55 protein-coding genes and 3 pseudogenes (2 of these 58 running past the window's edge) are annotated in these 57,671 nt (G+C 51.2%); 39 read left to right on the top strand and 19 right to left on the bottom strand.

Annotation, left to right across the window (positions count from 1 at the left end; genetic code table 11):
• The 3 genes in view from HH215_RS21015 to HH215_RS21005 are tightly spaced (at most 13 nt apart) and all read left to right on the top strand, a layout consistent with a single transcriptional unit that may run on beyond the window.
• A protein-coding gene (locus HH215_RS21015; RefSeq protein WP_169281674.1) for a sugar ABC transporter ATP-binding protein crosses the window boundary here: on the top strand, positions 1-1,099 show its 3' portion. Its footprint begins 401 nt before the window's first position; only the last 1,099 of its 1,500 coding nucleotides appear in the window; its start codon lies off the left edge, out of view; it ends in the stop codon at positions 1,097-1,099.
• A 2-nt stretch (positions 1,100-1,101) separates the two neighbouring features.
• Positions 1,102-2,076 carry an ABC transporter permease gene (locus HH215_RS21010; protein ID WP_169281673.1) on the top strand — a complete coding sequence of 325 codons (975 nt, stop codon included), beginning with the start codon at positions 1,102-1,104 and terminating at the stop codon, positions 2,074-2,076.
• 13 nt (positions 2,077-2,089) lie between these two features.
• Positions 2,090-3,262 (top strand): M24 family metallopeptidase, encoded by a 1,173-nt coding sequence (locus HH215_RS21005; protein WP_169281672.1) that lies wholly within the window; start codon positions 2,090-2,092, stop codon positions 3,260-3,262.
• A gap of 1,239 nt (positions 3,263-4,501) precedes the next feature.
• On the opposite strand, the gene HH215_RS21000 is transcribed toward HH215_RS21005, so the two are convergent.
• On the bottom strand, positions 4,502-5,383 hold the full coding sequence (locus HH215_RS21000; protein WP_169281671.1) for a helix-turn-helix transcriptional regulator: 882 nt from the start codon (positions 5,381-5,383) through the stop codon (positions 4,502-4,504).
• Positions 5,384-5,536: 153 nt separating this feature from the next.
• Here HH215_RS21000 and HH215_RS20995 point away from each other — a divergent pair, with 153 nt between their 5' ends.
• From HH215_RS20995 to HH215_RS20950, 10 genes and pseudogenes are all read left to right on the top strand, one after another.
• A complete protein-coding gene (locus HH215_RS20995) occupies positions 5,537-6,925 on the top strand; it encodes an MATE family efflux transporter (protein WP_169281670.1) in 1,389 nt (462 codons plus the stop codon).
• Positions 6,926-7,005: 80 nt separating this feature from the next.
• The gene (locus HH215_RS20990) at positions 7,006-7,467 is read left to right on the top strand and encodes a Dps family protein (protein ID WP_169281669.1); all 462 of its coding nucleotides are present in this window, start codon (positions 7,006-7,008) and stop codon (positions 7,465-7,467) included.
• Between the two features lie 49 nt (positions 7,468-7,516).
• A complete protein-coding gene (locus HH215_RS20985; RefSeq protein ID WP_254450167.1) occupies positions 7,517-7,981 on the top strand; it encodes an RrF2 family transcriptional regulator in 465 nt (154 codons plus the stop codon).
• A gap of 132 nt (positions 7,982-8,113) precedes the next feature.
• On the top strand, positions 8,114-8,485 hold the full coding sequence (locus HH215_RS20980) for a DoxX family protein (RefSeq protein ID WP_169281668.1): 372 nt from the start codon (positions 8,114-8,116) through the stop codon (positions 8,483-8,485).
• Between the two features lie 176 nt (positions 8,486-8,661).
• Positions 8,662-9,105, top strand: a complete 444-nt coding sequence (locus tag HH215_RS20975; protein ID WP_169281667.1) for a MarR family winged helix-turn-helix transcriptional regulator — start codon at positions 8,662-8,664, stop codon at positions 9,103-9,105.
• Between the two features lie 112 nt (positions 9,106-9,217).
• Positions 9,218-10,167, top strand: a pseudogene (locus tag HH215_RS20970) (ring-cleaving dioxygenase).
• Positions 10,164-10,787 (top strand): alpha/beta hydrolase, encoded by a 624-nt coding sequence (locus tag HH215_RS20965; RefSeq protein WP_169281666.1) that lies wholly within the window; start codon positions 10,164-10,166, stop codon positions 10,785-10,787. Before HH215_RS20970 ends, HH215_RS20965 begins: the two are co-directional and overlap by 4 nt.
• Positions 10,784-11,395: a flavin reductase family protein gene (locus HH215_RS20960; RefSeq protein WP_169281665.1), complete on the top strand. Its 612-nt coding sequence runs from the start codon at positions 10,784-10,786 to the stop codon at positions 11,393-11,395. The genes HH215_RS20965 and HH215_RS20960 overlap by 4 nt, the downstream gene beginning before the upstream one ends.
• Positions 11,396-11,518: 123 nt before the next feature.
• On the top strand, positions 11,519-12,058 hold the full coding sequence (locus HH215_RS20955; RefSeq protein ID WP_169281664.1) for a heme NO-binding domain-containing protein: 540 nt from the start codon (positions 11,519-11,521) through the stop codon (positions 12,056-12,058).
• Positions 12,055-13,755, top strand: coding sequence for a response regulator (locus HH215_RS20950; RefSeq protein ID WP_169281663.1), 1,701 nt, complete (start codon positions 12,055-12,057; stop codon positions 13,753-13,755). Before HH215_RS20955 ends, HH215_RS20950 begins: the two co-directional genes overlap by 4 nt.
• An 83-nt stretch (positions 13,756-13,838) precedes the next feature.
• Here the strand turns inward: HH215_RS20950 and HH215_RS20945 are convergent, their stop codons facing one another.
• On the bottom strand, positions 13,839-14,246 hold the full coding sequence (locus tag HH215_RS20945) for a hypothetical protein (RefSeq protein ID WP_169281662.1): 408 nt from the start codon (positions 14,244-14,246) through the stop codon (positions 13,839-13,841).
• A gap of 169 nt (positions 14,247-14,415) precedes the next feature.
• Between HH215_RS20945 and HH215_RS20940 the strand changes: the two genes are divergently transcribed.
• The 6 genes from HH215_RS20940 (at position 14,416) to HH215_RS20915 (ending at position 19,200) form a co-directional block, all read left to right on the top strand.
• Entirely contained in the window at positions 14,416-15,678 is a 1,263-nt protein-coding gene (locus HH215_RS20940; protein ID WP_254450166.1) for an MFS transporter, read from the top strand.
• 56 nt (positions 15,679-15,734) lie between these two features.
• Entirely contained in the window at positions 15,735-16,160 is a 426-nt protein-coding gene (locus HH215_RS20935) for an SRPBCC family protein (protein ID WP_169281660.1), read from the top strand.
• Positions 16,147-16,500 (top strand): ArsR/SmtB family transcription factor, encoded by a 354-nt coding sequence (locus HH215_RS20930; protein WP_169281659.1) that lies wholly within the window; start codon positions 16,147-16,149, stop codon positions 16,498-16,500. The genes HH215_RS20935 and HH215_RS20930 overlap by 14 nt, the downstream gene beginning before the upstream one ends.
• A 115-nt stretch (positions 16,501-16,615) precedes the next feature.
• A complete protein-coding gene (locus HH215_RS20925) occupies positions 16,616-16,759 on the top strand; it encodes a hypothetical protein (RefSeq protein WP_169281658.1) in 144 nt (47 codons plus the stop codon).
• Between the two features lie 128 nt (positions 16,760-16,887).
• On the top strand, positions 16,888-18,813 hold the full coding sequence (gene abc-f, locus HH215_RS20920) for a ribosomal protection-like ABC-F family protein (RefSeq protein WP_169281657.1): 1,926 nt from the start codon (positions 16,888-16,890) through the stop codon (positions 18,811-18,813).
• A gap of 111 nt (positions 18,814-18,924) precedes the next feature.
• Entirely contained in the window at positions 18,925-19,200 is a 276-nt protein-coding gene (locus HH215_RS20915) for an alpha/beta-type small acid-soluble spore protein (protein WP_169281656.1), read from the top strand.
• Between the two features lie 61 nt (positions 19,201-19,261).
• Here the strand turns inward: HH215_RS20915 and HH215_RS20910 are convergent, their stop codons facing one another.
• The gene (locus HH215_RS20910) at positions 19,262-19,711 is read right to left on the bottom strand and encodes a MarR family winged helix-turn-helix transcriptional regulator (protein ID WP_169281655.1); all 450 of its coding nucleotides are present in this window, start codon (positions 19,709-19,711) and stop codon (positions 19,262-19,264) included.
• A gap of 235 nt (positions 19,712-19,946) precedes the next feature.
• Here HH215_RS20910 and HH215_RS20905 point away from each other — a divergent pair, with 235 nt between their 5' ends.
• From HH215_RS20905 to htpX, 4 genes are all read left to right on the top strand, one after another.
• Positions 19,947-21,809 carry an LTA synthase family protein gene (locus HH215_RS20905; RefSeq protein ID WP_169281654.1) on the top strand — a complete coding sequence of 621 codons (1,863 nt, stop codon included), beginning with the start codon at positions 19,947-19,949 and terminating at the stop codon, positions 21,807-21,809.
• A 197-nt stretch (positions 21,810-22,006) separates the two neighbouring features.
• A complete protein-coding gene (locus HH215_RS20900; RefSeq protein WP_169281653.1) occupies positions 22,007-22,642 on the top strand; it encodes a TVP38/TMEM64 family protein in 636 nt (211 codons plus the stop codon).
• Positions 22,643-23,014: 372 nt separating this feature from the next.
• Positions 23,015-23,470 (top strand): hypothetical protein, encoded by a 456-nt coding sequence (locus HH215_RS20895; protein WP_169281652.1) that lies wholly within the window; start codon positions 23,015-23,017, stop codon positions 23,468-23,470.
• Between the two features lie 168 nt (positions 23,471-23,638).
• Positions 23,639-24,517, top strand: coding sequence for a protease HtpX (htpX, locus tag HH215_RS20890; protein WP_169281651.1), 879 nt, complete (start codon positions 23,639-23,641; stop codon positions 24,515-24,517).
• Between the two features lie 208 nt (positions 24,518-24,725).
• Here htpX and HH215_RS36460 read toward each other — a convergent pair.
• From HH215_RS36460 to HH215_RS20870, 5 genes and pseudogenes are all read right to left on the bottom strand, one after another.
• Positions 24,726-24,806 (bottom strand): annotated as a pseudogene (locus HH215_RS36460) (putative holin-like toxin); the annotation flags it as partial.
• Between the two features lie 11 nt (positions 24,807-24,817).
• Positions 24,818-25,273: an AraC family transcriptional regulator gene (locus HH215_RS20885; RefSeq protein ID WP_169281650.1), complete on the bottom strand. Its 456-nt coding sequence runs from the start codon at positions 25,271-25,273 to the stop codon at positions 24,818-24,820.
• 154 nt (positions 25,274-25,427) lie between these two features.
• Positions 25,428-26,528, bottom strand: a complete 1,101-nt coding sequence (locus HH215_RS20880; RefSeq protein ID WP_254450165.1) for a sn-glycerol-1-phosphate dehydrogenase — start codon at positions 26,526-26,528, stop codon at positions 25,428-25,430.
• Positions 26,518-27,342, bottom strand: a complete 825-nt coding sequence (locus tag HH215_RS20875) for an HAD-IIA family hydrolase (protein ID WP_169281648.1) — start codon at positions 27,340-27,342, stop codon at positions 26,518-26,520. Before HH215_RS20875 ends, HH215_RS20880 begins: the two co-directional genes overlap by 11 nt.
• Before the next feature lie 137 nt (positions 27,343-27,479).
• Positions 27,480-28,244: a DeoR/GlpR family DNA-binding transcription regulator gene (locus HH215_RS20870; RefSeq protein ID WP_169281647.1), complete on the bottom strand. Its 765-nt coding sequence runs from the start codon at positions 28,242-28,244 to the stop codon at positions 27,480-27,482.
• A 294-nt stretch (positions 28,245-28,538) separates the two neighbouring features.
• Here HH215_RS20870 and HH215_RS20865 point away from each other — a divergent pair, with 294 nt between their 5' ends.
• The 8 genes from HH215_RS20865 (at position 28,539) to HH215_RS20830 (ending at position 39,988) form a co-directional block, all read left to right on the top strand.
• Positions 28,539-29,435 carry a carbohydrate ABC transporter permease gene (locus HH215_RS20865; RefSeq protein WP_169281646.1) on the top strand — a complete coding sequence of 299 codons (897 nt, stop codon included), beginning with the start codon at positions 28,539-28,541 and terminating at the stop codon, positions 29,433-29,435.
• Positions 29,432-30,316 carry a carbohydrate ABC transporter permease gene (locus tag HH215_RS20860; RefSeq protein ID WP_169281645.1) on the top strand — a complete coding sequence of 295 codons (885 nt, stop codon included), beginning with the start codon at positions 29,432-29,434 and terminating at the stop codon, positions 30,314-30,316. The genes HH215_RS20865 and HH215_RS20860 overlap by 4 nt, the downstream gene beginning before the upstream one ends.
• Before the next feature lie 42 nt (positions 30,317-30,358).
• Positions 30,359-31,702, top strand: a complete 1,344-nt coding sequence (locus HH215_RS20855; protein WP_169281644.1) for an ABC transporter substrate-binding protein — start codon at positions 30,359-30,361, stop codon at positions 31,700-31,702.
• Positions 31,703-31,878: 176 nt separating this feature from the next.
• Complete coding sequence (locus HH215_RS20850; protein ID WP_169281643.1) at positions 31,879-32,877, top strand: LacI family DNA-binding transcriptional regulator; 999 nt, start codon at positions 31,879-31,881, stop codon at positions 32,875-32,877.
• 74 nt (positions 32,878-32,951) lie between these two features.
• Complete coding sequence (locus HH215_RS20845; protein ID WP_169281642.1) at positions 32,952-33,926, top strand: N-acetylglucosamine kinase; 975 nt, start codon at positions 32,952-32,954, stop codon at positions 33,924-33,926.
• Positions 33,927-34,032: 106 nt separating this feature from the next.
• Entirely contained in the window at positions 34,033-35,340 is a 1,308-nt protein-coding gene (locus tag HH215_RS20840; RefSeq protein WP_169281641.1) for a 6-phospho-beta-glucosidase, read from the top strand.
• A gap of 216 nt (positions 35,341-35,556) precedes the next feature.
• Positions 35,557-37,620: a sensor histidine kinase gene (locus HH215_RS20835; protein ID WP_169281640.1), complete on the top strand. Its 2,064-nt coding sequence runs from the start codon at positions 35,557-35,559 to the stop codon at positions 37,618-37,620.
• 85 nt (positions 37,621-37,705) lie between these two features.
• A complete protein-coding gene (locus tag HH215_RS20830; RefSeq protein WP_169281639.1) occupies positions 37,706-39,988 on the top strand; it encodes an ATP-dependent DNA helicase in 2,283 nt (760 codons plus the stop codon).
• Between the two features lie 285 nt (positions 39,989-40,273).
• Here the strand turns inward: HH215_RS20830 and HH215_RS20825 are convergent, their stop codons facing one another.
• From HH215_RS20825 to HH215_RS20810, 4 genes are read right to left on the bottom strand one after another with little or no spacing between them, the layout of a single operon-like run.
• A complete protein-coding gene (locus HH215_RS20825) occupies positions 40,274-41,047 on the bottom strand; it encodes an ATP-binding cassette domain-containing protein (protein ID WP_169281638.1) in 774 nt (257 codons plus the stop codon).
• 51 nt (positions 41,048-41,098) lie between these two features.
• A complete protein-coding gene (gene ssuC / locus HH215_RS20820; RefSeq protein WP_169281637.1) occupies positions 41,099-41,878 on the bottom strand; it encodes an aliphatic sulfonate ABC transporter permease SsuC in 780 nt (259 codons plus the stop codon).
• Entirely contained in the window at positions 41,850-43,037 is a 1,188-nt protein-coding gene (gene ssuD / locus HH215_RS20815; RefSeq protein ID WP_169281636.1) for an FMNH2-dependent alkanesulfonate monooxygenase, read from the bottom strand. Before ssuD ends, ssuC begins: the two co-directional genes overlap by 29 nt.
• A gap of 59 nt (positions 43,038-43,096) precedes the next feature.
• Positions 43,097-44,182, bottom strand: coding sequence for a sulfonate ABC transporter substrate-binding protein (locus HH215_RS20810; protein WP_254450164.1), 1,086 nt, complete (start codon positions 44,180-44,182; stop codon positions 43,097-43,099).
• Between the two features lie 265 nt (positions 44,183-44,447).
• On the opposite strand from HH215_RS20810, the gene HH215_RS20805 reads away from it, so the two are divergent.
• From HH215_RS20805 to HH215_RS20790, 4 genes are all read left to right on the top strand, one after another.
• Entirely contained in the window at positions 44,448-45,668 is a 1,221-nt protein-coding gene (locus tag HH215_RS20805; protein WP_169281635.1) for a helix-turn-helix domain-containing protein, read from the top strand.
• Positions 45,669-45,782: 114 nt separating this feature from the next.
• On the top strand, positions 45,783-46,301 hold the full coding sequence (def, locus tag HH215_RS20800; RefSeq protein ID WP_169281634.1) for a peptide deformylase: 519 nt from the start codon (positions 45,783-45,785) through the stop codon (positions 46,299-46,301).
• 159 nt (positions 46,302-46,460) lie between these two features.
• Positions 46,461-46,811: a DUF3243 domain-containing protein gene (locus HH215_RS20795; RefSeq protein WP_169284502.1), complete on the top strand. Its 351-nt coding sequence runs from the start codon at positions 46,461-46,463 to the stop codon at positions 46,809-46,811.
• 123 nt (positions 46,812-46,934) lie between these two features.
• The gene (locus tag HH215_RS20790; protein ID WP_169281633.1) at positions 46,935-47,756 is read left to right on the top strand and encodes a DUF4362 domain-containing protein; all 822 of its coding nucleotides are present in this window, start codon (positions 46,935-46,937) and stop codon (positions 47,754-47,756) included.
• Positions 47,757-47,948: 192 nt separating this feature from the next.
• On the opposite strand, the gene HH215_RS20785 is transcribed toward HH215_RS20790, so the two are convergent.
• From HH215_RS20785 to HH215_RS20775, 3 genes are all read right to left on the bottom strand, one after another.
• Complete coding sequence (locus tag HH215_RS20785; RefSeq protein ID WP_169281632.1) at positions 47,949-48,092, bottom strand: DUF4023 family protein; 144 nt, start codon at positions 48,090-48,092, stop codon at positions 47,949-47,951.
• A 73-nt stretch (positions 48,093-48,165) separates the two neighbouring features.
• Complete coding sequence (locus tag HH215_RS20780) at positions 48,166-48,831, bottom strand: hypothetical protein (RefSeq protein ID WP_169281631.1); 666 nt, start codon at positions 48,829-48,831, stop codon at positions 48,166-48,168.
• 139 nt (positions 48,832-48,970) lie between these two features.
• Entirely contained in the window at positions 48,971-50,941 is a 1,971-nt protein-coding gene (locus HH215_RS20775) for a dihydroorotate dehydrogenase (RefSeq protein ID WP_169281630.1), read from the bottom strand.
• Between the two features lie 164 nt (positions 50,942-51,105).
• On the opposite strand from HH215_RS20775, the gene HH215_RS20770 reads away from it, so the two are divergent.
• Positions 51,106-52,263 carry a DUF3900 domain-containing protein gene (locus HH215_RS20770; RefSeq protein ID WP_169281629.1) on the top strand — a complete coding sequence of 386 codons (1,158 nt, stop codon included), beginning with the start codon at positions 51,106-51,108 and terminating at the stop codon, positions 52,261-52,263.
• A 259-nt stretch (positions 52,264-52,522) separates the two neighbouring features.
• Here HH215_RS20770 and HH215_RS20765 read toward each other — a convergent pair whose 3' ends face one another.
• The 3 genes from HH215_RS20765 to HH215_RS20755 are packed head-to-tail and all read right to left on the bottom strand — an operon-like array spanning position 52,523 to position 54,117.
• Positions 52,523-53,407, bottom strand: coding sequence for an IS3 family transposase (locus tag HH215_RS20765; RefSeq protein ID WP_169278256.1), 885 nt, complete (start codon positions 53,405-53,407; stop codon positions 52,523-52,525).
• Between the two features lie 17 nt (positions 53,408-53,424).
• A complete protein-coding gene (locus HH215_RS20760; RefSeq protein WP_169278257.1) occupies positions 53,425-53,784 on the bottom strand; it encodes a helix-turn-helix domain-containing protein in 360 nt (119 codons plus the stop codon).
• Positions 53,785-53,838: 54 nt separating this feature from the next.
• Positions 53,839-54,117, bottom strand: coding sequence for a hypothetical protein (locus tag HH215_RS20755; protein ID WP_169281628.1), 279 nt, complete (start codon positions 54,115-54,117; stop codon positions 53,839-53,841).
• A 148-nt stretch (positions 54,118-54,265) separates the two neighbouring features.
• Here HH215_RS20755 and HH215_RS20750 point away from each other — a divergent pair, with 148 nt between their 5' ends.
• From HH215_RS20750 to HH215_RS20740, 3 genes and pseudogenes are all read left to right on the top strand, one after another.
• Positions 54,266-55,447, top strand: a complete 1,182-nt coding sequence (locus tag HH215_RS20750; protein WP_169281627.1) for an IS256 family transposase — start codon at positions 54,266-54,268, stop codon at positions 55,445-55,447.
• Between the two features lie 376 nt (positions 55,448-55,823).
• Positions 55,824-56,114: a transposase gene (locus tag HH215_RS20745; protein ID WP_169280726.1), complete on the top strand. Its 291-nt coding sequence runs from the start codon at positions 55,824-55,826 to the stop codon at positions 56,112-56,114.
• A gap of 11 nt (positions 56,115-56,125) precedes the next feature.
• Positions 56,126-56,998 (top strand): annotated as a pseudogene (locus HH215_RS20740) (IS3 family transposase); the annotation flags it as partial.
• Positions 56,999-57,286: 288 nt separating this feature from the next.
• Here the strand turns inward: HH215_RS20740 and HH215_RS20735 are convergent.
• Positions 57,287-57,671, bottom strand: the 3' end of a protein-coding gene (locus tag HH215_RS20735) for a hypothetical protein (RefSeq protein WP_169281626.1). Its footprint extends 455 nt past the window's final position; only the last 385 of its 840 coding nucleotides appear in the window; its start codon lies beyond the right edge, outside the window; it ends in the stop codon at positions 57,287-57,289.

The following is a 57,671-nucleotide window of genomic DNA, read 5'->3' as shown; positions in this document are numbered from 1 at the left end:
GTTTCTCGGAACGGACGTGGATTTGAACGTTCCGATCAAGGAGCTTCGGATGGCCGAGAAGCAGATCATTCAGCTCGCCAAGGCGGTTTCCATGCAGGCGAAGATGATCATTATGGACGAATTGACGGCCGTGTTGCAGGAGAAGGAGATCGAGAATATCTATCGGATCATCCGGATTCTGAAAGACAGGGGCATGGGCATTATCTACATCTCCCACAGATTGGACGAGATCTTCGAGGTTTGCGACACGTACACGGTGCTATGCGACGGTCGCCTGATCCACTCCGGGGATGTTGCCGACGTGAACAAGGATCAGCTTATCGAGATGATTATCGGCCGGGAGATGACGCAGATTTTCCCGCCGTTGAACGAGAAGATCGGCGAGCCGATGCTGGAACTGAAAGGTTTATCCTCAGACAAAGCGTTTCGCAACATTGATTTGTCCGTTCGATCCGGCGAGGTCGTCGGTATCGCGGGTCTGGTCGGCGCCGGCAAGACGGAGCTGCTCAACGCGATCTTCGGCAACTTCAAGACGGTCGGCGGCGATATCTATTGGAAAGGCGAGAAGGTGAAGTTTAAGAAACCTTCCGCAGCCATCCGCCGGGGAATCGGTCTCGTGCCCGACGAGCGCAAGCAGTTGGGCTTGGTGATGAACTTCAACGTCGTGCATAACATTACGCTGCCTTCCTTGAAGAATTTCAAGAAGGTGACGATGCAGCATAAGAGGGAACGGGAGGACGCGAACCGGGTCGCGCAGCTGATGCGGGTCAAGGCGACACCGCAGCAATCCGTCGTGAAGCTCAGCGGGGGTAACCAGCAGAAGATCGTCATCTCTAAGTGGGTATTGGCGGATTCCGAGCTGTTCCTGTTCGACGAGCCGACCCGGGGCATCGACGTAGGCGCGAAGGCGGAAATTTACAAGCTGATCAACGATCTGACGGCCAAGGGGAAATCGGTCATTATCGTATCGCCCGAGTTAGAGGAGCTCATCGGGTTATGTCATAAGATCTATGTCATGTTCGAAGGCGAATTCCACGCCTGCGTGTCGGGCGAACAGAAAACGCAAAGCAATATCATTAGCAAGTTGCTGGGGGTGTGAGCGTGGAAGCGGTAAATCATCGTCAAAAAAGTCTCGTTCCGGGAGGGGCATTTTCCCTCTTTTTCAAAGAATGGGCCATTCTATTCATCTTCGTAGGATTGTTCGCGGCATGCTCCATATTCGTAGACGGATTCTTCGATGCGAACAACATCGTGAATATCGTTCGGCAAATCTCGTTTTTGGCCATTATCGCGCTTGGGCAATTTTTCGTCATCTTGATCGGCGGCATCGATATGTCGGCTTCCTCGTCGATCGGATTCACCAGCGTTCTGCTAGCCGGTTTAGTGCATTGGGAGAACGTTCCGGTCGTGCTAGCGATCGTTATCGTGTTGTTCGCCTCGGTAGCCGTCGGATTCGTGAACGGATTGATGGCGGTGTACGGGAAAATTCCGGCGTTTATCGCAACTTTGGTCACGATGATCGTGCTCAAAGGCGTGAACTATCTGTATAGCAACAGCATTCCGATTTCCGGTTTGCCGGCAGGGTTCAAGAACCTTGGCGCGGGTTACGTCGGCCCGATTCCGGTGCCGATCTTGATTCTGGTTTTCATCGCTATCGTTTGTTACATCTTCACGATGCACACGGAAACGGGAAGAAGCATCTATGCCGTGGGCGGCAACGAGGAAGCTAGCCGCTTATCGGGAATCAACACGAACAAGATCAAGATGATCGCTTTCATCATCGGAAGTTTCCTGACGGCGATCGGAGCTATCCTGATCACGTCGAGAACGATGGCCGGACAGCCGACCATCGGGGAGAACATGCTGTTCGACGTCATTACCGTCGTCGTGCTCGGCGGAACCTCCTTGTCGGGCGGACGCGGTAAAGTCATCGGCGTCGTGATCGCGGCTTTAATTCTGGGCATTATCGACAACGCGATGGTGTTGCTGGGTATCGGATCTTACTGGCAATGGATTATTAAAGGGCTTATCTTGGCGATCGTCGTATTGATCGACGCCAAAACCAAAAAAGACTAGGGAGTTGTGCCAAATGACAGCACGAGTATTTATTCCGGATCATGAGTATAAAGAAAGAATCCAACGGGCGGCCAAGCTCGTCGGGCAACGCGGATTAGACGTCATGATCGTGAATTCCAACGAGGCGGATTACGCGAACGTTCGGTATTTCAGCGGATTCTGGCCGCTGTTCGAGAGAGCCGGCGTTGCGATTACGGCGGCGGGCGACGCGGCTTTGCTCGTAGGCCCGGAAAGCACGATTTACGCATCTGACTTCGGTAAGATCGATAAGATCTTTACTTTGATGGAATATCGCGAGTCCGCGAATCCGAGTTACCCCGAGCTGAAGCCCGATTCCTATCGCGACGTATTCAAGGCGCTGGGCGTGACGGGTTCGAAGCTGAAGATCGGCGTCGCGAGCATGCTCGATACGAGCGTAGTCATGATGGAGGGGCTGAAGAGCAACTTCCCGGAAGCGGAAATTTCCAGCGCCGACGAGATCATGGTATCGCTGCGTAGAATCAAGTCGGAGAACGAAATCGCTTGCATGCGCGAAGGCTTCCGCATTACCGAACTTGCGACGCAGGAAGTCATTCGGACGATCCGTCCGGGCGTGACCGAAACGCAAATGGTAGGCGTCGCACAACGCGTCATCTACGAGAACGGCGCGGAGTACGAGGGTCTTCCTATGTATATTTTCAGCGAGAAGTCGACGCGCCATGCGATCTCCCGTTCCTCGCATCGCGTCATTAACAAAGGGGATATCGTGCAATTGAACTTGTCGGCCAAGGTTGACGGTTACTCGCCGAGCATCGGCATGCCGATCAGCTTGGGCAAATTGACGCCGGAGCGTCGCGCGGTCATCGAGTTCGGCTTGAAGGCGCACGAATGGACGCAAGCCAACCTGAAAGCGGGCGTTCTTGCGAGCGATGTGGCGAAAGGCTTCTATCAATTCTACAAGGACAATGGCTACGAGAAAAACTATCTGTATGGGCCTTGTCACGGAACCGGGATGATCGAGGTCGAAGCGCCGTGGATGGAGACTTCGTCCAACTACTTGCTGGAGCCGAACATGACGTTCCAGATCGACACTTTCGTTACGACCGACACTTTCGGCATTCGTTGGGAGAAAGGCGCCGTCATCCGTCCGAACGGTTGCGAAATTCTGTGCGGTCCGATCGGTACGATTCACGAACTGGAATTCTAATTTACATCATATCGGCAGCGCAAGCCGCTTATCCGCCGCGGAAGAGGAGTCTCTCTTTCGTGGCAGGGTGAGCGGCTTTTTTATTGGATAGGAAATTATGATCAATAAAAAATTGTGGATAACTTGAACTTTTTTGCTTGATTCTACTGGAAAAAGTTCCTGAGCAATATACACATAACCAATCCAGGGCTATCGCAGGCTTGCTTCGAACGAGTGCGCGCAGGCAGATGATGTGCGATCGCCATCCTGCTGAGTCCTGACGCACGGCGCCACCTTTGGTGTCAACGGTAGAATCCAGCAAGAAATTTCTAAACGGAGATGAACGCCTTTATTTACACGCAGTAGGCATGATTTCATTGAAAAATACACGAATAAGAGCGCCCACATCCGTTAGATTTTGAAAAGCCATGACCCTACGGCCGATTGCAGTTCTTCGAATGTTCGCAGATCACCATTCTCAAAGATTGGAAATATTTTCTGAACGAAGCGGGGTTCCGAAATGTTGAAGAAAACGAGCATTTGGAGTTCTAACGGATCTGTACGCCGCTATTTTGAAGAAAACAGAGGTTTTGAGATTCTAACGGAGCTACACGCCGTTATTTGTGTCTAAATGGTCCATTTTCACTGGATTATCGGCAAATAAGGGCGATCACTTCCGTTAGATTTTGAATTGCCCCTTTTTTAGCAAAATAAGGGCTGTGAGTTCCGTTACACTTTTTCGGCCCGATAGAGAGGGACCTACCCCTCCCCGGTTGTGCCAATGCATTATAGGGTAAGCAATAAATGGATAGTCGTTGTCAGCGGGGTTTTAGCAATAACGCACAAGGGTATATCTGTCGCTCAAATTTCAGTTGCGTAAGCGATTGCCCTGCATTTCCAATGCGATTGCCTTGCATTCAATCCGTTATTGGGTTACGCAGGTATGTGCAGTTTACTCAGGTGGTCAGAAATAGCGTAAATATAAAAAAGTTTAGCAAAAGAAGTCACTCGTTAGGGTGATTTTGTTCTTGGGGCGGGTCGAATCACCCGCCAAACGTCCAAGATAAGATACTCTCGGTGCTCTACGAGTCAAGCCACCCGCCAAACGTCCAAGATAAGATACTCAGTGCTCTACAAGTCGAATCACCCGCCAAACATCGAAGATAAGGTTCGAGTCGAGTTGCTCGCCAAACGTCGAAGACAACGCGTTGAAACTTTCAAAAAGTGGCATCGGCGGTCTCTATGGCAATGCCCTCATCGTCATCCCTGGGAAAAACGCTGGCGGTACTGCCGCGGCGAAATGCCTTCCGTTTTCAGGAAGCAGGAGCTGAAGTAGGGGGCTTGATTAAAGCCGACTTCCTCGGCGATTCGGGCGATGGGGTAATCGGTCTGCATGAGGAGCAGCTTGCTTTGCTCGATTCGGTAACGGAGCAAGTAGTCCATCGGCGATTGGCCGTATTCCCTTTTCATGCAACGGGCCACATAGACGGGATGGAAATTCAAGCTCTCGCCCAGTGCCTGCGCCGTTATTTCTTCCCGATAGTGGCAGCGCAGGAAGGCGGCCGCTTGTTCGGCGCAAGCCGAGGCCGGCGTGGAAAGCTGGGACTCGATGCTGGCGGACAGCAAATTCAACGCCTCTTGCAGCAAGATCTGCTGACGGAATCGGGAGGCGTTCAGATGAGCCTCCGGACCGAGGGCGATAATCCGATCGAGTATTTCCTCCAGCTTGCCTGGCTGCGCGAGTTTCGTATATTGAGGCAGAACTAAAGGGAACGCGCTTGTATCGAATTTCTGGGATTCCGACCAGGTATCGTAAGGAATCGGAGCTTGTAAAGGCGGAATGGTTTCCGTGGCATGCCAAGAACCGCTGGGTTGGAAATGGAGCCAGTAGTAATCGGTTCGTTCTTTGCAACCGTCGGTCGCGTAATGATGGCAATCCGGACGGAGAATAAGCGCGTTGCCGGCAGACACCTCGTATTGCCGTTCTTCCTCCCCCATATAGAGGCAGCCCTGCGTAACGACCAATAAGTCGAAAACGCGAATATTGCGTCTGCTCATATGTCTATCTCCGACGCTGAATTCCGTATGGCCGCTGGCGATGTATTGAAGAAGCGGCGGCACTGTGAACTCTAACCATTCCAAGGCGGCTCACCCCATGATTCAGGTTTGAAAAATGAAACTATCGGTTTGAAATCTAACACACGCACTGCCCTAATCCCACTATAATGTGTTTTGTGTACGAAGTCGAACTGAGAGTGATTTCCATCACGGCATGAATAGCAGGGAGTTGGAATAATGAAAGCAGTAGATAATAAGTTCGGCTTATGGACATTGACCTGGCCGATCTTCATTGAAGTATTTTTGCAAACGCTGCTCGGTACTGTAGATACCATTATGGTCAGCAGAATATCGGATGACGCGGTAGCGGTTGTCGGATTGGCGGGGCAGCTGTTCGGGGCGTTGACAACCTTATTCATGACGATTGCCGGCGGCGCGGGTATACTCATCGCTCAGAAAATCGGCGCCAAGCGCGGAGAGGATGCCCGGACAATCGCGATTATGGGTTTAACCGTCAGTTCCGTGATCGGATTCGGGATTAGCATCCTGCTATACACGCAACCGCGGGCATTGGCGCATATGCTCCATCTCTCCGATGACCTTCTTCCTCTCTGGGACGTATATGTATCCTATTTCGGCGGAGGGATGTTCCTGGCGGCGATGACTGCCGCGCTTAGCACGGCCATTCGCAATACCGGCAATACGAAGGCGCCTATGTTCATTGGAATCGCCATGAACGTGATTCATATCGGCATGAACTACGTGCTGATATTCGGGATGTTCGGATTTCCCGAATGGGGACTCTTCGGGGTTTCGGTGTCCGGCAACGTCAGCCGGTTGCTCGCGGTCATGTTCTTGTTCTATGTTTTCATTCATTCTTTCGAACGTAAGATACGCTTCGCGGATTTAAGGATTTTCAATCTCAAGCTGTTCAAGGAGATTATCCGGATCGGGTGGCCGCTAGGCTTAAACATGTCGGGTTGGGTGCTCTCCCAGCTTGCGATCTACGCGTTCCTCGCCATACTAGGGGCCATGGAGCTGGCGACCCGAACTTATTTGAATACGCTAGAATCGTTCTGTTTCATGCTCGGATATGCTTTCGCGTTGGCGATTCAGATTCAAGTCGCGCATCTGTATGGGGCCGCGAAAACCCGGGAAGCCTACCAAGGAGCCTTCCGGGCCCTCTATATCGGTCTTGCGGTCGTGACGGCGAATGCTTTGCTTTTGCTTCTAGTGGGTAAGTATTTGTTAAGCCTATTCACGACGGATCCGGAAATTCTCGCGCTGGGCCATTCTTTACTCGTACTTAATCTGATTCTACAGCCTGCCAAAATGCTCAATATGGCGATCAACAACGCGCTTAATGCGGTGGGCGACACCCGGTATACGATGGTTACGGCACTCGTATCCATGTCGGTAATCGCTACCGGCTGCTCCTACTGGCTGGGCATACATGCGGGCTGGGGGTTGATCGGTATTTATTGCTGCATGATTACGGATGAAGTGGTTCGGGGAATCGTCGTTCTTCGTCGGTGGAAGGGTCAGAAATATTTGCGCAGAGCAGAGGTTCCGCTCTCTCGTGAACCTTCATCCAATCTTCATCAAACCTTCATGCCAAGTTCATGATGGAAACAAGCTGCGGTGGTAGAATTAATTTATATTTAGATTAAGTATAAATTAACTAAATCAAAACGGAGGCGATTCATATGGCAACCAGTACCCAAACAAAAACGAACACGGTAAGCGCCGTCCTCAATCAACAGATCGCGAACTGGAATATCTTGCACATGAAGTTGCATAATTTCCATTGGTACGTAAAAGGTCCTCAATTTTTCACCCTGCATGTGAAATTCGAGGAATTCTATACCGAAGCGGCGGCTCATATCGACGTCTTGGCGGAGAGGTTGCTAGCGGTGGAAGGAAAACCGGTGGCGACGCACGCGGAAACTCTTCGATTGGCTACGGTCAAAGAGGCCGAGGGCGCGGAGACTGCGGAACAGATGGCGTCCGCGATTGCCGATGATTTCTCCCAATTGGTCGGAGAGCTTCATCAAGGCATCAAGATCGCGGAATCCAACGACGATGAAGATACGGCGGATTTATTGCTCGGTATTAAGTCCGGCCTTGAGAAACACGTATGGATGTTGAACGCATTCGCCGGCCGGTAACCTCGGTTGCGAAACGCTAACCGGCGGGGGTACAATAGACCGATAGGAGGTGAGCGTCATAAGCACTTCAGGTCGGAATAGTCAGATTGGCCCTCCGCGGTTCGCGGTTGCCGTTCATATCTTGGTATGGCTTGCGCGAAGCGGAAGTTTTCTTTCCAGCGCGACCATTGCCGATCAAGTTAATTCCCATGCGACTTTTATGCGGAGAGTTCTCGCGACGCTTGCGCAGTCCGGATTGGTAGAAACCCGCGAAGGGCGGGACGGGGGATACAGTTTGAAGATTCCCGCCGAGAAGATTACGCTCGCGGACGTATATGCGGCGATCAAATGCGATGGAACGGATGCGGCTGACAATAACGAATGTAACGGCAGCGCGCCTAAGGGACCTTGCGATGAAGTCGATCCGCGCGAGCGAAATGAGCGGTTGGAGCATGCTCTGATCGAAATTATGAATACCGTCGATCGGCAAACGCTGGAGTACCTTAGAGGGCATACGATCGCTAGTTTGTTATAAGGGATTGACTTATGGCTTCCCAGATCATAATATGTGATTAGATCAGGTGCAGTTAACTCTGAGTTGACTGTGCTTTATTTTTGGCCATACTGTGCTTGAATTGAGTACAGTAAACAAGAGGAGGAACTTACAGTGGAAGTCGTATCTATCGTACTGCAATCTTTGCTTATTTTGGCTTTTCTGGGATCGGGGTTATCGAAGATCGCCGGCGCGAAAATGCACGTGGATAATTTTAACTCATGGAGACTCCCGCAATGGTTCAGGGTCGTTACCGGGTTAGTCCAAGTCGTTGGCGTCATTGCGCTCGTTATCGGTTTCTGGGAACCGAGTTGGGCGGCAGCGGCGGGGTTGTGGCTCGGCGTAACGATGTTCGGAGGAATTCTGGTGCACATTCGGGTGAAGGATCCGATTCAAAAAACATTTCCCGCCATTATTTTGTTCATTTTGCCGCTTATCGTCTTTTTCATCCAACTGTCTGAACTGGCGGATTTTCCGGGTTTCTAACTCTTGGGCATCTCGGGCATCTCGATCATCGGGATGCCTTTCTTCTGATTATTTTTCCTGAGCCAAGGGGATATCGGATAAAAGGATAAAGAGGTGTTGACATTTATCTCAAATTGTATTATCTTTAATTCAAGACAAATAACGATCATAAAACTAAGGAAAGAGGTGAGATACTCATGACGGAAGATCGAGATCTCTCGCTAGACCTCTTCATTGCATTAAACAGAGCGGTACAATGGGCCAACGCGCATACGGATCGAGATATTAAGAGTTACGGACTTAACCGAACCGAGTTCGGCGTCCTTGAGCTGTTGTATCATAAAGGCTCGCAACCGCTTCAGCAGATCGGCGGCAAGGTGCTGATGAGCAGCGGCAACATTACTTATGTCGTCGATAAGTTGGAACAGAAGCAATTCGTGCGGCGCAAGGCATCATCGGAAGATCGGCGTCTCATCTATGCGGAAATTACCGATGCGGGCAAGCAATTGCTCGATGAAGTTTTCCCCAAGCATGCGGCGGTTATCCATCAAGCGATGGACGGGATTACGGACGAAGAGAAGAAGGTAGCAAGCCAATTGCTTAAGAAGCTGGGCAAATATGCGGAAGAAGGCTTTAAGTAGCTCAAGAGCTACTTGAAGCCATCTCGGGTAGGGAAGCAGCTTTTTTCGGCCATATATCTTAGATTAAAGATTCTTAAATATAAATTCGATAAGATCGAAGGAGATGACCCTAATGAGACAACAAACGGCTGGTATCCACCATGTAACGGCTTTCGTTAGAAACGCCCAAGCAACCGTAGATTTTTACTCGGGCGCGCTAGGACTTCGGATGGTGAAAAAAACGATTAACTTCGACGCACCCGAGGTGTACCATCTGTACTTCGGGAATGAAGCGGGAAGCCCGGGAACGGTCATCACTTTCTTCCCGTGGGCAACATCGCGGCAAGGACGCATCGGAGGCGGGCAAGTCGGAATCACCACATACGTCGTACCGTCGGGAAGCTTGCCGTTCTGGAAAGAGCGTTTCGCGAAATTGAATATTTCGACGACGTTGGCGAACAGGTTCGGTGAATCCCTGGTGCAATTATCGGACCCGGACGGATTACGGCTTGAGCTCGTCGAGCGCGATGATGGTCCGGCTAGCCAGTGGGCTTTCGGGGAGTGCCCGCGGATAAAGCGATTAAAGGTTTCGGCGGCGCGGTATTGTTCAGTACGGCTCCGGACCGGACGGCTTCAGTGCTTGAACAGGTAATGGGGCTGGAGAAAATCGCCGAAGAAAGTGGCTTCGCCCGATTCAAAGCGACGGGGAATCTGGGCAACCTAATCGACGTGAACGTCGAACCGATGGAGCATGGGGTCGGCGGAGCGGGGACGGTTCACCATATCGCTTGGCGCGCTCTGGACGACGAGGATCATGCGAGATGGAGAACGCTCGTGGACGAGAGCGGCTTCCATCCTACGCCTTTTATCGACCGGCAATATTTCAACGCGATCTATTTCCGGGAAGAAGGAGGAATATTGTTCGAGATCGCCACGGATCCTCCGGGGTTCGCGAGGGATGAACCCGCGGAGACGATGGGCGAGAAACTAATGCTTCCGGAATGGTTCGAAGCGCACCGCGCGCAGATCGAAGATGGACTACCGCCTATTCAAGTACGCGTATTGGAGGCTGATCAACAATGAGACACATTTATAAGCAAGGTACGGATGCGAATGCGCCCGTACTCGTCCTTCTTCATGGAACGGGCGGCACGGAAAACGACTTGCTCCCGTTAGCGGACGCGATATCTCCCGGATCATCCGTACTGAGTGTCAGAGGCAACGTTCTCGAGAATGGCATGCCGCGGTACTTCAGGAGGCTAGCCGAAGGAGTGTTCGATATCGAGGATCTTCTATTCCGGACGAAGGAGCTTAACGATTATTTGGATCAAGCTTCGGCGGAATACGGCTTCGACCGTCGCAATCTCGTCGCGGTCGGGTATTCCAACGGCGCGAATATCGCGGCCAATCTCCTTTTCCGCTATGAAGGCTCGTTGAAGGGGGCGATTCTGCATCATCCGATGGTGCCGCAACGGGGCGTAGAACCGCCGCGGCTTGCCGGAATTCCGATCTTCATCGGGGCCGGCGAGAACGATCCGATATGCACGCCTCAAGAGACCGAGGATCTGAACGCGATACTTACGGGAGCGGGAGCCGATGTCATCGTCCACTGGGAGCGGTTCGGCCATCGGTTGACCTCTACGGAAGTGGATGCGGCGGCAGCTTGGTTTCGGAAGCGATTCGCGGGAGAGGGAAAATCATGATCGCGCTCGATCCGGCCGAACGAAGCGAACGGGATAACTACAAGCTCATGATCGGCAGCATAATCCCGCGGCCCATCGCGTTCGTCACGACCTTATCCAGTACGGGAGTGCTTAACGCGGCGCCTTTCAGTTACTTTAATATCGTAACCGCCAATCCCCCGATGGTCTCGATATCCGTGCAAAGGAAGAACGGACAACTTAAAGATACTTCAAGAAACGCCATCGAGACAGGTGCCTTCGTCGTTCATATTTCGGATGAGAATTACATTACGCAGTTGAACGTAACGGCAGCCAACCTGCCGCCGGAGGAGAGCGAGGTTGATCTTGCCGGCTTGACTCCGGCAAGCAGCTTGAAGATCGCGGTCCCGGGAGTTGCCGAGGCGAAAATCCGCATGGAATGTATCCTGGACCGAGCGATTCCGCTTGGGGGAACGGAAGATTCCCCCTCGTGCGACTTGCTCATCGGTCGTGTCGTTTGTTTTCACGTGGAAGAGTCGCTGCTCGAGAACGGACACATTGATCCTATCGCGCTTAACCCGGTCAGTAGGTTGGCCGGCAGTTCCTATGCGAAGCTCGGAGAAATTTTCTCCATCGAACGTCCTTCATGATTGATTAGGGAGAACCTCCTCAATTCCGCTGACCGTAGCAGGGATTAAGGGGGTTCTTTATATAGATAATGATTGTCGAATCTTGTACAATTATTGGTAGTTGAACATAGGAGCGTGTTATCTATGAAAGGAATGGTGTTTACTTCTTTTTTGGAAATGGTAGAAAATAAGTTCTCGTTGGATCTTGTCGATCAAATCATCGAAGCATCGCATTTGCCTTCGGGCGGTAGTTACACATCGGTTGGTACATACCACCACAATGAAATGATCGAGTTGGTCGTACAGTTGGGTGAGCGGACGGGCATTCCTTTGCCTGATTTGATTAGAACTTTCGGCGAATATTTATTTACGCAGTTGATCGGGATGTATCCTCAGTTCGTTCAAGAACACGCTACGGCTTTCAGCTTCCTGCAGAAGGTGGACAATTATATTCATGTCGAAGTGCGCAAGCTGTATCCCGATGCGGAGTTGCCGGCATTCGAATACGAAACATCCGAGCCGGGTACGTTGGTCATGATCTACCGCTCTTCGCGGCCTTTCGCGGATTTGGCTGAAGGTCTTATCTTAGGCTGCGTTCAACATTACGGAGAGCATATCGAGATTAAGCGAGAAGATTTGGCCGAAGGGACGGCTACCCGTTTTGTATTGAAGGAACGGAAATGACGCAGATCCAGGAGATCGAAGTCCTACGTCGGCAGGTCGAACGGGAGAAGAAGGCGCGTAAGGAAGCCGAACAAATCGCGGAGCAGAAAACGCGCGAAATCTATTATGTGAATCAAGAGCTGCTGAAGTTGAACGACCAACTAGAGGAATTGGTGAAGGAACGTACACTGGAGCTTTCCAAAGCCCGCGACGAAGCGATTGAAGCGAACCGGATCAAGAGCCAATTTCTAGCGAATATGAGCCATGAGTTAAGAACCCCTCTGAATGCGATCATCGGCTATAGCGAAATGTTGAAGGAAGAGGCCGACGAAGAGGGGAATGCGGGCTTTACCGAAGATCTGGGCAGAATTCACCATGCGGGGAAACATCTCCTGAACCTCATTAACGATATTCTGGATCTCTCCAAGATCGAAGCCGGCAAGATGGAAATTTATTTGGAAACCTTCGATATCCCGACGATGGTCCAAGACGTGCTGACGACCGTTTCCCCTCTCGTGGAATCGAACGGAAACCGGCTTGAATCCATTGTTCCGCAAGGGACGATGAGGACGGATATTACCAAGCTTAGACAGATTCTGTTTAATCTGCTCGGCAATGCCGGCAAGTTTACTAAAGAAGGCAAGGTTTCCTTAAAGATTAGTCTCGAACCCTATTCAGGTCAAGCCGGGGTTTGTTTCCGCATTCAAGATACCGGAATCGGCATGACTTCCGAGCAACTTGGCGATTTGTTCCAAGCGTTCAAACAAGCGGATTCATCGACGACCCGGAAATACGGGGGAACCGGGTTAGGACTTGCGATCAGCCAGCGGTTGTGCCAAGTGATGGGAGGGCATATTGCCGTCGAAAGTACGTACGGCGAGGGGACGACCTTTACCGTGTGGTTGCCGGTATCTAAAGCGGATGAAGCTTCGGGAAGCGAGTCCCTCCCATTAAATGAAAGTCTTGATCCGCTAGAAGATCGTCGTAGCACGGTGTTAGTCATCGACGATGATCCGGCCATGTTGCAATTGATGCGGCGCTACCTTAGTAAAGAAGGGTACAAAGTCATCGTAGCCCAGAGCGGGGAAGAAGGGATTCGACTAGCGAGGGAAAGGCGACCTTCGATTATTTCCTTGGACGTGTTAATGCCCGGCGTAGACGGATGGAGCGTATTGACTACGCTTAAATCCGATCCGGAGCTGTCCGATATTCCGATTATTATGATCTCGATGAACGATGATCGGAATTTAGGCTATGCGTTAGGGGCTTCGGAATTTCTAATCAAACCGGTAAATCGGGATAAAATCGTATCGGTTCTGGAGAAATACGTTGTCGAGCGTCATACCCACTCCATATTGGTAATCGAGGACGATTCCGCGGCGAGCCAGATGCTCGCGAATATGCTGCGGAAGGAAGGGTATCGCGTCGCTCAAGCCGGAGATGGCCGGATAGCCTTGGATCGCATCGCTCAAACGGTTCCGGGATTAATTTTACTCGATCTGATGATGCCTGAAATGGATGGCTTCGACTTTGTAACCGAGCTGCGTAAGCGAGAGGAATGGAGAACGATTCCCATCGTTGTCATAACGGCTAAAGATATAACCTCTGAGGATCGGTTGCGGCTAAACGGTTACGTGGCGAATATCGTCCAGAAAGGCCATGTTCATCGCGAGGCTTTATTGGCGGAAATAAGCAGTCTGGTCAGGGTATCGGATTAAAATGGCAATTTACAAACCGGCAGGGAGACTTCTCCCTGCCGGTTTTGTTACGGTTATGAAGCAACTTAGTTGGCTAGTCCACTTTAACCGTATACCGAAGCGCTGATCTCGATCGGCCCGATTACGGTGGCGGTTAGACCGGGGGAAACCGTTTCGATCGTTAACGTATAGGCTTGAGGTCCGGGCGTGGCGTTGCCATCAATGGCAAGCAACGTGTTGAGTTCGAATTTCTCGTATCCGGATTCGATTCCGACCAAGGAATAGTAGATTTCCGTTCCGCCGCGGTTGATGCGGTACAAATAAGTTCCGGTACCTACATCTCCGCTTACTCCTACGGTTGCGTTGATTTGCACAAACCTAGGAACGACAGCAGGAATGGTTACGATAACCGATGCCAGCGTTACTTTAGCGGGCGTAAGCGGTACGGGAATGGCGACGCCGCCCGAAATCGGGGTAACGACGGAAGCGTTGAAGTCTAGTAAATGCGGCATTGTTTTATCACCTCTCTTTACGATGGTTTCTATATCATATGAAAATGAGGATAAGATGACTGGACAAACACTACGTTACTTGCGTTTTTTTCAATTTGCAGGATTTCTTTACGTCTCTTTGGGGTAGGTTATAACGGTATTTCGATCTTGTCGTTCCAAGGAGATGTTCATGCCTAAGAGCAAACCGTCGATTCGCCATTCCGGACAATTAGACCGCCAGACTAAGCTGTTGCTAGCCGTTAACGGACTTTTTATTACCGCTAGCGCGCTATCCGGGACTTTCTTCGGAGTATACATATGGAAAGCCAGCCACGACTATATACAGCTTGGCTGGTTTACGCTGTTAACTCATTTATTCATGGGAATCTCGTTCTGGATTGCGGGCAATGGAGTTAAGGAAGGCAACAAAATGATCGCCATGAGGCTTGGAATCGGGCTGTCCGCCGCTTTCTATGCTCTCGTTCTAATGTTGGGCGAGAGCGCCATCGGTTATATCTGGCTTCTGGGCATCGTACAAGGCATGGCGACCGGACTGTTCTGGCTAGCCCATAATGTCGTTTACTTCGAGGTAACCGATGCCGATAACCGGGATCGTTATAATGGATCCGCGGGCGTTATCGGATCCCTGGTCGGAATGATCGTACCGTGGTGTTCCGGGTATTTGATCTCGATCATGGGGGGAGAGAACGGGTATCGGGCGATATTCATGATCTCCTTCGGGATATTTGTCGCAGGTATCGGGGTTAGCTTCTTTCTGCGCAATAGAACGCCCGAAGGGCAATACGAATGGAAATGGCCTTATCGTCTGTTGAGCGATCGGCATACCGCATGGCGTCCGGTACTAGGCGCGCTTACGGCGCAAGGAATGCGGGAAAGCGTCTTTGGCGTTATCGTCGGCGTGCTCGTCTACGTGCAAACCGGGAGCGAAATGAAACTAGGCAACTTCGCTCTGGTCACGTCGGCCGTAGGGTTCGTTAGCTTCTACGCTGCCGGAAGATGGTTAAAACCCGCTTGGCGCAATAGAGGGATGGGAGTCGGGGTGATCGCGATGATCGCATTCATTTTTCCTTTCTTTCTTGGGGTAAGCTTCACGACTTTGATGGTCTTCGGCGTAGGCGCCGCATTGTTCTTTCCGCTCTATATGCTTCCAATGACGTCGGCGGTATTCGATTTAATCGGTCAAGACGACGATAGCGTCAAGCGAAGGGTCGAATACGTCGTCGTTCGGGAGCTTGCGCTGAATATAGGCAGAATCGTGGGGATGGCGATCTTCATGGCGACAATCTCCATTAGCCGGGCGCCGATGGTTATGAACGTATTGCTTCTCGTTATCGGAAGCTCGCCGTTGCTCGGTTGGTTGTTCATGAGGAACCTCCTCGTATCGAGAGAAGGGCAAACGAAAGTTGACGTGAAACCAAAAGGTGTCGTATAATAGATAAATGAAACCAAAAGGTTTCGCATTTTCTTTATTTGGAGGTAATCAACCGCATGTCTGAACTCGCGAAAAATCAATTGCCCGATATTCGCCAAACTCAAGTGTTTAACGCTCCCATCCAGAAGGTATGGGCGGCGGTCTCTACAGCCCAAGGAATAGCGGCGTGGTTTATGCCGAACGATTTCGAACCGGAAGTCGGTTATGAGTTTCATCTGGATGCCGGGCCGTACGGCAAATCTCCCTGCAAAGTCACCGTGATCGATCCCCCGAACCGTCTGTCCTTTAATTGGGGCAAAGATTGGACGTTAACGTTCGAGTTGGTCGAGCAAGGCGATCAAACCGAGTTTACGCTGATTCACGGCGGCTGGGCAGCGGAAGGCGCGACGGAATTCGGCGAACCGCATGAAATCGTGCGCGACCGGATGAATCAGGGCTGGATCGGAATGGTGGGGAAACTTGGCGTTTATGTCCAAGCTTAATGCGGAGCAGCTATCGCAGAAGCACGACGTTTTCCAAGCGATAGCCGATCCGACAAGGCGCGGGCTGTTGCGACTGCTTGGCGATCAGGAGCTGCCCGTGACGGTTATCAGCAGCCATTTTCCAATGACACGAACCGCCGTATCCAAACATCTGCGCATCTTGTCGGACGCAGGTCTCGTGAAGGAAAGGAAAGTCGGCAGGGAAACGAGATATCGGCTGGACGCCGACCCGCTGCGCGAACTGAAAAGTTGGTTAGCTTATTACGAACGCTATTGGGAGAACAAAATGGAAGTGCTCAAGCGGTATGTGGAAACGGATGATAACAATCGCAAAATATAATTGCATAATTGCATAATGATATAGTGATGTGTTGGGTCGGCGAGGCGCCAACCTTGCGGGTTATGCCCGAATCGTGTTATCCTCGTTGTAATGAATTTAAGGAGGTGAAGGTAGGATGAATCGAGAGCTCGTGAATAACCAAGTTAGCCGGCTGCCCATCGCGATGGCTGGCATCGTTCATGGTTTGCGTAAAGACGGGAGAAGTCTGTCTGTTGCCAACCATACGATTTCACAACTCGAGAAAAGTCTCCTACCTTAACCTAAGCGGATCTATCCGAACGGGCGTAGGGAATTTTCCCTACGTCCTTTTTGCGCATCCCTGAAAGCATCAGGTATGTACCTCCGACTAAAACGGTAGGTGGACCTTTCCAAACAGGAGGATCCATCATGTTAACGATAAATTGTCAAAATGTTAAAAAATATAACGGCGCACAGCTAGTACTAGAAAACGTAACGTTCGAGCTTCATCACGGGGAGAAAGCCGGGCTCGTCGGCCGCAACGGAAGCGGTAAATCGACTTTGCTGCGGATGGTTTCCAAGCTGGACTCGCCGGACGAGGGTTTGCTGACGATTCGCAAAGACGCCAAGATCGGTTACTTGGAGCAAATTCCCGCGGAAGTTGCGAATCGATCCGTCTACGACGTGCTCGCTCTAGGCTATCGCGATTTGCTGGATTGCCGTTCTGCGATGGCCGAATTGGAGGTTCAAATGTCGGGACCGGAAGCGGCGGCTCAACCGGAGCTGTTGGAGCGGTTGCTGAGAGAGTACTCGGAGCTGCAGGAACGCTTCGAGCGAGAAGATGGCTACGAGCTCGATGCCCGCATCGATCAAGTGGCCAATGGCTTGCGAATCGAGCGCGGATGGTACGCTAGAGCGTATTCCTCTTTATCCGGAGGAGAGAAGACGAAGGTCGGCTTAGCCTCGCAACTGCTTCGCAAACCCGATCTGCTCCTGCTCGACGAACCGACGAACCACCTGGATCTGGACGGAGTCGAATGGCTCGAGGAGTATTTAATCAAGTACGAAGGCGCTTGCTTGATCGTATCCCACGATCGTTATTTTCTGGATCGGGTCGTCACGAGAATTATCGAGCTCGAAGATGGGGAATCCTCGAACTATCATACGAATTACACGCAGTACGTGAAAGAGAAGGAAGAACGGCTGCTGCAGGAATTCGCGGATTATCAGGAGCAGCAGAAGAAGCTCAAAAAGATGAGGGAGACGATCAAGCAACTGATGGAGTGGGGGAAGGTCGGCGGGAACGAGAAGTTTTTCCGCAGGGCGGCTTCCATGCAGAAGGCGTTGGATCGGATCGAGAAACTGAAGCGTCCCGCAATCGATCGCAAGGAGGCCGAGTTCGAGCTGAAGCCGTTGGAACGATCCGGCAAGCGAGTGATCGGCTTCGAAGGGGTAAGCAAACGGTTCGGCGATACCGTTATTTTAGATAGAGCTTCCGGCATGCTGGAATACGGGGAACGTGTGATGCTGATCGGGCGCAACGGTTCGGGTAAATCGACGCTGCTCAAAATCATTTTGGAAGAAGAGCGAGCGGATGAAGGGAAGATCGCGTTAGGTTCGCGGGTTGAAATCGGTTATTTGGCTCAGCAGCAATATCCGAAAGATCCGAAGCAATCGGTGCTTGCTTATTTCCGTCAGGAGGCCGCGATGGAGGAAGGGGAAGCCAGATCGCGGCTTGCAGCTTATTTGTTCTTTGGGGCGGATGTGTTCAAGCCGGTAAGCTTGCTGTCCGGAGGAGAGTGGACGCGTCTTCGTTTGGCCTTGCTCGTGCTCCGCAAACCGAATCTGTTGATCTTGGACGAACCGACCAATCATATGGATATCGCGTCCAGAGAAGCGCTGGAGGAAGCGCTCGAGGAATACCCCGGCACCTTGCTGGCGGTGACGCACGATAGATATTTAATCAACCGGTTATCCCGCAAAATCTGGGAGCTTGACCGGGGTCGGATCAATGTCCATTTGGGCGACTTCGACGATTATAAAACGAAAAGCAAACGAAAGCCGGAGTCGGAGCCGGAGCCGGGTTCCCTAACGAAGGAGCGATCACCGTCCAAGGAAACGTTACCCGAGAGGAAGAAGCCGCGCAACCAAGATATCGCGGAGCTCGGCCAAGCGAAGCTTGAAGCGGAGATTGCCGGTTTGGAACAAAGCTTGATGGAATCCGAAACGCGGATGAATGAGATTGCGGAAAGCCGGGAACCTGACGAGTTGGCGCGAATGTGGGCGGATCGGGAAGCTGTTCAGGCCAAGCTTAACGATCTGTACGAGAAATGGATGTCCGAGTTCGGGGGTTAAGGTGCTGGATGCGAAAATCATCGCCGAATATTTCGTCATTTTCCGGGTAGATTAGGGTCGAAGCGAGAAGATTTAATCGCGAAAGCTTCTTACGGAAGAGGAGGAAAGGCTATGGCGAGAAGAAGGAAACTGGCGGTACCCGGCGCTGAAGCGGGGGTGACCGCCTTCAAGGCGGAGGTCATGACCAAGGAAGGCTATTCGGTCGATCCGGCAAGGCCCGACGACGTCAAGTATGAGGTGGCGGAGGAACTCGGAGTACCGTTACAGCGGGGCGGTAACGGACAACTGACGACCGAAGAAGCCGGTCAAGTGGGCGGAGCGATCGGGGGCGCGATGGTGCGGGAGATGATTCGGCTTGCCCAGGAGAAGTTATCCAGAAGAGAATAACAGAGAAGCGAAGAGCCTGGTTTACCGAAGGTTCTTCGCTTCTTTATATTCGCTACGGTAGCTACCCTATTATTTTCGAGGCAATATTTCGTAAACTCCGCATACATTGTCGTAATTCGATTAAATCCTCGTCGCTCAGGGAATCGAGTTTGCTTCTGATTTGTTCCGCGAGTCTCCGCTGCAAATCGATACACAATTGTTCGCCGTCCTCCGTGATCTCGATCTGAACGACCCTGCGGTCTTCCGTGCTCGTTGTCCGATTCGCCAAGCCGTTAATCACGAGCTTATCGATCAACGGAGTCATATTGGGGGGAGAAATCCCTAAATGATTACATAGCTGGGACACGCTTGCGCTTCGTAATTCATTTAATGAAAACAACGCCTCCAAGTTCGATCGGGACAATTGAAAAGGGATATGATCGATGGAGAAGGAGCGGAGCAGATTTTTCTTTATCAATGGAACAGCCGTTACAAAGCTTTCGGATACCGAATCGAGCAATTCCGTTCTCATGCGTTCACCCTTTGTCAGGTCTGATATGAGGTAAGTATAACATGGTCAATTCAATAATAGCTATTGACTTATAATTGTTATAATTATATAACTAATAAGCGAATGACGAGAGATCATTTCATTTTTCCGCGAGTAAAACGCGGATTTTTGCTGATTTTAAGAAAATCTTTAGAAACTTCGGCATATCTTTTTAGTAGATTATAGAGTAGAGAGAGATGGAAAGGGATGGAGCGAAATGGGGTTATTGATTAAGCTGGGAAATCGGCGCTTCCTGCTGTTTACCTTGCTGCTGTTGTTCAAATGCTCTTTGGCTTGGTTTGTCGTATTCGAAGACGGTCCGTCATGGGAGACGATGTTAACGGAGGTTCCGTTTTTCTGGCTTGTCTTCTGCCTAATCGAATGGTTCGCAACCAAGAGGAAACTACTCTATTATACGATTGCTAACTTACTATTCACGTTACTTTATTTCACGGTTCTTATGTATTACAAATATTACGGGATTATCGTTACGTACCATGCGCTGAGTCAAGCGGATAAAGTGACCAAGGTCGGAAATAGCACGTATTCGCTTATGGATCCTTATTACTTGCTTATTTTTGTGGATGTTATCGTCCTGATTGCTATCCCGTTATGGTTAAGCAAGAAATCCAAGCGGATACAGTTAAGCCTGAGGCCGATCAGCAGAACAGCCTTGTCCGTGTTGTTCGCGGTTTCGGTAGCTTTGTGTTTCTTCAGCATCTGGCCGAATCGGGCCAGCATGAACGAGAACAAACAAGCCGAAGAGATGGGAATCTTGAATTACGAGGTGTTCACCATATTCGCGGACAGTACGGAAGACGCGGAAATGGTGGAGATGGAAGATATTACTCAGCCTGCCATCAATGAAATCAAAGGCATCGAACCGTCTGCGAACGCGGAGTTTTTCGGAGCAGATAAGGGCAAGAACGTCATTATTATTCAGATGGAATCATTCCAGAACTTTCTGATCGGGCTTGAGGTCGACGGAGTCGAAGTCACTCCGAATATGAATAAGCTAGCCAAGGAAAACTTCCACTATAACAACTTCTACACGATGGTTGGGCAAGGGACGACGTCGGATGCCGAATACTTGGTGAACACGTCTCTTTACGTACCGAAGCATGAAGCGGCCACGAAGGACAACGTGAAAAAGATTCTTCCGAGCTTGCCGAAGCTGCTAGGAGAAGCGGGCTATACGAGCGCAACCTTCCATACGAACGAGGTAGATTTCTGGAACCGCAGAGAACTTTACGATGCGATCGGATTTGATCGTTACTATGACAAGAGTTTCTTCGGCGACGGCGATCATGTCGCTTTCGGCGCTTCGGATGAAGTGCTTTACGCGAAGACGATCGGCGAGCTGGAGAAAATGAACGAGAGCGGCCGTCCTTTCTATGCCCAGATCATAAGCATGAGCTCGCATCATCCGTATAACATTCCGGAGTCTAAAGTTACCTTGGAGCTCCCGGAGAAGTTGGACGATACGTTAATCGGCCGGTATATCCAATCCCAGAATTATTCCGATAAGGCTCTTGGAACGTTCATCGATGATCTGAAGCGAAGCGGAATATGGGACGATAGTATCGTCTTGTTGTACGGGGATCATCAAGGCCTTCCGGTCTATTCGTTGGATAACAAAGAGTTGGAACTAATGAAGGATCTTCTCGGCCATGATTACGGATATGCCGATATGTTCAATATTCCGCTCGTCATGCATGCACCGGGAGTGACTTTCCCTGCGGTGATCGAGCAAACCGGCGGCCAGATCGACATTCTGCCGACGGTAGCGAACTTAACCGGGATTTCGATCGCCGACCAAATCCACTTCGGACAGGATTTATTGAATCAGGGCGAGAACGTACTGCCGATGAGGCACTTCTTGCCTTCCGGCTCCATCATTACGAATTCCGAAGTGTTCGTTCCCGGAATCGCGTACGAGGACGGAACGAACTATCCGCTCGACCCTCTCGACGAGCATGGGGGCGGAGCAACGAAAGAGCAGTACGAACAGGCTCTCGAGCTGCTGAACTTATCCGACAGCTACGTCAAGCAGCTTCCCGATAGGGAGCAAGAAGAGTGAGGTTTCTTCGCGATAGAAGGTGTGCTGGGGCTATCCAATCGATCTAGAAAGATCGATTGGATAGCTTTTTTGCTTGGAGGGGATTCGGGAATGGGATATTTTCGACGAGTCGTTTCGGCGTATGCGAGAACCGGGTGCAAACAAATGCTATAATGATGTACATATAAGACCAGCGGGAATAGGTGCATGCGAAGAATATGAGTATAGCGGACATTCTGTCCAACGTGACAGAGGATAATTTGAAAAGTTTATTGGAACAATACCGCGATTTCGGGCCGTTTCCCGGAATTGCGCTGACGTTCATGAAGTCGTTTATTCCGCCATTGCCCACGATTCTGATCGTCGGAGTGAATGCGGCGGTGTACGGTTTATGGTTAGGATTCCTGTACTCTTGGTTAGGCATCGTGAGCGGCTGTCTCGTTACGTTCCTGGTCGTGCGAAGAATTGCCGGGCAACCGTACTTCGTGCGCTGGGCGCAAAAGCCTAAGGTGCAGAAAAGCTTGATTTGGGTGCGACGCAACGCTTTCAGTTATGTGTTCCTGCTTAGTATTTTCCCGGTGGGGCCTTTCGTCGTTATTAATATGGCGGCGGCGGTCGCGCAGATGAGGGTACGCTCGTTCATTATCGCGATCATGTTCGGCAAAGCCATTATGGTGATGTCGGTATCGATCATCGGACATGATTTCGGGCGGTTCATCGAACGTCCGGCCGAGCTCGTTTACGTCGTTCTGTTCGTAGGCGCGTCGCTCTGGATCAGCAAGAAGATCGAAGCGAGGTTCACGCGCGACTCCAGGCAACAACCGCCAACGCCGTCCGCTAACAAGGAGATCTGATCGGCGGGCTCCTGTTGAACAGATGATCGCCTACAGTTCGTCGAAGATATTTTCTTACGGCTACCACAGCCGCTATTTAGTCGAAAACAAGTGTTTTAAAAATCTAACGGAGCTAGACGCCTCTATTTATGCCAAATGGCATGCTTTCACTGGAAAACAACCAAATAAGAGCGCACGCTTCCGTTAGATTTTGAAAAGTAGCTTTTTGAGCAAAATAAAGGCTGCTGGTTCCGTTAAGTGGAAGCCTGGTCTAGTGAAATTCCGCGCGATTTATTAAGCTATCCCTGGGAGTAAGGAAGGCCGCGGGCCTTCATGGAAAGTCCATTTATGTTATAATCACAAGCAACACTAAACCGTGAGGCGGATGAAACTATGTTAAGTTTTCAAGAAAAGTTAGCGATCATGCAGTCGTTTCCCCAATTAGAGCGCAGGGACGTATCCCTTGGCCGCGTGAATTTCCATTATGAGCGCAGCGTTATCGAGAAGAAGAACGTCGGCTTCCACTTTCACCCTAACGGGAACGGATATATTTTCGCGGGAGAGATCGATGGGGTCGAGACGGACGAGAAAGGCTTCGTCAATATTAGGGAATATACCGAGGAACAACTTCGCGCTCTCGTGGAAGAGTCCATCCAATCGTTAACCGGCGATGATTCTTGGGAAGAAGGACAAGAGGAAAAATGGTTCGATTCGGACCGGAATTTGCTTGTGTTGAAGTTCGAGGATGACATGTGGCACATCTTCTCGGGGCTGAATCTCGAAATGGCGTTCGAGACGTACGAAGAAGCCAGGGAGTATCTAAGGGAAGAGGGCTTCAACAGGCTGTAAGATGCGGGGCGGTTCGAAGAAATTGTTCGTTGCCTGCGTCTTATAACCATTAACTTCTTGAAACGGATAGAGGGTCTCCCACGTAGATTCTAAATAAGGACCAAGTTAAAATAGAATGTAATGTGGCAGGACAAGGAAGTTTACTCTATCCATCCTTAGGAGGAAACTATGAAACGTATATTGTTGTTTATCTTAACCAACTTATTGGTCATGGTGACGATCGGCATTATTCTTTCCGTATTCGGCGTAGGCTCGTATTTGAACGAATCCGGCGGAGTCGATATGATGTCGTTGCTGATCTTTAGCGTAATCGTCGGATTTACTGGAGCTTTTATCTCGCTTGCGATGTCCCGCATGATGGCCAAATGGATGATGAGAGTCCAAGTTCTTAAACCGGAAGCAAATCTCTCTCATGGAGAACGGCAAATCGTAGAGATGGTGCATAGGCTTTCCCGTGCGGCGGGTCTAACTCATATGCCCGAAGTCGGGATCTACGAATCGCACGAAGTGAACGCGTTCGCGACGGGTCCTTCGAAGAAACGTTCGCTCGTTGCCGTATCCACCGGGCTGTTGGATGAGCTGGACGAGGCGGCGGTCGAGGCGATTATCGGCCATGAGGTTGCCCATATCGCCAACGGAGACATGGTCACGATGACGCTGCTCCAAGGCGTCGTGAACACGTTCGTCGTGTTCCTGTCGCGTCTGGCCGCTTGGGCGGTATCCCGTTTCGTGAAGGAAGAAATCGCTCCTATCGTTCATATTATCGCCGTTATCGTGTTTCAAATCGTTTTCTCGATTCTCGGGAGCATGGTCGTCCTTGCGTTCTCCAGGTACCGCGAGTTCCACGCGGATGCAGGCGGAGCCCATCTGGCCGGTAAGGATAAAATGATCCACGCGTTGCGCGGGTTGCAAGCCTATCAGGACAGAATGAGAGACAGCCAGCAAACCTCGATCTCGACTTTGCAGATCAGCGGCAAGAAACGCAGCGCGCTGTTCTCGACTCACCCGGATCTGGAAGAGCGCATTCGTCGCTTGCAGGCTATGTAATCTAGGGTTCATCAAGGGTTGTTTTCTAAGCTATATTACGAGCTGAATCAAGTTATTGTCTTACACGGAGTGCATATGTTAAGATAGCAATAGAAAAACCGAGTGCGGTTAACACTCGGCCTATACAATTGGCTTGGATGGGATGTCCCCTTCAAGTTAATGAATGGCACAAAAACCCACCTGTGGCGGTAAACCTTGGGGTGGGTTTTTACTTTCTCTTGTAGTTGTTTGCGATGTAAGATAAAAGAGCAATAATAAATGTTGAGAATCCGATCATGATGAGGATTGCGTCTTTTACTTCTACACAGGTTTAATAGGAACGCATAGTTCGCATAAGTCGTTGCTAATCATTTTACCCGTATAGCGTTCTAAGATCGGTTTGTTATCCATTTGGTATCCGCTGCGTTGCAAGTATGGCAATATTTCGTTCCATGCTTTTTGAACGTCTTCCGCTGTATGTTTGATTTGGCATACCGCATACTTTCCGCCGGCAAGCTCGCTTTCGCGAAAGGAATCATCCAATCGATATTCGTTTGAAATGACGATACATGCATCGTATCTGCAGTTTTCCGGAAGCGTTGTTTCCGGGTTGTCTTGAGGAATTCCGAGCAGGATCGCCGATTCGTTAAGCAAATTTTTTCCTTTTGCCCACTGTTTTAACTTTTCCATGGCTTGAGCATTGGCAAGACCATAAGGGCCGACTTGTCGCACGTAGGCAATGCGATAATCGGGCAGAGTTTCGATATTGATATTCATGTTTTTATTTCCTTTCTTTATTAGAGTTGAATACATTTGGAATGCTAACATGGTATAAAATGATATTCACTAAGTTTTTTTGAAAATCAAAATGAAAGGCCCATGCGCATTGCGCATGGGCCTACTCGATATGTCGCCTCCAGGATCAAGGGGGTTATTGCCGTTCGTTATAAACTCTAAGCAAGGTGTAGCGGTTCGGTCGAATATGATGCGCTTCCCGCAAGCTCCGCTGAAGCAGCTCTTGATCGATGCCCAGATCTTCGGGGGAAGTCGGACCGCCAACCTTCGTTAACAGTTCGCGAAGCGCGTTGCCGCTAGGGATCGCCCGAAGTTCAGCCATGATGGCATCGCGATGTTCTTCCGGGAACAAGGACGACTCCTCCGCGGCGAGCTTATGATAGAGATCCGAGATGACCGCGCAAGCGATGCCTACTTTGGCGCCGTGAAGAATTTGCCTTCTTCCGGTTCGCAGCAATTCCATCTCCCAGTAATGGGAGAGATGATGTTCCGACCCGGAAGCGGAATGAGATTGCCCGAATTGCAGCATGGCGAAGCCGGATTCGATCAAGGCGCGCGTCAAGATTTCGACGCCTTGCGGGGTTCTTCTGCCGATCTCTTCGCAATGGTCGACGCATTGCTGCAAGGCGCGTTTCGTACGGTCGGCGACTTCCTCGGAATAAGGCTCCCCGCCCACGAGACTGCCGAACTTCCAGTCGAACAGCGAAGTGTATTTGCCGAGCATATCGCCAAACCCTGCGGCGATCATGTCGCTAGGGGCTTTCGTTAGAATGTCCAAATCCGCGAAAATCGCGGAAGGTCCGATCGCGGGAATGGTTTTCTTCTCGCCGCGAATGATTAAGGGGGCGCCGACGGAGTTGAATCCGTCCACGGAAGGAGCGGTTGGCACGGAAACGAAAGGAATGCCGACCGCGTAGGCGGAGAAACGGGCAATATCATGCAGAGTTCCGGAACCTACGGCAATGACGACCTGGGCCGCTGCTTGGCGAAGATCGAGAATCAATTGAATCAAGGATGCTTCATCCGCGATCACGTCGCCTTGACGATCGGGCTGTATGAGAGTGGCAACAACATGAATTCCGGCTGAAGTGGCATCTCTGTAGAGGGACTTGCCCGCGACTTCATAAGTCCGCTCATCCGCCACGATGGAAACTTGACGATACCCGTTTTCTTTCAAATAAGGTACGACGCCTTGGAGCGCGTCCGATTCGATCCGTACCGTCCCGTTAAACGACATGTTCATTCCTCCCTGAATAAGGCGATAAAGCCGATAAAGCGATCAAGTCCGCAATCGATTCCCAAATAAAATCGGGCTGGAGTTCGGAAGCTTCCGCTTCCGCGCGAGAGATCGAACCGGTGAGTACGAGGGCGGTTCGAATGCCGGCTTGTTTGCCAAGCCGGATATCCGAGTTCAAGCTGTCCCCGATCACGAGACACCGCTCGGGAGGGAGTCCTAAGGACCGCAACGCCGCATCCGACATATAGGCGGAAGGTTTGCCGATGACGACGGACACTTCTTGCCCCGTCGTGCTCGTTATCGCGCTGATCAAGCCGCCGACGTCGATGGATTCTCCGTCGTCTCCCGGGAAAGTCTTGTCCTCGTTCGTGGCGATGATCTTCGCGCCGGAGCGTACCGCGCGAAAGGCCGAATTGAGCTCCGCGTAAGTCAGCTTCTCGTGCAGCGTGATGACCAGCCAATCCGCTTCTTCCGGTTTCGTAGCCAAGCGGATGCCTTGGTCGATCATTTCTTCACGAAGACCTTCGTCGCCGAGCAGCCAGCATTTGCTGTCCGGATCGGCATTCCGCAAGTATGCGGCCGTGACGGTCGAAGTCAGAATGACTTCCTCTTCCGCTGCTTGAATTCCCATGGCTTTGAGTTTTTCTTGGCACATTTTCCTCGAATAGTTTCCCCTGTTGGTAAGGAATACGACCCTCTTGCCGAGAGACCGGATAAGCGCTAGCGTATCCCGGGCGCCTTCGATGGCCGTCGCTCCCCGGTAAACGGTGCCGTCCAAATCGATTATGAAGCCGTCTATCGTATCTAATTGCATGCGTGTATGCCTCCAGAGCAATAAAGCATCGAATGTATAGCTTTATTGTCCGGTTGTTTGCGTTTATTTGTCAACAATTGAGTGCGTTTGCTTGCGTTCGCATTCGTTTGCATATGAACGTTCGTTTGTTGGGGATTTCAATCGGCGATAAGTACTTCGGTCCCTTTGATGTGCCGGATAAACTCTTTATCGGCTTTCTTATCGGTAATAAGGGTGTGGATGTCTCTGAATAGGACGGATGTCGCGATCGATCTTCGTCCGAGCTTCGTATAATCCGCCAACGCTACCGTTCTGTGGGCGTTCGCGGCCATCAGCTTCTTGAGTTCCGCCTCGTACAAGCTGAAATCCGTCATGCCTTCCTGCGGGCTGATCCCTTCCGCGGAGGTGAAGAACAAATCCGCATGGATTCCCGCCAGAATGTCTTTGCCCAGGACGCCTTCAACGGTTTTCGATCCGACCCGGAGAACGCCGCCGATTAGAATGACGTTGTTGCGCGGATTCTGGTTAAGGATCATCGCCGCTTCCAACCCGTTCGTAACGATCGTTAAATAGTTATGATCGGTTAACGCCTTGGTTAATTCCAGCACGGTAGAGCTGGCGTCCAAGATGATGCATTGTCCCGAAGCGACGAGATTCGCGGCTTTACGTCCGATGGCCCGCTTTTCTTCGTAGTTGACCTCGCTGCGGGAAGGATCCCGCGCATCCCGAACCGCTCCTTGCGCTCTAACGGGAACCGCGCCGCCATGCGTTCTCTCGAGCAGATTTTCGTCTTCGAGTATTCGCAAATCGATCCGAAGCGTTCCTTCGGATACGTTGAACCTGTGCGCCAGATCCTTCACGAGCACTTGCTTGTCCCGTTGAAGCAGTTCTAAGATCTGATCTCTTCTATGCGACGCGAACATGCGGAATCCTCCCCTTCGTTTATTGTCATTTTAGTTGAAATGACTGAAAACGACAATAAACGCAGCGAGAAAATAAATGCGAATTTATTCTTGTCAGCGCTCTCAATCCATAATATAATGAAGAAAGTTTAACCGCTTTAACTTTCGGAAGAGGGGAATAAACACACAGAAAAGCGTGACGGAAAACGCAAAGGTTGCTCGGCCATATTTTTTTGAACCAAAAGTTTAACCGCTTTAACTTTTAGGCGGGCGGAGAGATCAAGCTCCTACCGGTCAACGAAGGGGGATCATGGTGTGAAGTCGACAAGGGAAAGCCGCCGTGAGGGCAGATTGTTCTATTTTTTCATTTCTCCGTGGCTGATTGGTTTTATTGTATTTGCCTTATTACCGGTTCTTGCTTCCTTGTATTACAGCTTCACGGAGTATGACATCATCAACTCGCCCAAATTTATCGGATTCGGCAACTACAACGAATTGTTCCATGACGAGCAGTTCTGGAACTCGATCAACGTCACGCTGAAGTACACGTTCATCAGCGTTCCGCTCACGTTGTTCCTGTCATTGATTTTCGCGATCCTGATCAATCAGAAGATCCCGCTTCGGGGACTTTTCCGGACGGCAATGTATTTTCCGAGCATGATCTCGGGCGTATCCATGGCGCTGTTATGGTTCTGGGTGTTTAACCCGCAGGCGGGGCTTTTCAACTACGGACTCTCGTTATTCGGAATCGATCCCATTCATTGGTTCCTTGACGAGAAATACGCGATGTGGGCTCTTATCATTATGTCCTTCTGGGGGCTAGGCGGAGGGATGCTGATCTTTCTCGCGGGACTTCAAGGGGTTCCGTCGCATTTGCTGGAAGCGGCGAAGCTGGACGGCGCGGGTCGCCTTCGTACGTTCTGGAACGTCACGTTTCCGCTGATCTCTCCGGTTTTCCTGTTCCAATTGATCATCGGTTTGATCGAATCTTTCCAAGTATTCACGCAAGCCTATACGATCACGCAGGGCGGTCCGAACTATTCGACGTGGTTCTACGTGTACAACATTTACATCAACGCGTTTAAGAATTTCCGTTACGGATATGCATCGGCGATGTCCTGGATACTCCTGATCGCGGTTACGATTATCACTTTCGTTATTATGAAACTGTCTAATCGTTACGTGTATTACGAGGGGGGGCAGACGAAATGAGTCAATTGGCGCTTTCGAAAGAGCAACAACCCGTCAAACGGAAAAAAGCGAAGGTCGAGTTGATCTCGATCGTCGGGTTCTTGATCTTGTTGATCGTTACGGTAGCGATGATTATGCCTTTAGGATTCATGTTGTCTACCTCGCTTAAGACGACGAAAGAGATGCTTGTATTCCCGCCTTCGTTCATTCCGAAGCATTTCGCTTGGGAGAATTTCCGGGAATTGTTCGTCAACGAAGAGATTAAATTCGGCAGGCAGTATATGAACAGTCTTATCGTGGCGATCACGACGGTCATCGGGACGGTGTTTTCTTCTTCTTTCGTTGCATTCGGTTTTGCAAGATATAAGGCGCGGGGCAGCCAATTTTTATTCGTTCTCGTGCTGAGCACGCTGATGCTGCCTTACCCGGCCATCATGATTCCGCAATTTCTGCTGTTCACGAAGCTTGGCCTTCATGACTCGTTGTTACCGCTCATTCTGCCTTCCTTTTTCGCGTCGGCTTATATGATCTTTCTATTAAAACAGTTTTTCACGACGATCCCGAACGAGCTATACGACGCCGGGAGGATCGACGGGTGCAGGGAAGTACGTCTGTACTGGAGTCTGACTCTGCCGCTCTCCGGTCCTGTCATCGCCACGGTCGCGATCTTCTCCTTCATCTGGAGTTGGAACGATTTGCTGGCACCCGTGCTCTATCTGGATTCGCAGGAAAACTTCACCCTTCCGATCGGGATGGCGGCCATGCTGAGCTCCAAGTTCAGGATCGCTCCATGGAACCTGATGATGGCGGCCTCGCTGTTATCCGTGCTACCGATTATCGCCCTGTTCGCGATCGCGCAACGGCGGTTCGTCCAAGGAATCGTTCTTACCGGCATCAAGTAACACTCACATAGACCTTTATTACTATTATCGAGGGGGATACAAATGGTAAACAACAAAGGGAAGTTGGTTCTGGGTGCAACGCTGGCAGTAAGTTTAGTCGCAACGGCCTGTTCAAGCGGTGGCGGTAAGGGCGGTAAAGAAGGGGAAACGGTTACGATTACCCACTATACGATCGATTCTCCGGATCGTACGTTCGTCGAGAAGCTGATTCCGGATTTCGAAGCGAAACATCCGAACATCAAAATCAAAGTAACGAAAGCGCCATACGAGCAATTCGATTCCAAGCTACAGTCGGCCATCGCGGCGAAGAACGCACCCGATGTTACGTCCCATTGGGGTTACGGCGGATTTATGGAGTATTACAACAAAGGCATGCTTGCCGACTTGACTCCTTATCTCGATGGATTCAGCGGTTCCGACTACAATATTCCGGAAGACGTCATGAATATTTATAAAGTCGATGGCAAAACGTACGGAATTCCGTTAAACAGCTACGTTACCGTCATGCTCTACAATAAAGACCTGTTCGATAAAGCCGGTCTGGAATATCCGCCGACGGACTACGAAGACAAGAGCTGGACGTTCGACAAAATGGTCGAGTACGCGAAGAAGATGACCGTAGACTCCACGAATTTGGCGGAAGCGCAATACGGCGTCGACTTCGGCTTCGGAGAGCGGGATCAAAGACCGCAATACTTCAATGGAAACGTGTATTCCGAGGACACTTGGACGAACGGCGGCAAGCCGTCCGAGATCAACTTGACCAAACCGGAAGTAATCGAAGCTTACAAGAAGGTTTACGGCTTGATCTGGGATCAGAAAGTTTCCCCGACGCCGGCGTTCTCGAAGTCCGTATCCGGACAATTCGGCGATCCGTTCTTGTCCGGCAAGATCGCGATGTCCGTCGTAGGCTCGTGGAGCTTGGCCGCGTCTAGCGATTTCAACTTCAAAGTCGGCGTAGCCGCCGTGCCGCAAGGTCCGAACGAGAAAGTGAGAAGCGTTCTGTACGTCGATCCGCTCTTCGTTCTGAAAGATTCCAAACATCCGAAGGAAGCGTTGGAGTGGATTAAGTATCTGATCACGACCGAAGTTCAAGAAAAGTCGATCGAACTGAGCGGAGGCAATCCGCCGGTCAACCAGCAAGCGGCGGAGAAGTACTACAACAACTTCGAAGGCATCGATCCGAAACAGATCCAACAAGTGTTCGACGGGGCGTATAAGTATGGTTACGAGTCCTATAACCATCTCATCTCCAACTATTCGCAGATCAACGAGCTGTTCATCAACGAGTTGGCGAGCGTCGAGAACGGGGACCAGAAGGTTGAGGATGCGCTCCCGGTTATCGAAAAGAAGCTCAAGGAACTGCTTGCCCGCGTGAATAAGTAACAACCGCTAATGCGGGGGAAGAGGGATCGTTAGCCATCTCATCTTCCTCCGCCATTCTAGTCTTTCGGTGCTTGGAGATCGTTTGGCGTATCAGGTCGACTGAACGTATGAAAAATAGCTCCAACTATGGTACGGTATTCTCAAATCCATTTTTCTTCGTACAGGAGCGTAAGGCTATGAAGGTCAATATTTTCGATGTTGCCAAGAAGTCGGGGCTTTCCGTAGTGACCGTATCCCGGGTATTAAATCAATCCGAATCGGTTCGCCCTAAAAATAGGGAAAGAGTGCTGCAAGCGATGAAAGAGCTCGATTATCACCCGAATGCTTCGGCCCGCAGCTTAGCGAGAGGGAAGACGGGGATTATCGGATTGACTTTATCGACCTTGCACGATTCGTTCTTCGACGCGGTGGTGAAGGAAGTTAACGATAGGCTCGCCGCGCACGGTTATTTCCTGGCATTATCCATTTCGACGAGTTACGAGGACTCGTTTCATCGTTCCTTATTTCAAGAAGATCGCGTGGACGGCGTTATTTTGTTGTCCCCGATGGATGAGGACGAATATGTTGCGGAGCTTACCAAGAAAGAAATTCCGTTTATCATGATCGACAGTTCGAGCAGTAATCCTTCTGTCACTTCGATCGTCGTGGATAATTTCGAGGGCGGATACGTGGCGACGAAACACCTGATCGAGCTTGGACATACCGAGATCGCGCATATCGCGGGCCCGGATATGTACTTAAGCAGCAGAGAGAGGGAACGAGGTTATTTGGCCGCGTTGTCGGAAGCCGGTTTAAATCCGTTTGGCATCGAGCGGGGCACCTTCGAGATGTCTTCGGGTTATAACATTGCGATGCAATGGATAGACTCCGGCAAACTGCCTCCCGCGGTGTTCGCGGCGGATGATTATATCGCGCTGGGCGTAATAGACGCTTGTTTGAATAGAGGGATTCGCATCCCTCGAGATATGTCGCTCGTCGGCTTCGACGACCAAATCTTCGCGTCCGAGTTCCGTCCGATGCTTACCACGGTCAGGCAACCTGCGGACAAGATCGGCGCAACCGGCGTAGAGCAACTGTTAGAAGCGATTAACGAACCGGCTCGGAAGAGCGTTACGATTCAGATCGAGCCTGAACTCATCATAAGAGAAACAACGGCACGCGCAACAAAAAGCTAGGCATTATCGAGGCATTCGGAGCTTAAGGCGACAACGGCTTTTCGGATCGGCTTCTAGAGGCGGGAGTGAACGAAGTGAAATATTATTTGGGCGTCGATGCGGGCGGAAGCAAAACCTATACGCTTATCGTTGATGAACAGGGAACGATCGTAGGCAAAGGGGACAGCGGCAACGGAAATCATCAAACCGGCTACGAGACCGCGAAGCGGAACATTCGAGAATCCGTCGAGATGGCCTTGGCGCAAGCGGAGTTGAAGCGCGAGGATATCGAGTTCGCTTATTTCGGCTTAGCGGGCGCGGACAGGGAAGCGGATTACGAGATTTTGCGTCCTATGATCGCGGAGCTTGGATTTCCGAGACACGAGATCAATTGCGACACGGTCATTGCGCTCAGGGCCGGGACGGATCGTCCTTACGGCGTCGTATTGATCTGCGGCACGGGGACGAACAGCGCGGGCGTTAATCCGCAAGGGGAGTTCTACCAGTGCGGGGGCTTTAATTATATGTTCGGGGATTTCGGCGGCGGGGGCTCGCTGTGCGTGGAAACGTTCAGGTCGGTCATCCGCGCGTGGGATGGCCGGGAGCAACCGACCCTCTTAACGCAGTTGCTGCTTGACGATCTTGGTTACGACAATGTGCAAACGATGTTTAACGATTACTTGGATCAGGGCATGAGGCCGCCGATTCGAGTGGCTAAGCTGCTCTTCCAAGCGGCAGGCCAAGGGGATGAGGTTGCGATCGCGGTATTGCGCCACCAAGGCGAAGAGTTAGGCAAATCCGCTAAGGCGGTCATCCATCGGCTGAAGATGGAGGGCGACAGCTTCGACGTTGTTCTTGCGGGAAGCATCGTAACCCGCGGGGAAGGCAATTTCGTGCATGCTTACATCGAGCAAGCCGTTAAGGAAGCCGCTCCGGGGGCGACGATCGCGAAGCTTCAAGTAGAACCGGTCGTTGGAGCGGTTTGGCTCGCGGCAGAGGCGAGCGGCATCGCTTTGCCGGAACCGATGTATGCTCGGTTGAGCATGGTGAGAGAGTACAGCTTAGCTTAATCAGCCTAATCTTAGGTCTTCATTTCACGATCCGTTTTCGTTTTCGTTTCCGTTTCTGTTTCTGTTTCGATCACATAGAAAAAATCACCAAGGAGTTGGATGAGAAATGACTAAAAAAACAGGTTTGAAAATCGCCGTCATTGGCGGGGGTTCATCGTACACGCCCGAAATCGTGGAAGGCTTTATTAAGAACTACGAGCAATTGCCAATCAGAGAGCTATGGCTCGTTGATATAGAAGCGGGAAAACACAAGCTGGACATCGTAGGGGAATTGGCCAAGAGGATGGTCGTAAAGTCCGGGCTTCCGATCGAGGTTCATTTGACTCTGGATCGTCGTCAGGCGATCGCGGGAGCGGATTTCGTCTCGACTCAGATGCGGGTGGGGCTGCTCGAGGCTCGCAAGTGGGATGAGCATATCCCGAATAAGTACGGAGTCATCGGTCAGGAAACGACGGGTCCCGGAGGCATGATGAAAGCTCTCCGAACGATTCCGGTGCTGCTGGATATTTGCAAAGACATCGAGGAGCTTGCGCCGGACGCTTGGTTGCTTAACTTCACGAATCCGGCCGGGATGGTTACGGAAGCGATCACGCGCCATTCCAAAGTGAAAAGCATCGGGCTGTGCAACGCTCCGATCGGGCTTCATAAATGGTTGAGCGATAAGTATCAAACGACTCCCGAGCATATTTACACCGAGTTCGTCGGACTGAACCATTTGCATTGGGTTACGCGGGTCGAGATCGAGGGAGAAGACAAGCTGACAGAACTTCTCGACAAGCGGGAGGAATATTCCGGCAAGAACGTTCCGGCGACGGAGTGGGATCTCGATTTTCTGCGCGGGCTAGGCGGATTTCCTTCTTACTACCTGAAATATTTCTACCTGACCGATGTGATGCTGGAAGAACAATTGGAGTCGCTTAAAACAAAAGGAACGCGCGCGGAAGTCGTGAAACGGGTGGAAGACGAACTGTTCGAGCTGTACAAGGATCCGGATCTTCAGGAGAAGCCGAAACAATTGGAGCAGCGCGGCGGCGCTTACTATTCCGAAGCTGCCGTGAACCTGATGGTGTCGTTATATAACGACAGACGGGACATTCAGACTCTGAACGTCGCGAACGGGAAAACTCTCGACTTCCTGCCCGAGGATGCCGCTATCGAAGTGAATTGCGTCGTCACCGGTACGGGGCCGATTACGCTACCGGTCACGAAAGTGCCGGAGCAAGCCAAAGGACTCATCCATGCCGTTAAAACGTACGAAAGGTTGACGATCGAGGCAGCGATTACGGGAGACAGAGAAATTGCTCTCCAAGCGATGGCGTCGCATCCTCTCGTTCCTTCCGTGAAGATTGCCAAAGCGATGTTAGATGAGATGTTGGAGCAGAACAAGCCTTATCTTCCGGCCTTCTTCAAGTAAGTATCGCGGTGAAGGAAGGCGATAGAGGTCAAAAGGAAACCGTCAGGACGCTCTGACGGTTTTTTGCCGCGTATAGGCACGATTTTTCGCCAACAAACGAGAAAATCAAACATTATTATTTCTAGTTTACCTCAATTTTACCTTGAGCATGTACCCTTTTTCATAGGAAGATTCTCTTAGGGGGAGTTTATTTGTTGCTCGTTAGAGGGTCGTAAGATGAGAAAGACAATCACGGAGCAAAACTTGTTGTTTCTTCTATCCCTATTGGCCTTTCTCGCGGGCGTCGCGATGATATGGATCTATTTCGCGCCCGAAAAGTCGGTCCCTGCTCCCGTAAATCGGATGACGTTGACCGATGACATGAAGGAGTATTGGGTTAACCTGCAGATGGATGTTCTTCCGGATGAAGAAGGAAAGTGGACATTCGAAGAAGCGGCTTCCCCGTCCTTTAGTGATCGTTATCGGCCCGCGTCGGGACAATCGGCCTTCGGCTTATCCGCCAAAACCTATTGGATGAGGGTAACTTTCGAGAACCGATCCGCTCGCGAGCAGTGGGTATTGCGCTTAATGAACCCGGTGGTGGACGAGTTTGATATTTTTATAAGGGAAGAAGTCGAAAACAGAATTCCGGATCACTACTGGTCGCAAAAGATTCATCTGCCTTCCAATCAATCGATAACGCTCTATATGAGGGCGACTACGGACGGTTCCATGATTTTGCCGGTTCAATTACTGGAGGAGAACGCGTTCAGGGATCAGCAGCGGAATGAATATATTTTGTTCGGCTTGTACTATGGTTTCGTGTTGCTTATGGCTGCATATATATTCGCCATGTTTATATTCATGCGCATAATCACTTATCTGTATTACTCGATATATCTCGGATTCTTCGCGTTATCTCAACTCGTGTGGAACGGGCTGCTGCAAGAGATTCTCGGACCGAACCATTGGCTTCTTACTCTTCTGCTTGATCTATTTAATAACTACGAAGGCGTATTCTTGTTTCTCTTTATCTTTTGCCTATGGTTCGTGCTTCTGTTTCTGGATAAAATTCTGCAATTGGAAACGTATGCTCCGCTTATGCGCTCCGCATTCAGGATGCTTTACGTGATTTCGCCTATGATACTCGCGGGATTACTGTTTCATTGGCCGGGTTTCTCCTCTATTGCTATTTATTATGAAATGCTGGTAACCGTCGTGCTATCCATAGCTATTTTCAGGAGCGTGTATAAAGGGAATCGTGCGGCGAGGTATACCGTTCTCGGGCTCATTGCGATTATCGGTTTGGCCTTGCCTTCCGTACTCTATACGTTTAGCTTAATGGATTTTAGCACGCTTACCCATTACGGGTATCAAATGGGTTCCATTGCGGAATTTATCATACTGGCATTCGCGCTGTCTTACCAAGCCAAACAAAACCAGATGGAAAAAGAGAAGGCGCAGCAGCAGATGATCGCCAACCAAGAGAAGCTGGTCCGGACGTTGGAGCGTTGGAACGAAGAACTGGAGTTCACCGTTGAAGAGCGCACGGAGAAGCTCGTACAATCCCAGAAGGAGCGTAACGAGCTGTTGCAGAACATTTCCCATGACATCCGCTCTCCGCTAACCGTCGTGCAAGGGGGAATTCGCGCGATGATCCTCGGAATTGAAGTCGAGCCGGGGGATAAGAACAAGTACTTGGAGAAAATCTACGAGAAGGTTCTCTACATTACCCGGTTTATAGACGATCTGTTCCAGCTTAGCCGATATGATCAAAATCAGAACGATGCGACGGTCGACACCGTCCAGGTTCGGGAATGGATAGAACGTGAATTCGGCATTCAAGCTGAAGATATACGAATGACCGGCAGGCAATGCGAGTCGAGCATATCCGCGGAAGGCCGGGGAGAGCTGACGATTGACCAGCATAGCATTCGCAGAGTGCTTTCCAACCTGGTTCATAACGCTTGCAAATTTTCGCCCTCCGGTAGCGTAGTTAAGCTTGAAGCGGTATTAGGTTTGCAAGAAATACGGATAAGCGTAAAGGATAACGGCGAAGGAATCGCCGCGGAGCATATCAATCAAGTATTTAACCGTTCTAATCGGGGAGGTCAAACGGGGATTTCTACCGGGAGCGGCTTAGGGCTAGCCATTGCGAAGGCAATCGTCGAGCGGCATGGAGGGAAGATTGGAGTGGAAAGCATAGAAGGCGGAGGAAGCCGTTTTTTCTTTGCTTTGCCCTTGGAGCCATTGAATGCAGAAGATCGGATCAGGAACGATAAGGATTGTTTGGCAAAATGAAGGCGGCGGTATTCCCGAAAGGTCCGGGCGAATTATGATACAATAGAGGAACAAACGTTCTTTTGTTGTTAGGGGATATCGCGAAATGCCAGATTTGATAGCTCTTTCCGTAAGGGGCTTAGTCGAGTACGTTTTTCGCGGTGGCAGCCTCGATTCCGGATTTCGGACATGGAGTACCCTTGCGGAAGGTACGAAAGCCCATCAGAAAATACAAAAGCAGTACGGCGAGTCGGATCGGAAGGAAGTATACGTGAGCGCGGAGATTCCTTACGAGGAACTCCTTTTCGTCGTGGACGGACGCTGCGATGGGCTGCTTGTCGGCGAGGATGGCGGCATAACGATCGACGAAATCAAATCGACGGCGCGAGACGTGGGAGCGATGACGGCGGAGGATTCGTATCCCGTTCATTGGGCGCAGGCTAAATTTTACGCATACATGTTCGCCAAAGATAAAGGCTTGGATCGCATTCGAGTTAGGCTGACCTATGTTCAAGTGGATACGGAGGAGCAACGAAGATTCGAGCAAGAGGTCGGAATGGAGGAACTGGAGCGCTACGTCACGGATATCGTCCAAAGCTATGCTCCTTACGCGCGGTTGCTTGAACGTAACCGGGAATCTAGAGACATAAGCATCGCCGGCTTGCCTTTTCCTTTCCCTCAATACCGCGAAGGACAAAGGAAGCTTGTCGGCTCTGTGTACAAGTCGATCGACGAAGGGCGGAAATTGTTCGCCAAAGCTCCGACGGGCATCGGGAAAACGATATCGACTTTGTATCCGACGATTAAAGCGATCGGACTGGGCAAGGTTCAGCATCTCTTCTATTTAACGGCCAGGACGATAACGAGATTGGCTGCGGAGGATGCCTTGTCGCTCATGAAAGCTCAAGGGCTTCATCTGCGTTCCGTCACGATTACGGCTAAGGACAAGATCTGTTTTCAAGACGAAGTAGATTGTCGACCGGATAAGTGTCCTTACGCCGACGGTTATTATGATCGGATTAACGGCGCGATTCTGGATTTGCTGGGCAACGAAACGCTAATGAATCGGGAAGTTATCGAGAAATACGCTCGTAAGCACTCCGTTTGTCCATTCGAGATGTCCCTGGATGCGGCATATGGGGCGGATGCGGTTATTTGCGACTACAACTACGTATTCGATCCGCGAGTTTCCTTGAAAAGGATGACGGGAGAGCATAAGCATCAGACCGTTCTATTGGTGGACGAGGCGCATAACTTGATCGACCGAGCAAGGGAGATGTATTCCGCCGCGTTGGATAAGAGAAATTTTATGGAGCTGGAGCGGGAGTTCAAAGGGGTTCGCAAAGAGATTCATGCCGCCGCCAAAGCGATCAACAAGTGGTTTATCGCATGCAAGAAACAGGGGAATGGGCAGGTTATCGTTACGAAAGAGAAGCCGGACGAGTTGCTGGAGTTGGTCGAGGAGTTTACCGTGCAGGCGGAGCGGGAGCTTGCGGGAAGCGGTTCGGATATGGGAAACGCGACGTTATTGGAAACGTACTTCGACGCTATGAGCTTCATTAGAATCGGCAAGCTTTATGATGATAGCTATATCACCTATACCGAGATGACCCGAAACGATGTTCGGTTGAAAATGTTTTGTCTGAACCCGGCCTATCTGCTCAGACAGATGGGGAAGGGCTTTCGTTCGCACGTGTTCTTCTCCGCGACGCTGTCCCCGTTAAACTACTTCATGGACATGTTAGGAGCGGAGGAAGAGGACTATTCCGTGACGCTTGGATCGCCCTTCGCTAAGGAACAGTGGGAGGTTTCGATCGTGCCTCTGTCTACGAGATACGCGGATCGGGAGCGGACGAAGGCTCGGCTAGTGAACGAGCTGCGGCGATTGACGATGGAGCGGCGCGGCAATTATCTAATCTTCTTCCCCTCTTACGAGTACATGAACGGCGTTTACGGGGAATTTGTCGCCGCGAATGAAGAAACGCTGCCTACTTTGCTGCAGACGCCCGATATGTCGGAGGAGGAAAGGGAGCGATTTCTCGCTGCTTTCTCCCCGGATAACGACCGGACGTTGATCGGGTTCGCGGTGATGGGAGGTATTTTCTCCGAAGGGATCGACCTGGTGGGCGATCGGTTGAGCGGAGTGGCGGTAGTGGGAGTCGGAATGCCGCAGATCGGCTTGGAGCGGAATCTGATTAAGGGCTATTTCGACGAAGAAGGGCGTAACGGCTTCGATTACGCCTACGTATACCCCGGCATCAACAAAGTGCTGCAGGCAGGAGGAAGGCTGATCCGTTCGGATAAAGATCGGGGAGTGCTCGCGCTCATCGACGACCGGTATACGCAGCCGCAGTATTCGCGGTTGCTGCCGGAGGAGTGGCGGGGGTGAGTCCTCAGCTTATTGTCGCGAAGTGCGACATTGGCGGGCTGGGGCGCGGGAAAGCAGCGCTCAATGTCGCGAAATGCGACAATGGCGGGCTGGGGCGCGGGAAGGCAGCGCTCAATGTCGCGAAATGCGACAATGGCGGGCTGGGTCGCGGGTAAGCAGCGCTCAATGTCGCGAAATGCGACAATGGCGGGCTGGGGCGCGGGAATACAGCGGTCAATGTCGCGAAATGCGACAATGGCGTGTGGTCGCAGTGCGCCGCCGTCCGCGTCGTCCCCACCGCTCGGGTTATATCGAATACGTTAGCTTCTTGTTCCTGCTATAATCGCTTTCGTTGCGCTCGAGAATCCGATCGAGTATGAGCTTCTCGAAATGAGCGAAGCCGCTATCCCGTTCGCGCGGCCGGTCTAGCGTGATGTCTAGGTCGAGAGCGATACGCCCGTTCTCGATTAGGATTACGCGATCGGCTAAAGCAACCGCTTCGCTGACGTCGTGGGTAACCAGAACGGCGGTGAAGCGCTGATCGCTCCACAAGCCCTCGATCAACTCCTGCATGTCGATGCGGGTAAGGGCATCGAGCGCACCCAAGGGCTCGTCGAGCAGCAGCAATCGCGGCGACCCGGCAAGCGCTCTTGCCAGGGCAACGCGTTGGCGCTGTCCGCCGGACAATACGCCGGGCCAGTCATGCGCGCGATCGGCAAGGCCGACTTGCTCCAGGGCATCCAGAGCTTTGCCCTTATCCTTCGATTTGACGCCGACTTGCACGTTCTCGACGGCTCTTCGCCAAGGCATCAACCGCGCGTCTTGGAAGAGCATTCGCGTATCCTCGCGGATGCTCTGGATAGGGTCTTCATCCACCGCGAGTTCGCCCTCGGTCGGACTATCCAACCCTGCGATCAATCGTAGCAACGTACTTTTTCCGCAACCGCTTCGCCCGATGATGGCGACGAATTGACCTGCCGGAATATCAAGGTCGACACCCTGCAATACGCTCTTATCCTCGAATTTCTTGGTTGCGTTTCGAACGCGGAGACGAGCCCCCGACGAAATTTGATTTCCCATGCGTTGTGCTCCCTCTTGACTCATTCGTTCACGTCTTCTCCCTAACTTCCGCTAGCGCTTGGCGTAATTCGGATTCCATTGCAGCAACCTATGCTCCAACCATTTGGCCGCGGAGTCCGACAGTTTTCCAAGAACGGCGTAAATGATGATCGCGAACACGACGATGTCGATCCGCATGAATTCCCGGGCGTTCATGGCCATGTATCCGATACCGGAATCGGCCGAGATCGTCTCGGCCACGATGAGGGTTAGCCACATGAAACCTAATGCATAGCGCAGTCCGACCAAAATCGAAGAGATCGCGCCGGGCAGAACCACTTCGCGATATAACGCGAAACCTCGAAGTCCGTACACTTTGGCCATCTCGATCAACCCGGGGTCGATAGAGCGGATGCCATGTAAGGTGTTCATGTAGATCGGGAAGAAAACCCCGAGCGCAACTAAGAAAATCTTGGCGCTCTCATCTATCCCGAACCAAATGATGACCAGCGGAATGAGGGCGAGATGGGGGACGTTGCGGACCATCTGCAGCGTGCTGTCCAGTAATCTGTTGGCGACGGACGACATTCCGTTGAGCAGCCCCAATACGAACCCGATGCCTCCGCCAATGCCTAGTCCGATGAATGCTCTTTGCGTACTGTCGCCGATATAGCGAAAAATATCTCCCGACTTGATAAGCGCAAAGCCGGCTTCCGCTACTTTGAGCGGAGTCGGCAACGTACGGGTTGAGATATATCCGAACTGGCCTAGAAGCTGCCATACCGCAATGACGAGAATAGGGACATAGGCCGGCGCGAACCGGTTATTTACGATTTTGCTGAACAAGTTCATGAGTCGCTCCTCCGCCTTGCGGGCCGGTTACTTTTCCCGGGCGTTTGTTGTAAGCCACGAGCTCGCCGAGAGGTTCGATTGCCGACGAATGCGCATGCTGATCTTGAAGCTTCAAGGGGAGCAGGGGAAATAGCAGTTCCGCGGCTCTATAGGCTTCTTCCAAGTGCGGATACCCGGAGAAAACGAACGTCTCTATGCCAAGCTCGTAATATTCCAGCATCCGATCCGCGACGGACCGCGGGTCGCCTACGAGCGCGGTTCCGGCTCCTCCGCGCACGAGTCCGATGCCGGCCCATAGATTAGGCGCGATGACGAGCGCGGACCGATCTCCCTTATGCAGGCTGGACATCCGTTTCTGACCGACGGAGTCGTACCGGGCGAGAATGCGTTGCGCCTCCTCGATCGTCTCATCGTCCACGTATCGGATTAGTTGGTCGGCCGCGGCCCAAGCTTCTTCATCCGTTTCCCGAACGATAACGTGAAGCCGGATGCCGAATTTGACCGTTCTTCCGCTTGCTTCCGCAAGCTTGCGTACTTCGGCGATCTTCTTGGCGACTTCCTCCGGAGGTTCGCCCCAAGTCAGGTAGAAGTCGACGTGATCCGCGGCGATTTGCTGCGCCGCGGGCGAAGAGCCGCCGAAGTAAACGGGAGGATAAGGCTTCTGAAGAGGCGGGAAGAGTAACTCTCCTTCCTCTGCGCGCAGATGCTTGCCGTTGTAGCTCACTTGTTCGCCCTGCATGAGGCGCCGCCAGATCGTCATGAACTCGTCGGTTTGCTCGTATCGCTCGCCATGCGATAGGAAAATCCCGTCCCCGGCGAGCTCGTGAGGATCCCCTCCCGTGACGATGTTCACTAACAGCCTGCCGTTTGAGAATCGATCGAAGGAGGATGCCATCCGGGCGGCGACCGAAGGGGACATGAGACCCGGGCGAACGGCAACGAGAAACTTCAGTCGGCTTGTGGACGAGATCAACGAGGATGCGGCGATCCACGCATCCTCGCAAGCTTTGCCGGTAGGGACAAGAACGCCGTGATAACCTAGCCGGTCGGCAGCTTGCGCGATTTGCCGAATGTAATCGTAGTCGACCGCTCGCGCTCCTTCGGACGTTCCCAAATATCTGCCGTCGCCATGCAGGGGGATAAACCAGAATAATTCCATATACGATCTCCTCAATCCTAGGTAGGGTAGGTGGGGTGGGACGTGACGCAGCAGGGTGCTTATTTCAAGATGGCATCGTTGATGTTGATCGCCGCTGGAATCAGTTTAAGTTCTAAGAACGCATCGGCGATTTTTTGTTGCGCCGCTATGATATCCTCGGTGATCGGTTCTACGCCGAATCCGCGGTGGGACAGTGCCTGCTCCAAGGATGGAATGTCTAATCCGAGGGCGGGAGCGAGCAATTTGGCGACATCCGGCAAATTCTCCTTGGCCCAAGCGTCGCTCTCGTTTAATTGCTGCAGCAGGACGTCGATCGCCGCTTTATCGTTTTCCGCGAACGTACGGGTCGTTAAATAATATTCGTAGTTATCGACAAGGCCTTCGCCGTCTGCCAAGACGCGAGCTTTAGTCGCCAATTGAGCGGCGGAGTAGAACGGCTCCCAGATGACCCATGCATCGACGTTGCCGCTTTCGAATGCGGCTCTTGCGTCCGCGGGAGGAAGGAATACGACCTCGATGTCGGAGTATTTCAAGCCTTCCTTCTCCAAGTACTTCACGAGCAGGTAATGAACGTTGGAGCCTTTGTTCAGAGCGACCTTCTTGCCCTTCAGATCGGCTCCCGTCTTGATCGGGGAATTCTCCGGCACGAGAATGGCTTCCGCCTTCGGGCTTGCGGGAGAGTGTCCCAAATAGATAAGGGGCGTACCGGCCGCTTGCGCGAATATCGGAGGCGCTTCGCCGACGTTCCCGAAATCGATGCTGCCTACATTCACGGCCTCCAGCAATTGAGGGCCTCCGGGAAACTGTGTCCACTCGACCTTGTAGCCGATTTCCTTGAGCTTCTCTTCCAAGCCGCCCTTTTCTTTCAAAATATTGATCGAAGCGTACTTCTGATAGCCGATGCGAACGGTTTTGTTGACTTCGGCGGAAGGAGTTTCAGCCGCGGATGGGCGGGCTGCTTCTGCGCTTGGGCTAGCGGAGCCCGAGCTTGGGCTTGCGCTCGTGATCGTACTCGAGCCGGAAGAGCCCTCGTTGTTCGAATTGTTGTTGGAGCCGCAAGCGGTCAACAACATTAACGCTACTACCAGTGCAAGGGCGATCGCCCCGCGTACTCCTTTGTTGCTTATCCGATTCGTGCTTTTCATGACCGTCACTACTCCTCTAGAATAAGTATCATTTAAAAACTCATAATTCCAATGTAATTACTAAGTTTTATTAAGATGAAATTAGCATCCCTATATTTCAGTGTCAATACAATGAGAAGAGATGAGGAGCTATGAGGAATAATGAGTGAGATAACCAATTTCTTCCATGAGGATTGAAGTTTGCGTAGTTTTCCTTTAAGATAAGAATAACTTATTATTCCAATAATAATAGTATGAATTAAAAAACAGGCAACGAGGTGCGGAGATGCCAAAGGAGCGTTTCGATCTATTAAGCTTGCAGGAAGCAATGGATATTCTGGGCGTCAGCCGGGCAACCATCGACCGTTGGCGCAAGGATAAAAAACTGCCTCATATTAAGATAGGCAAAGAAATCTGGATCGACAAAAACAAGCTGCAAGCTTGGGTACATCTTCACTCTCGAACGCAGGCGGAAGATCAAGAGGCTCGGAAATACGAATCGGCGGCATCTTCTTCTGCCCAAGTGATTACGGTAGGTTATCAAAGCGGAGCCGCTTTATTGTGGAGCACCTTAGTGATTAAGAGCCTCGGAACTTTCGATGAGGAACTTCGGATATCAAGCCCCTCCACCGAGTACAAAGTAAGATGGTTAAATGCCCCTAACGGCATGGAACTCGTGGAACAGTTAATCGGGGGTAACGTTCAGATCGCCTCCGTTGGAGACTACCCGATCATCGCGAGCCGTGCGCTTAGCCATATTTTATCGCGATTTAATCCGCTTTTCCTGGCGTTCGACGGCAAGACGCGCAATGGGGGCGGCATATCGCTTGTTGTCCCTTCCCGCAGCGCGATTAATCGGCCGGAGGAACTGAGCGGCGTCGCCATCGCAACCGTGGGCAACTCCAGCGCGTCCTATCGGCTTAGAGAGTGGTCGGAAGCGTTCGGGATTACGTCCGAGCCGGTGGAGCATCGCACGATGGGAGAATGTTTAAACGGGATTATGGCGGAAGAAGTAGGGGCAAGCGTTCTCTGGGAGCCCTACCTTAGTTGGATACAATCGATAGGCGCCGGCATACCCGTACTGTCGGAAGGAATCGGCGGGGATTATTTGACCGGATTGATGGCTGACGGCAATTGGGCGCAAGGAAACGAAGACGTCGTTATCGCTTATTTGAAGGCGCATCTACGGGCTCACGACTTCATTCGGAACGAACCCGCCCGGGCGGCGAAGATCATCTCCGATGCAAGCGGATTTCCGGTTGCGATCGTAGCGGGCGTATTATCGCAGATTCGTTGGGATGCTTCCTTGTATAATCGAGATCTGCAAACCTTGAATCGCTTAAGCGAAGTTCAATCGGATCGGCTGCCTGCCCGAAGCGAGTCTCGACATGGAGAAGGGTTCGCTCTCGGCAAACATTATTTGCAAAACGCGGCTGAAGCTTTGAAGCTTCCCGGTCTCCCGGATACGCCGCTACCCGGCGAGTGGTCCCGGGAAATTCTATATTAAGCGGGGTAATATAGCCGGAGTAAATAACCGTTGAGGGAACATTCGCATATGTGATATAGTAGGCGCGGAAAAGCGTTATCGCGAAAACTGTGGATGAAAGGGGCATATCGTGAGATGTCCGTATTGAATATTATACCCTTCGGAGACTCTATATTGCGCAAGAAGGCTAGACCGGTAGAGGAGATCACGCCGAAAATCATCAAGCTGCTGGATGACATGGCCGAGACTCTTTACGCAACGGATGGTCGCGCGGGGTTGGCGGCGCCTCAAGTCGGAATCCTGAGAAGGGTAATCGTGATGGATTGCGGGGAAGGGTTAATAGAGCTGATTAATCCCGAGATCATCGAAGCGAGCGGGGAGCAGGAAGGCGCCGAAGCCTGCTTGTCTTTCTTGGGTTATCACGGCTTCGTGAAAAGGGCGAATCACGTCCGAATCACGACGCTTAATCGGCAAGGCGAGAGGGTTGAGCTCGCGGGCGAAGGCTTTCTGGCCCGATGCATCCAGCATGAAATCGACCATCTCAACGGGGTCTTGTTTATTGACCATGTTCAAGAGCCGTGGCTGTACGAAGATCAGACGCAGCGTAAAATCAGTCTGCTGGAAGTCGTCAGACAGTCGAATAGGGGATTATAGGTTCGATTTAAAGGCGTGAGGCTGATCGAGATTGGCGCAATGTCCGGCATGGGCTACAAGGCGATAACGGCTTTGGGCTTTTTTGCCGTTCGCGGTTCAAACGAAGACGGCACGGTTACAATGTTAAGGCATGATCAATTGACTCTGGGAGGCGATGGAATGGCCGAGCACAATCATGTCGTCAACAAAGACGGAGAGATCGATCCGAACAAGGTCGACGATGCGATCTCGAAGATAGACACCGATGAGCGGGAGCGAATCTTGGGAGATTTCGAGCAATTCAAAGGCTATTTGAACAAGCGGATTAAAATGGCGGAGAGCATCGGCATGGGAGAAGAGCAGATGGCGATCATCGCTCAGAAAGTAGCCGACTACCTGGCAAGCCATGAAGAGCCTCGTAATCACGAGGAGTTGCTTCTTCAGGAATTGTGGAAAGTCGGGACCGCGGAAGAGCGTCATATGTTGGCGCATATGCTCGTGCGTCTTGCGCAGACGCAATATAAACACTGACTCCGTAATATTGGAAGGCTGCCGAAACCGTTCCGAGTTTGGAACGGTTTCGGCAGTTTTTTACAAGCGGGCTTGCAACAAATTACCAGTCCGCGGCGTCTGTTCCAATGGGGGTGCATGAGAATGATTAGAATAATATTAATGCTAGGACTTATTATTTCCGTGGTTGGATGTAGCTCGGCCAATTCGAATTCCGGCCCTCGGCCGCACACGCTGTCGAACGACCCGATCCCGAAACCGGCCGATATCAAGCTCGTAAACTGGGGTAAAGTCGAAGTGAAACAAGTTACGATAAGTCGCTCTCAACGCTTCGGAAGCGTGAACCCTTCCGTCTTGGGCACCTTTACGAAACAGGCCGATATCGCGCGATTTGTTCAAGCTTTCCGTAAGGCGGTGAAGATCGAAGGCAAGTTGGATATCGCGAGGCCGGAGTATGATCTGACATTCGCGACAGAGGCCGGTCAGGAAACTTTTCATATATGGATCGGACTAAGTAAGGGCGCCAAGGGCTTGTACACGTATGTAGCCGACACGGGCACGGGATATACGATGGCTGCAGAGGATACGGATTACCTTCGCGAGCTGATTGGGATGATGCCTTACACCTCGGAGCAGGCGGAGAGTAACGGCGATGTCGTGAACGTGCACGGAAAAATTATTAATTCGGCCAATTGGACTCGATTCCTCGAGAAGATGGAACAAGGAACGCCAAGCGATGTTCAAATCACTTCCTATACCATTGAAGGGGATCCGATATTTCAGGACCTGTTCTTCGACGGGCAGGCCATTCGGTATACTTACGATAATACGATGGACCATTTCGGTTCCCCCAACAGGCTAACAACTTATTGCAAAAACCTAGAACAAGAAGAGGGACGATTCACGTTATCGAAGTGCGACAGCGAAATACCCAGTTTCTCCTTTACTCCCAATGCGGGAGGGTGACCGATTACCGGTTGGTGATCGCTGATTGCTGATCATGACAACCAAGGTCGCCCGTCGGGCGGCCTTGGTTTATGAGCATTGGAGTTATTGAGGGCGAATTCGGACGACTCCGATATCTACCGCGTTAATGGAGATGGAAAAGCCCGGCCGCTCTTGAGGAGCGACCGGGCTTTATCGTGAAACTATAAGGACTTACTTGTTCGTGCTATGTTGCTTGCCCGGCAACTTCTGGCCGGATTTCTCGCTGGAGTCTCCGCGTCCTTGCCGTTGTCGGTTCATCTTATCCTTGCGTTGCGTATCGTGCAGTTTAGCTACAAATTCGCTCGTGTCGTCCATGAGAAAGAGGGTCCCTCCTAGAAAGTTGAGATCACCTTCATACTATTCCCAATCGGGCGAATAATAATTGAAATTACTTGAATTCGATGGAGCTAGCCAACTCAGGACCATTCTCGCCGGCGTGGTAGACGGAAAGAGTTTCTTTGCCGTCATCTACGACCAGGTAAGGGCAGCAATCGTACAGAATCAGACCTCTAAGCTCGCCTTTCACGCGGATGGATTCATGGAACCCTTTCTTGAGATCGTCAAAATCGTTGGCGGTATAGGCGACCACTTCATCGCCGATTTTCTCGGCATAGTGATGGCCTGTTCTGGTAACGACCTTATCGCGGGCCGAAGTGTGGATGCGGCCGCTGTAGTAGGCGTCGGTCGTGTCTTTTTCCTTGCCCGGTACGATTTTAGGCCATAGATCGCTGAACACCATATAACCGTTCTTGTCGTTCTTGATCAGGATCATCGGAATTTTCTCCGGGCCGTAAGGAATGACGAATAGATCCTTCAATTCGCCGATACGCTCTTTTCCCTTCGTTTGAAACAGCTGACCGTCCTTGTTGTAGACGAATACTTGCTTGCCGATTTGAAGCGCGGCAAAGCCGCCTTCTTTGGTTAGGGTCGCTTCGATCGGTTTAACTTCCGGAGGAGCGGTTTCTTTGCTTTCCTCGGCTGCGTATGCGAGGGAGGGGGCCATCAGTGCGCAAATCAGCGCGAATGCGGTAAGAAAACGAGTAGATTTTTTCATGACTATTAATAACTCCTTTTTGTATACGTTCGATTGAGGAAGCTTTGCCGTGCACTGCAAAGGCTTCTATCAGATCCGTCGAGAGTTATTATATTTCATCGGTTGTAACGCCAGTAAGTTACCGTCGTCACTGTTTTGGTCATGTAATAGTCATGGTTTGTTCGTTCGGGGAAAATGTCGATTGGCGACTTCCCATTAAATAGGGATAGAGCAGAATCAACCCCGCAATATAAAGCGCGAAAGCGAAATACGCAGGCAACAAATGAAGGAAGTCCGTATAACGGATATGATAATGCACGCTTAAGCCCGCAATGAATGCGGGAGAACCGCCGGCAAGCAAAGTCCACCAGAGCCAGCGGTGGTTTTGTTGCAGCCCCCACAACGCGAGGATGAGGAGCATGACGGCATTGGAGAACAAAGCGCCGCCGAAACCTGCCCGGTCATGCGCGATTAGAGAGATGAGGCGGGGGTTCGCGATGTCCAACTGTTCGGGCGTAACTCCCATGAAAGCTAAGTCCTGAGGAACGAATACGTTCGTTACTCCGACGGTAGCGATGACGATTCCGCCAATACTAAGAGAGATCCCCAAGACGACGAAACACAGCTGTCCCCACATCGCGAGTCTCCATTCGCGGCTATTCCGCAGATTCACGGGTTTATATGAGGGCTGATCGGGATTTCTGCGCATTGCGAGTATGAACATGGGGAGCAGGATGGCAGCTGCGGCCGCGTGAATCGGATCGAAGAAGCCGTAGCCCAAATAGAGAAAAAAGCTAGGAAAACCGACGAGTCCCGAGGTCATTAATGCCGTTCGCGCCCAGTGCTGGCTGTATTTCAGTCCGTATTTCGCCAAGCGATAATAAAGGATGCCTATAGATAGCATCGTCCCCGCCAATGTAATCCGGTCGTGGGACATGAAATGAAGGAGATGTTCGTTGATCTGCTGCAGCTCATGACGAGACATCCCGAGGAAATCTTCGTCGTAGGGCAATACGACCGACGAGGCGGCGATCAACCAAGCGATCATTCCGCCGACGATCATTCCGATTCCGAGCAGGCACATCCATCCCCAATGTTTCCAGAACGAAGGGGGTTCCGGCGGTGGGGTATGTTTTAACCGATCATAGATAATCGCTTCATTAATACGCTTCGGCAATCCCGGACCCGAGTATACGAGTCCGCTATTCAAGAGGACGTTGTCAGCTCCGGCATGAAGCATATCGAGCGCGTCTTGCGGCTCGTGAATGCCGGACGATACTTTAATAATGCTATCCTTGGAGACGAGGGTTCTAAGCTGGCTGACCTTGGACAAAGCGAGAGGCTTGCCTGCAAGACCTATATGGACATGGTTATTTTCATCATGATGGAGGGAGTGGCCAACAACATAACCGGACCATATTGGTAGATCGGTTTCGGCTACTCCCGGGCTGAGCCAATCGTCGTTATAATCAAGCGGGATATATAGGAATAAGGGCTTCTTGTTCCTATCGAATAAGGGCTTGGCCCGAAGTTTAAAATGTTCCAAGAGCCGGAGATTCTCGTCCAGCGTTCGATCGTTCGATAAAAAATCGATGTAAAAACCGGAGGCGGGCGTCTTGGACAGGGATTGAAGGAGTTCGACGATTTCGTCGATAGCCTGATCGATGGCAGCGCCGGGCATAGGGGCAATGCGAACGAATTGGGGGAGGGAGTGGTCCGGATCCTCGATTATCCGGCGCATTTTCTCCAATCCGTCGTTCTCGTATTCGGAGGGGTACTCTATCGTTTCCCGATGCGTCTCATTAATAATGGGGGCGGAGTTAACGATCGGTTGGAGCGTGACGGGACCGATTTCAATAAACCCGAAGCCGAATTGGGAGACGGCTTTGTGAGCGATTCCTTGCGGATCGACGGTTCCGGATAATCCAATCGGCGTAGGCGCGGGGATTCCCGCGATACGGCTTTCCAATAGAGGGGAAGGCTCCATGTGGCCTAGCGTTTTGATCAGAAGCGTTCCGCCCGGGAGGCGGCTGACTCTTCTCATCGCGTTCAGCGTCAAGCTGCGGGCGACCCTGGAGGGCAACCGAAACAACAGAGGCTTAAACAAGGTTTGATAAGACCAATCCGGCACGCGCTCAACTCCCAGCTTTATTTTCAGAAAGAGTATATCATATTACAATAAACGGAGGCGGAAGCTAGAGATCGTATTCCGACTTAGAGGTTGTCGTTGGATAACGAACCTGATAATATTCGGTTAGGATTTACGATAACGGGTAAGCCGAATGGGAGCCGATTATGAAATTTGCCGTTCAATATTTATCGTTCTTCGTTATTCAGAATGAAGGGTCCGATCCGGATGGCCCTAAGAAATACAAGCATTATCAAACGCTGACCCACGAGGAGTATCAGGATAGCGAGCTAAGATTGTTCCTGGACGGGGAGTTTAAGCGAATCGCCAAAAGAAAAGCCGAGATCAATGCCGTATCGGAGCAGGTGCCGACGAAGATCGGACGGTTCATCGTGGAGCCCGGGCACGATTTGACCAGCAATCCTAACTATAACCTGTTTCAACGTCTCAGGACGGCGGCGGACAAAGCGGAGTTCCACAATTGCGGGGACGATCTGCTGCGGATCTATATGGATACGAATTCGGTCAGGGGCGGCGCTTTCGTGCTCGCGACGGCTAAGCTGAACGAACTGTACGACGATCCGTTCCTCTTCCTGTTCAAATGCGATTTCGAAACGAAGATCGCGCGCGTGTCCGACGAGAAGAGCCTGATCTCCCAAGTGGAGATGGCGATTAACGCGAAAAATATTAAGTCCATTCAATATCCCCATATGCCCGAAGAAGGCATTTTGGAGGAGTGGGAGCTGAAAATTCATCAGGCGTCCCATGCCAGGTATTTCGAGGATTTTCTTAAGTTCGTCAGCTATGAGAAATCGAAGCCGGAGATCGTCGCCGACCAGGTGATGGAGATGGTTCACCAATATATGGAGAAAAAGTGGCAGGGCGCGGATATTCCTTATAACGTCGAGGATGCGGAAGCGGACGGGGCTTCGCCGGAGACCGAAGAGGTCGTAGCGATGAGGCAGGAAAAGCAGCAATTCGACGTGTGGGCGGCCGGGGAAAAACGCGAGCTTCAGGAGAAGTGGCCTCACGAGCGCGTCGTGGAAGCGACCAAGCAGATCATTGATCTGCAGCCTGATCTGGAGCTCAAGTTCAAGCTGGACGACGTCACGATCAAGGGGCACATGGATGATTACGGGAATAACATCCACATTGCGCGAATGAACGGTCGTTACGTCGTCCTGATCGAAGGGGATAACTTTCAATTCGATAAGGGGGTATCGCCGATCGAGCTGCTTCACCCGGAAGAGATGCAAGAGGTATTGCGTCGTCTCGGCAACGGTACCCGCAGAAGGGCGAGCGGCGAAGCTCCGGCTTTGGATTGAGGAAAGGGATATTTCTCTTGCGGCGGAAGCGAGAGTGGTAGGGCGGGGCTCGCTTGCGGGGGGTTAGGAGATAACCGCTAATTTTCGCTCTGCGAGCGGGAATCGGGCGGGATAAGGGTGCTGAGCACCGCTATTTCGCTCTGCGAGCAGGTTTCCGGTGGAATCGGTTAGACCCCCTAAATCCGGAGTATTACTGATGAAATACGTTGCTGTCGTAAAAATACTTGGTTTACTAGCGTTTTCCTCAGGATTTCGATTCTTAAACGGCTCGAGTGTACTTTTCTAAAGAATCAGTCGTTTGCTCCACCCACTTCATGAAAGCCGTTGGGGACCGTTTTCCCAGGCTTCTGTGCATGCGGCGGTTGTTGTAAAAATCAATGTAATTCCGTACAGCTTCGTGTGCCTCCTGAAAAGATTCAAAGCTCTCTTTTCCAAGCAGATCTCGCTCAAGGGTGGCATGAAAGGACTCGATGTATGCATTCATATTAGGTGTCTTTGGAGGAATGCGCTCATGCATAATTCCCTCTGCTTCGCATAACTCTCCAAACGCCTTGCTGATAAATTGGGGGCCGTTATCGGTGCGAATGATCGGCTTGCTCTCTTCGGGCTTTAGACGTGACTGTAACGCCTTTTTCACAGCTTCGCATACGTGTTTGGCTTCGCAATTCGTACCGATATGGATGCCGACGATACTGCGATCGTAAACGTCGATCATATCTGCGATGTAGAAAAACTGATCATACCCCGCAACGTATCCATACTTAATATCGAGCTGCCAGACTTGGTTGGAACCTGTTATCGTGTGATTGCGTGCTAGGCGCCTTGGATAGTGAACCTTCTTACGTCGTTGCGGATGAAGAATACCGAGCTTCTTACAGAGGCGGTACACTTTTTTCTTATTGATGATGAGTTGGCGCTGTACGTGTAAGCATTCTGTTAACAACAGATAGCCGTAGCTATGCTCTTCGCCAGACACCAGCTCCATTAACCACTCTTCAATCTGTGCATTACTTATTACGTTTCCGCAAACCGTTAGAGAATGCTTAGTTACAGGGCGTCCTCGGAGTGGCATTTTTGTTTCTGTAGTTGTATCCTCACGTGATGCTTTCTTTCGTTCGTAGTACGTCGAAGACGCGGCCCCCACAATGCTTAAGATGTTAGCTACTGTATGTCCCTGCTCAATGAACGTCTGGGCAACGTCGAGTTTGTCATTGAGGCAGGGTTCGTCTTTTTTACGAGTTCGCGCAGCACCTCGATCTCTAACTCTTTTTGCCCTAACGCCTTTAATGCACGCTCGTACTTTTCTTCCAGATCTGCAAGTCGCTTGGACTCCATAACTCGTTCGTCGATCGTTGGCAATGAATCTGCCCCAAACGTCTCTTGATATTCCACTACCCATGCTCTAATTGTTTTCGGAGTCACGTCATACTTTCTGGCCAGCACGCCTGCTTTCATTCCCGCAAGAGCCTCTTGTGCTGCTTTGTAACGTACTTCCTTAAAGGCATTATTTCGCTGTCTCATTTCCGCTCGCCCCCCTAATGAAATACTACCTTATTTCCCTAGCCATTCTCCAATTCATTTAGGGGGCTTAATAGGAATAAGGGTGCTGAGCACCGCTATTTCGCTCTGTGAGCGGGTTTCCGGTGGAATAAGGGTGCTGAGCACCGCTATTTCGCTCTGCGAGCGTGTTTTCGGCGGAATAATGGTGCTGAGCACCGCTATTTCGCTCTGCGAGCAGGTTTCCGGTGGGATAAGGGTGCTGAGCACCGCTATTTCGCTCTGCGAGCGTGTTTTCGGCGGAATAATGGTGCTGAGCACCGCTATTTCGCTCTGCGAGCGTGTTTTCGGCGGCATAAGGGTGCTGAGCACCGCTATTTCGCTCTGCGAGTGTGTTTTCGGATGATGTAAAGTAGTCTGTGTACCAACATTTGGAGCCTTAACAGGCAACAAAAAAGTAGGGTATCCTCGGGATTACGACATCACCAAGAAGGAGCCCTACTCGATGACTACTATATCCGAAAATGCGTACGACAATCTACTTGAAAATGCTGTAAAAAAGCTGTTGCAGGAGAAGCTAGAACTGCTCATGCGTGAAGAAATTAAGAACTACATGCTTAACGAGCAACAGGATCAGCGAAACAGTCGTAATGGTCACTACAAGCGTACGTTCCAAACCCGTTACGGAACCATAAACGAACTCCAAGTTCCTCGCGACCGTAAAGGCACTTTTCAAACGCGTTTGTTCCAACCCTACCAACGTAGAGAAGGCTGGTTGGAAGAGGCCATCATTTATATGTACAAAGGCGGAATGAGCACACGCGAAGTTGCCAAGTTCATCGAGAGCATGTTCGGTACTCAGTATTCTCCGACCACCATCAGTAACATTACTCAGACGGTTATGGAGGACATCGAACAGTGGCAGAAGCGCCCGCTAGAGAAACGCTACTCCGTTATCTATTTGGACGGGCTCTATGTTAAGCTCAAACGTAATACAGTCAGTAGCGAGGCTGTTTACTTGGTCATGGGTATCGACGAGAAAGGGATACGTCAAATTCTAGGATTTTACGTCGGTGGCCAAGAGAGTTCTAACGTTTGGAAAGAGGTCTTAATTGACTTAAAGAACCGCGGAGCAACCGAAGTGCTAGTTGGCGTTTTTGACGGGCTACCTGGACTTGAGGAAGCTTTTCGAGCAGTGTATCCTCAGGCCGATGTGCAGCATTGTATCGTCCATAAAGTGAGAAGTACCTTTCCAAAAATTCGAGTCAACGATAAAACCGAGTTTCTCGAAGATTTGAAGGGTGTATACACGGCATTTGATGGCGATGTAGCTTTGGCGGTCTTCGATGGGTTCAAAGCCAAATGGAGCAAGCAATATCCGAAGGAAGTGAAGTCGTGGGAGGAACAACTACCGACGTTACTGACCTTCTACAAGTTCCCAGCACTCACACGACCTGCGATTTACACTTCGAACCCCATTGAACGGACGAACAAAGAGTTACGCAAGCGCCTGAAGCCAATGAATAGTCTAACTAACATTGAAGCAGCAGAGAAAATCATCTACCTCCAATCCCTAGACTACAATGAGAAATGGTGCGGAAGAGCAATTCGAGGCTTTGTAGACCCAGACACCAAAGCAGCATTTGAGAAGATGTACACTGAGAAATATTCAAGACAAAAGACTTAAAGCTGTAGCTCCCGCGCCTTCGCATGAGCTACGCGCCTCAAGTCACACGACCTTAAACAAATTGATTTTTTCTATCCATCGTCCCGATGGATAGACCTACTACACAGACTACTTGACGCTACCTGTTTTCGGCGGCATAAGGGTGCTGAGCACCGCTATTTCGCTCTGCGAGTGTGTTTTCGGCGGCATAAGGGTGCTGAGCACCGCTATTTCGCTCTGCGAGCGTGTTTTCGGCGGAATAAGGGTGCTGGGCACCGCTATTTCGCTCTGCGAGTGTGTTTTCGGCGGAATAAGGGTTGGAGTGCTACGATAAAAATGCAGTCGAAAAACACCCTCGTATGAAATAAAATGAAAGCTGACGAGGGGACGAGAGACAATGAATCAGTACGACAAAGCATTCAAAGAAGAAGCAGTCAGATTGAGCGATGAAATTGGACCAAAGAAAGCCGCCGAGCAGTTGGGCGTAGCCTACCACACCTTGCAAGGATGGAGAAAGCAAAGAACCCTGCACGGCGACGGAGCGCATATCGGGAGCGGACGCGCTTATGCATCTGCCGATAAGACTGCGCGAGAAATCGAATTAGAAAAAGAAATAGGCGAGTTGCGCCGAGCGAATGAAATTCTCAAGGATGCACTCGGTTTTTTCGCAAAAGACCGGAAGCGGTAAAGGCATGCCAGCTCTATCTTTACATCTGTAAACGACGGGATCGATGGACCGTCAAGGAGATGTGCGAAGTACTTGCTGTCAGCGAATCGGGCTATTACCGTAGCTTGAAGCCTACGCCCAAACAGGAGCGGCAGCAACGTCTTCTGGTCAAAATCAAAGACATCATTGGAGAACATGACGACAACAGTAACTACGGCGTCCAGCGTATACTGCTGGCGCTGTTACAAATAGAGATCACGACGAGCTACAGCACCGTCTATCGCATCATGAAGATGCACGGTCTGCTGAAGAAAGCCAAGCGTCATCCAAACGGCATTACACGCGAGGATGCCGCTGCTCAAAAGAGCGAGAACCTGATCCAGAGAGACTTTAAATCCACAGCACCCAACCAAAAGTGGCTGTCGGATATCACCGAAGTCCCTTGTTCGGACGGCAAGCTATATCTATCCGCGGTACTGGATTGTTTCAACGGAGAGATCGTGGGCCTCGCCATGGACGACAACATGCGCAAGGAACTCTGCATCCAAGCCTTTGAGAATGCCTGTAAAGCAAGAAATGCCCGCGGAATGATTTATCACAGCGATCGAGGCAGCCAGTTTACGAGCCAAGCTTTCCGTGAGAGTCTGGCTAACTGCGGCGCCATTCAAAGCATGAGCGGCACGGGGCGCTGCTATGATAACGCAAGGATGGAAAGCTTTTTTGCTACGTTAAAGAAAGAGAAGCTGTACAAGATCCGAACGGAGCACTATCCGATGGCCTATATTAAATCAATCATCTTCAGGTACATCATGGTCTACTACAACAGGCGGCGGATCTACACCTCTAATCCAGGGGGCTGGCCGCCAGCTATCTATCGTGAAAGAATGCTGTCAAAGGCAGCGTAGCAACGGGGGTTCCGTATGAGTGTGTTTTCAAACTGCACTTTTTTTGACAACTCCAGGTGCTGAGCACCGCTATTTCGCTCTGCGAGCGTGTTTTCGGCGGCATAAGGGTGCTGAGCACCGCTATTTCGCTCTGCGAGCGGGTTTCCGGTGGAATAAGGGTGCTGAGCGCCGCTGGTAATTGGTGGGAGTGGAGAAACTGTGTGCTGTAAGTCGCTGGTAGCGTTCTAATTGGTCGGAAACCGGGTGAAAGTGTGCTGCAAACCGCTGGTAGCGGTCTATTGTTTCCTTTCAGTCATTATCCATGCAATGCAGCAGCCTCTTAGCTACTGGGTGCAGCCCTCGCTTTTCAAGCTCATCGTGTAATAGCAAGAGGGAGTTCGCATCCCGAATCGCCTGGGCTTGGTAATCGCGGACGAACGACAATAACGTCTCCGTCTCGGCAGAGCCGATGAAGGAGAGGAGTTCGTCCAATTGATGATACGGAATCTCGCCCTTGGCGGACCAAGGGTGGGATTCGAATCTCATGCCATTCCGCTCAGGTTGGGTCGGCATGATTCCGATTCCGTCCATCGTCCGGACCGCAATCCGGGCTTTTCGTTGTGCGCGGATTTGCTGTAAATATTCGTAGGGATCGGGGAACGTCGTGAGTCCGAATCGTTCGATGGCCGACTTG

The organism is Cohnella herbarum (assembly GCF_012849095.1).
Classification (GTDB): domain Bacteria; phylum Bacillota; class Bacilli; order Paenibacillales; family Paenibacillaceae; genus Cohnella; species Cohnella herbarum.
This window is presented reverse-complemented; position numbering and strand designations above follow the sequence as displayed.

Excerpts from the sequence above, each read along its gene's own strand:
- HH215_RS20875 (WP_169281648.1), bottom strand. The coding sequence starts at position 27,342 with ATGCAATTAGATACGATAGACGGCTTCATAATCGATTTGGACGGCACC.
- HH215_RS20915 (WP_169281656.1), top strand. The coding sequence starts at position 18,925 with ATGGCGAGAAGAAGGAAACTGGCGGTACCCGGCGCTGAAGCGGGGGTG.
- HH215_RS20940 (WP_254450166.1), top strand. The coding sequence starts at position 14,416 with ATGCCTAAGAGCAAACCGTCGATTCGCCATTCCGGACAATTAGACCGC.
- HH215_RS20810 (WP_254450164.1), bottom strand. The coding sequence starts at position 44,182 with ATGAAAAGCACGAATCGGATAAGCAACAAAGGAGTACGCGGGGCGATC.
- HH215_RS20805 (WP_169281635.1), top strand. The coding sequence starts at position 44,448 with ATGCCAAAGGAGCGTTTCGATCTATTAAGCTTGCAGGAAGCAATGGAT.
- HH215_RS20860 (WP_169281645.1), top strand. The coding sequence starts at position 29,432 with ATGAGTCAATTGGCGCTTTCGAAAGAGCAACAACCCGTCAAACGGAAA.
- HH215_RS20850 (WP_169281643.1), top strand. The coding sequence starts at position 31,879 with ATGAAGGTCAATATTTTCGATGTTGCCAAGAAGTCGGGGCTTTCCGTA.
- HH215_RS20975 (WP_169281667.1), top strand. The coding sequence starts at position 8,662 with ATGACGGAAGATCGAGATCTCTCGCTAGACCTCTTCATTGCATTAAAC.
- HH215_RS20795 (WP_169284502.1), top strand. The coding sequence starts at position 46,461 with ATGGCCGAGCACAATCATGTCGTCAACAAAGACGGAGAGATCGATCCG.
- HH215_RS20900 (WP_169281653.1), top strand. The coding sequence starts at position 22,007 with ATGAGTATAGCGGACATTCTGTCCAACGTGACAGAGGATAATTTGAAA.
- HH215_RS20945 (WP_169281662.1), bottom strand. The coding sequence starts at position 14,246 with ATGCCGCATTTACTAGACTTCAACGCTTCCGTCGTTACCCCGATTTCG.
- ssuC (WP_169281637.1), bottom strand. The coding sequence starts at position 41,878 with ATGAACTTGTTCAGCAAAATCGTAAATAACCGGTTCGCGCCGGCCTAT.
- HH215_RS20745 (WP_169280726.1), top strand. The coding sequence starts at position 55,824 with ATGAATCAGTACGACAAAGCATTCAAAGAAGAAGCAGTCAGATTGAGC.
- HH215_RS20880 (WP_254450165.1), bottom strand. The coding sequence starts at position 26,528 with ATGTCGTTTAACGGGACGGTACGGATCGAATCGGACGCGCTCCAAGGC.
- ssuD (WP_169281636.1), bottom strand. The coding sequence starts at position 43,037 with ATGGAATTATTCTGGTTTATCCCCCTGCATGGCGACGGCAGATATTTG.
- HH215_RS21005 (WP_169281672.1), top strand. The coding sequence starts at position 2,090 with ATGACAGCACGAGTATTTATTCCGGATCATGAGTATAAAGAAAGAATC.
- HH215_RS20755 (WP_169281628.1), bottom strand. The coding sequence starts at position 54,117 with ATGCCGCCGAAAACACGCTCGCAGAGCGAAATAGCGGTGCTCAGCACC.
- HH215_RS20925 (WP_169281658.1), top strand. The coding sequence starts at position 16,616 with ATGAATCGAGAGCTCGTGAATAACCAAGTTAGCCGGCTGCCCATCGCG.
- HH215_RS20990 (WP_169281669.1), top strand. The coding sequence starts at position 7,006 with ATGGCAACCAGTACCCAAACAAAAACGAACACGGTAAGCGCCGTCCTC.
- HH215_RS20750 (WP_169281627.1), top strand. The coding sequence starts at position 54,266 with ATGACTACTATATCCGAAAATGCGTACGACAATCTACTTGAAAATGCT.
- HH215_RS20955 (WP_169281664.1), top strand. The coding sequence starts at position 11,519 with ATGAAAGGAATGGTGTTTACTTCTTTTTTGGAAATGGTAGAAAATAAG.
- HH215_RS20825 (WP_169281638.1), bottom strand. The coding sequence starts at position 41,047 with ATGGGAAATCAAATTTCGTCGGGGGCTCGTCTCCGCGTTCGAAACGCA.
- abc-f (WP_169281657.1), top strand. The coding sequence starts at position 16,888 with ATGTTAACGATAAATTGTCAAAATGTTAAAAAATATAACGGCGCACAG.
- HH215_RS20855 (WP_169281644.1), top strand. The coding sequence starts at position 30,359 with ATGGTAAACAACAAAGGGAAGTTGGTTCTGGGTGCAACGCTGGCAGTA.
- HH215_RS20780 (WP_169281631.1), bottom strand. The coding sequence starts at position 48,831 with ATGAAAAAATCTACTCGTTTTCTTACCGCATTCGCGCTGATTTGCGCA.
- HH215_RS20760 (WP_169278257.1), bottom strand. The coding sequence starts at position 53,784 with ATGAGACAGCGAAATAATGCCTTTAAGGAAGTACGTTACAAAGCAGCA.
- HH215_RS20935 (WP_169281660.1), top strand. The coding sequence starts at position 15,735 with ATGTCTGAACTCGCGAAAAATCAATTGCCCGATATTCGCCAAACTCAA.
- HH215_RS20930 (WP_169281659.1), top strand. The coding sequence starts at position 16,147 with ATGTCCAAGCTTAATGCGGAGCAGCTATCGCAGAAGCACGACGTTTTC.
- HH215_RS20870 (WP_169281647.1), bottom strand. The coding sequence starts at position 28,244 with ATGTTCGCGTCGCATAGAAGAGATCAGATCTTAGAACTGCTTCAACGG.
- HH215_RS20830 (WP_169281639.1), top strand. The coding sequence starts at position 37,706 with ATGCCAGATTTGATAGCTCTTTCCGTAAGGGGCTTAGTCGAGTACGTT.
- HH215_RS20835 (WP_169281640.1), top strand. The coding sequence starts at position 35,557 with ATGAGAAAGACAATCACGGAGCAAAACTTGTTGTTTCTTCTATCCCTA.
- HH215_RS20785 (WP_169281632.1), bottom strand. The coding sequence starts at position 48,092 with ATGGACGACACGAGCGAATTTGTAGCTAAACTGCACGATACGCAACGC.
- HH215_RS20995 (WP_169281670.1), top strand. The coding sequence starts at position 5,537 with ATGAAAGCAGTAGATAATAAGTTCGGCTTATGGACATTGACCTGGCCG.
- HH215_RS20840 (WP_169281641.1), top strand. The coding sequence starts at position 34,033 with ATGACTAAAAAAACAGGTTTGAAAATCGCCGTCATTGGCGGGGGTTCA.
- HH215_RS20895 (WP_169281652.1), top strand. The coding sequence starts at position 23,015 with ATGTTAAGTTTTCAAGAAAAGTTAGCGATCATGCAGTCGTTTCCCCAA.
- HH215_RS20790 (WP_169281633.1), top strand. The coding sequence starts at position 46,935 with ATGATTAGAATAATATTAATGCTAGGACTTATTATTTCCGTGGTTGGA.
- HH215_RS20885 (WP_169281650.1), bottom strand. The coding sequence starts at position 25,273 with ATGAATATCAATATCGAAACTCTGCCCGATTATCGCATTGCCTACGTG.
- def (WP_169281634.1), top strand. The coding sequence starts at position 45,783 with ATGTCCGTATTGAATATTATACCCTTCGGAGACTCTATATTGCGCAAG.
- htpX (WP_169281651.1), top strand. The coding sequence starts at position 23,639 with ATGAAACGTATATTGTTGTTTATCTTAACCAACTTATTGGTCATGGTG.
- HH215_RS20960 (WP_169281665.1), top strand. The coding sequence starts at position 10,784 with ATGATCGCGCTCGATCCGGCCGAACGAAGCGAACGGGATAACTACAAG.
- HH215_RS20770 (WP_169281629.1), top strand. The coding sequence starts at position 51,106 with ATGAAATTTGCCGTTCAATATTTATCGTTCTTCGTTATTCAGAATGAA.
- HH215_RS20905 (WP_169281654.1), top strand. The coding sequence starts at position 19,947 with ATGGGGTTATTGATTAAGCTGGGAAATCGGCGCTTCCTGCTGTTTACC.
- HH215_RS20950 (WP_169281663.1), top strand. The coding sequence starts at position 12,055 with ATGACGCAGATCCAGGAGATCGAAGTCCTACGTCGGCAGGTCGAACGG.
- HH215_RS20910 (WP_169281655.1), bottom strand. The coding sequence starts at position 19,711 with ATGAGAACGGAATTGCTCGATTCGGTATCCGAAAGCTTTGTAACGGCT.
- HH215_RS20965 (WP_169281666.1), top strand. The coding sequence starts at position 10,164 with ATGAGACACATTTATAAGCAAGGTACGGATGCGAATGCGCCCGTACTC.